This is a genomic window from Mesonia oceanica (assembly GCF_902499555.1).
In the GTDB taxonomy this organism is placed as follows: domain Bacteria; phylum Bacteroidota; class Bacteroidia; order Flavobacteriales; family Flavobacteriaceae; genus Mesonia; species Mesonia oceanica.
The window spans coordinates 1-57,671 of the sequence record NZ_CABVMM010000015.1 but is presented as its reverse complement, the minus strand read 5'-3'; the positions used below and the strand labels follow the sequence as shown (position 1 = coordinate 57,671).

Below are 57,671 nucleotides of genomic sequence, written 5' to 3'. Positions count from 1 at the left end.
GTGATACTGAATCAAGTTCAGTATGACGAATTCTCATCTCTAACATCTCAGTTCTCCTAAAGCATTCCTTTAGTACTTGGCAAAATCATTTTTTCAGTATCTCGTTTTACGGCAGCTTTAATAGCTTTTGCCCAAGCTTTAAAAATGGCTTCAATTTTATGATGCTCATTTGTGCCTTCTGCTTTAATATTTAGGTTTGCTTTTGCTCCGTCTGAAAAAGATTTGAAGAAATGATAAAACATTTCGGTTGGCATTTTTCCAATCATTTCTCGTTGAAAATCGGCTTCCCAAACTAACCAATTTCTACCTCCAAAATCGATAGCCACTTGTGCTAAACAATCATCCATCGGTAAACAAAAACCATAACGCTCAATTCCTAATTTGTTACCTAAAGCTTGCTGAAACACTTCACCTAGGGCAATGGCGGTATCTTCAATGGTATGATGTTCATCAACTTCTAAATCGCCTTTTACCTTAATCTTTAAATCCATCTGACCGTGACGTGAAAGTTGGTCTAACATATGATTGAAAAATGCAATTCCTGTCTCAATTTCACTTTTACCGGTTCCATCTAAATTTAATTCGATAGAAATATCGGTTTCATTGGTTTTTCTATGAACTTCTGCTGTTCTATCTTTTAGTTTTAAAAACTCATAAATTTCTTTCCACGAGTCGGTTTGTAAGGCGATAGCATTTTCAACCTCTTCTTTATTGTTCTTAATTTCATCGGCACCCAATTCTGCGTGTGTATTGATGAAGATACCTTTTCCGCCAAAATTATATGCAAATTCTACATCGGTTAAACGATCACCCACCATGAACGAGTTTTTTAAATCGTATTTTCCTTCCTCTAAATAACCTTGTTGTTTTAATAAACCTATGTTGGGTTTTCGGGTCTCGGCATTTTCTTCAGCATACGTTTTATCGATTAGACTTTCTTTAAACCCCGCTCCTTCATTGGCAAAAACTTTCTCTATAAAATGTTGAATGGGCCAGAAATCTTTTTCTGGAAATTCTTCGGTTCCCAAACCATCTTGATTGGTTACCATCACCAACTCATAATCTAATTCTTTAGCGATTTTTGAAAGGTAGTAAATCACCTCTGGATAAAATTCAAGTTTATCTAAACTGTCAATTTGGTAATCTTCCGGTTCGTGAATTAACGTTCCATCACGGTCTATAAATAGGATTTTTTTCATATAATTTTTTTTGATTAGTATGAAATAACAGATCAAATCTGCCTTAACTAAACATATATTAATTTAAATTGTATTTCCTTTTTTCCTGCAAGGTTTCAAAAACCTTATAGTATCAATTTTCATCGATTTTCATACCTACAAGATCAAAAAAGACCTTACAGGAAGATATATAGTTAATTTCAATTCTATTAAATTTCTTTATCTATGATTCTTAAATTTTCAACTAACTTTTTATTCTCCTCAAAAGTTCCAATCGTAAAACGCAAGGTGTTTTCGCAAAGTGGCTGCGTAGTTCGGTTTCTAATCACAATTCCTTTTTCAATCAATTCTTGATAACGCTTGTTGGCATCATCAACTTTCACTAGTACAAAATTGGCATCGGTAGGATAAATTTCTTGAATAAAACTAATCTCCTCCAGCGCTTTTATCAACTGAATTCGTTCTTTTAAAATCATTTCAACTTCATCAAAAACCTCGTCAACAGCCAACACACGCTCTAAAGCTTTTTGCTGAGTTAATTGATTGACGTTATAAGGAGGTTTAATTTTAGTTAATATTGAAATAATTGCTGAAGAGGCGTAGCAAACCCCCAATCGAATTCCAGCCATTCCGTAAGCTTTAGAAAGCGTTTGGGTGACGATTAAATTGGGATAAAGATCAAGAAAGCCAATCCAACTCTCATATGATGAAAAATCTATATAAGCTTCATCGATAACGACAATTCCCCTGAAATTTTCTAAAATGGCTTTTATTTCTCGGGCATCAAACGCATTTCCCGTCGGGTTGTTAGGCGAACAGATAAAAAGTAACTTGGTTTGTTTATCTGCCGATTTTAAAATAGATTTTACATCGAGCTGAAATTCTTCCGTCAATAAAACTTCCCGATTTTCGATATTATTAATTTGGGCTAAAACCTTATACATCCCGTATGTTGGTGGTAAGGTAATCACCTTATCGATGCCGGGTTCACAAAAAGCGCGGAATAATAAATCTAAGACTTCATCGCTCCCGTTCCCTAATAAAATCTGTTCTTGCTTTACATTTTTTAGCTTTGCCAATACTGCCTTCAAATCGCGTTGTTGCGGATCTGGATAACGATTTAAACCATTCTCAAACGGATTTTCATTGGCGTCGAGAAAAACCATTTTATCGCCATTTGCTTGATATTCATCTCTTGCAGACGAATACGTTTTTAACGCTTGCACGTTTGCTCGTACCAAATTTTGTAAATTAAAGTCGCTCATATTTATTGTTTTACCTCTCGAATTCACTTGAGGTGAAATTTATACCTCTATTCTTTAGATGATGTGGTGCTGAATCAAGCCTAACAACTAGTTAGTTATCGTCATCCCGGACTTGATCCGGGATCTCATCCTGATTATGACGCTACACTCTTTAATCTTAAAGATACCGCATTTTTGTGCGCCTGTAGACCTTCTGCTTCAGCCATTAATTCGATAGCTTTACCAATGGTTTGAATCCCGGTTTCATTTATTTTTTGAAAGGTCATACTCTTTTGAAAACTATCTAAATTCACTCCGCTATATTGTTTGGCATAAGCGTTAGTAGGTAGCGTATGATTGGTTCCTGAAGCATAATCTCCGGCACTTTCCGGTGTATAATTACCAATAAAAACTGAACCTGCATTTTGAATTCCACTCACGAAAAAATCTTCGTTTTGCACCACCACAATAAAATGTTCAGGAGCATATTCGTTGATTAAATTTAAAGCCGTTTCTTCGCTTTCAACTAGAATTAATTTTGAATTTTCAATAGCTTGTTCCGCAATTTTTAGTCTTGGTAAATCCTGAATTTGTTGCTGTACTTCTTTTTCAACTTCTTTTAAAATTTCTTCGGAAGTAGTCACCAAAATCACCTGACTATCGGCTCCATGCTCCGCTTGAGACAATAAATCTGAAGCAACAAAACTTGCGTTGGCAGTTGAATCGGCAAAAACCAATAACTCTGAAGGTCCCGCCGGCATATCAATGGCAACATTAAACCGAGTTGCTAATTGTTTGGCCACCGTTACAAATTGATTTCCGGGACCAAATATTTTATAAACCTGCGGAATCGTTTTGGTTCCAAAAGTTAAACCGGCAATCGCTTGAATCCCTCCCACCTTAAAAATTTTAGTAACCCCACATAAATGAGCAGTATATAAAATGGCCGGATTAATTTTTCCGTTTTTATCGGGTGGAGTACATAGTACGATTTCTTGACAGCCTGCTAATTGGGCGGGAACAGCTAACATTAAAATGGTAGAAAATAAAGGTGCTGAACCACCGGGAATGTATAAACCTACTTTTTGAATCGGTCGTTTTTCTTGCCAGCATTTTACTCCGTTTTGCGTTTCCACTTCTACCCGATCGGTTTTTTGTGCCGCATGAAATTTGGTAATATTATCTTTTGCTAGTTGAATCGCTTCTTTGAGTTCTGTTGAAATTTCTTTTTGTGCTTGTTGCATTTCTTCCGTAGAAACTTCCATGTTAGCTAAAGAAATCCCGTCGAATAAACTCGTATATTTTGCAATGGCTTGATCACCTTTTGATTTTACTTCAGCAAAAATTTCATTTACGGTAGCTTCTATATCATCGATGGTTTGCGTAGGTCTTTTTAAGACTTCTTCCCAGGTTTCTTGCGATGGATTTTTTATAATTTTCATAATTATGTTTTTTACCTCTCGACTCCGCTCGAGGTGACAAATTCTACAATACCATTTTTTCAATAGGACAAATTAAAATCCCTTCAGCGCCATTGGCTTTAAGTTCATCGATAACTTCCCAAAAAGTTTCTTCATTAATCACTGAATGTAACGAACTCCAGCCTTCTTTAGCCAAAGGCAAGACAGTTGGGCTCTTCATTCCGGGTAAAATTTCTATAATTTTGTTGAGCTTGTCGTTGGGAGCATTCAGCAATACATATTTTGACGTTCTCGCTTTTAAAACTGATTGAATACGAAATAAAAGCTTGTCTAAAATTTGATTGTTTTCTGTAGAAATTTTAGGGGAGACAGCTATGACGGCTTCACTTTTTAAGATTTGTTGTACTTCTTTTAAATTATTTTTAAACAAAGTACTCCCGCTAGAAACAATATCCACAATTGCATCTGCTAAACCAATACTAGGTGCAATTTCTACCGATCCGGAAATTTGATGTAAATCTGCGGTAATTCCTTTTTCAGCTAAATAATTTTTAACCGTATTTGGATAAGAGGTGGCAATCTTTTTTCCTTGTAATTCTTCTAAACCTTGAAATTCTCTCTCTTTAGGAATAGCAATTGAAACTCTACATTTAGAAAAACCTAATTTTTGCACTACCTCTAAATCTTCTCCTTTTTCTATGATTAGATTTTCACCAATAATCGCCATATCTACCACGCCATCTCTTAAGTATTGCGGAATATCTCCGTTTCTTAGGTAAAGAACTTCTAAAGGAAAATTACTAGCAGTGGTTTTGAGCTGATCTTTTCCGTTATCAATGTAAATCCCTGCTTCTTTTAGAATTTTAATAGAATCATCGTGTAAACGTCCTGATTTTTGAATTGCAATTGTTAGCATTTTTTTAAAATAAAAGTTTGAGCAGTTAAAATTGGGCAACAAAAAACCCGTTTGAACTACTCAAACGGGTTTGTAAATTATTTTTGAATTTCATCAAATACATAATCACCTCGCTTGAGCGTGGAAGTGAATATGATGGTGATGTAAATTAATTTGTCTCATTATAAATACAAACATATAAATTATTTGAAAGAAAAATTCAATTTTAGAAAAATTTAATACTTGTCTAATTATTTCCTAAAATAATAGGCAAACCTTCATCTCCTCCTCCTATGACAATCACTTTAGAGTTTGTAGATTTAGCTAGGTCAATGGTAGCTTGTATTCCTTTTTCTTTTAAAACTTTATCGGTTAACGATTCGCTTAAAATCTTATTAGCTACCGCTTTACCTTCTGCATCAATTCTTTGTCTTTCTGCTTCCTTGGTCGCTTTGGTTAATCTAAATTCATATTCTAAAGATTCTTGCTCTTGACGTAATTTACGCTCAATCGCATCTTTAATGGTAGTAGGTAATGAAACATCGCGCACCAAGATTTCATTTACTTGTACATATTGATCTTTTAAAAGAATTTGTGTTTCTTCTAATATTTCTTTTTGAATGGCTTCCCGTTTACTGGCATATAATTGCTCGGGACTATATCTTCCTACAACTGCTCTGGCAGCAGATCTTACCGCTGGTTTTAGCAATCTTTCAATATACTCCTCTCCTTTTTCTTTATGTAGTTTTCCCAAATCATCATACTTTGGCTGAAACCAAGTTGAAGCATCTATTCTAATTTCTAATCCGTTAGAACTTAACACTTGCATTTTTTCATCTAGTGATTGCTGTCTTACCTCATAGATAAAAACGCTATTCCAAGGAGCTACAAAGTGAAAACCTTCTCCAATAGGAGGTTCATCGGTAACGACACCACCGTCTAGCGTTTTGTATAAAACTCCCGCTTCTCCAGAACCTATGGTTACTGTCGCTTTGAACATTATAATTATAAATACAATCCCGATAATTGCTATTGGGATAATTGCTTTTGGTAGTCTATTTTCCATTATGTTGATTTAGATTAGTCCGTAATATTTTCTTAAAAACCATTCGGAAGATAGGCAAAAGATTATGATTGCCAATAGATAAATCCAATCGATTAATGGAGAGATTTCTTGCTTACTTTTTTGGATAGGTTTAAATTCTGGAGCAGCCAACAAATTTTGTTTGAGCTGTTCAAATTGGTTCGGGAAATAAACTTGCTTATTCAATTGTTGAAGAGCGCCTAAGTTGGCACTTAAAAATTGCTTCTCTACGTCAAAGTCAACAATTGTAAAATTTCCTGATTTCGATAATTGCTCTCCTTCTACTGTTACAGTAAAAGCGTATTCTCCTGCTGTTAAATTACTTAAATCAACTTCGTATAAATTATTCCGAAGCAAAAAAGGGAAAACCTGAGAAGCATTGGTTTCTTTATATTTCACAGTTAGCCCCAATTTTCCACGAGGGTCAAATTCATAATTTCTATCGAAATATTGCGCTTTCAACACAATATCATCCCCTGAATTATAGAACGAATTATAATCAATCTGTAAACGTTCTCTTCGTTTATTGGAAGCTAAATATTGAACCAGTTTTCCGAAAAATTCATCATAAGTATTAAAGCTTTCTGTCTCTAAAAAACTTTTGGCTCGCCATTGCCAAGAATTTTCACCAAATAAAAATCCGTGACGTTGCGTTCCGTTTTCTAAAGTTGCCAATAAAGGGGTGTCTGTTTCGTAACCGGCAATGGATTGAAATAATAACGAATTTACTTCTGTAGAGAAACTTAATTCGCCAAATTTATCTTTTAACGGAGGAAAATCATCAAAACCAATATCTTCAAATTGAAAAGAAGAGTAATTCTGATTGTATCTGGCTAAATAATCTTCTTCTTGATGGGTACTTTGCTTTGTAAAAATGTCTTGAATTTGATCAAGAAATTGGTAATTGGTTTGTGTTCCTGTTACGGTAAAGGTGTTTAACCCTAAGCGTTTAATCTGTTCATAAGCCCGAGCAAATCGCTCATCAGGTTGGTACAAAACTACAAGCTGATAGTCTCCAAAATCTATTTCTTCATCTATATTTTTTATCGTAGCGGCCCGCTGTTGGTTGTGTTCTATACTTTTTTTAAAAGCTCCCAAATCGGGATGTATAATTGAAGTAAGCAAAAGAACATTGGTTTTCTCGTCAATAACTTCTACTGCAAAATTCTTGATGTTATTTTCTATATTTTTTTCGTTTTCTATAGGCTGAATAGAAACTGAATAGGTTTTTACTCCCACGCTGTTGGCAGGAAGTGTCGCATTGATAACTGCGGAAGTTTTTTCACTACTAAAAGGAATTATTTCTGAATATAAAATTTGGTTGCCTTGTTTAATTTCAAAACGTTGTGAAAGCTTTGAATTTCCCGAATAATTCACAAATACTTCTACCGGAAATTTATTATTGAGAAAGGCGTAACGGTTGACATTTAATTGGCCTATTTTTAAATCGACGTACTGAGTTGTATCGCCTACCACAACCGGAAATATAGATTGCTTGAGTTGTTTCGCTGAATACGTGAAATCTTGCCCATAGGTTTGATTACCATCTGAAATAAAAACAACGGGAGCGGTTTTGTTTTTGTAAAGTTGTTGAAGATTAGAGAATGCTTGATGAAGGTTACTTTGTTGTTCTGAAAAAGTAATAGAATCGTTAGCTTTAAAATCTGAACCAAAACTGTAAGTTTCAATAGAAAAAACTTCGGTTAAATCTTCATCTTGCTGTAATTGATTTAATAAATTTTGAACTTCATTTTCTTCTCCTAAATTTTTAATCGATGAAGAATTATCGACAGCAATGGCTAAGGATGGTTTTTCTAATGTATACGTAGTGCTGGTAAATTTAGGGTTTATCAGCAATAGAAATACAGAAAAATAGGTTATAAAACGCAAAGCACTGAACAGCATCCAGTGCTTTGAACGTTTATTTTTCTTCGTAAAATAATATTGTACCAACACCAATGCTAATGCGATAATCGCTGCTAAAATGATTAAAAAGATGTTGGTGACAGTCATTAAATTAGGTTAGAGTTTTATATTTAATTAAGTAAACACCTCTCGACTCCGCCTTCCTTTAGCAGGCAAGCTCGAGGTGAACAATTACTAAGTTAACATACCGCCGTCAACATTAATCACTTGACCGGTTACGTAGCTACTTAAATCACTACCTAAAAACACACAAGCATTAGCGATATCTTCAGGACTTCCACCACGTTTTAACGGAATATTATCTCTCCATCCTTGGACGGTTTTTTCATCTAACTTAGCGGTCATTTCTGTTTCGATAAAACCTGGTGCGATGACATTGGTTCTAATATTTCTAGAACCTAATTCCAACGCCATTGATTTAGAGAAACCGATAATTCCAGCCTTAGAAGCTGCATAGTTAGATTGGCCTGCATTTCCTTTTACACCAACAACAGAACTCATATTAATAATGCTTCCGTGGCGTTGTTTTAACATGGTACGTTGAACGGCTTTTGTCATATTAAAGATAGACTTTAAGTTAACTTCAATTACTTTATCGAAGTCTTCTTCGCTCATACGCATCAACAGGTTATCTTTAGTAATCCCTGCGTTGTTAATTAAAATATCGATGCTGCTAAAATCTTTAGAAACGTTTGCGATAAGCTCTTGCGCTTCTTCAAAACTTGCGGCATTACTTTTATAGGCTTTCGCTTTAACGCCCATATTGGTTAATTCTTGTTCTAATTCTTCGGCTGCTTCTACCGATGAGCTATAGGTAAATGCCACATTTGCCCCGTGTTTAGCAAAAACTTGTGCAATCCCTCTACCAATACCACGACTGGCTCCGGTGATGATGGCATTTTTTCCTTCTAATAGTTTCATAATTTGTGATTGATTTATTGATAGCAAAGCCAAATATAATAATTCGCTTAGAGTTTTTGTATAAAAAAACCTCCTGAAATCTCAGGAGGTTTGCTTTTCTCTTGAATAAAAAACCTAGAGTTTTATATCTTCTGAAGATTTTTCGTAATTGAATAAGTAATCGATGTCCAACTCTTCTACTTCTCCTAATTTAGAAAGTGATTGCATATCTACATCTTCTTTATTCCCTATCACCATCACATTATAGTCTTGCCCTTTGATATTGTTATTGAAAAATTCTTTTAAATCTTCCATGGTCATATCTTTAATGGCATTGTACATTTCTTCTCTATAATCGTGATCCATACCGCGTTTCTTTAAACTTTCGTAATTCCAGAAAATAGAAGTTTTGGTAATTCTATCGGCAGCGATTTGTTTTAAGGTTGCTTCTTTTGCCGATTGAAATTGCTCTTCTGCCTCCGGCATATTGGTCATTAACTCCATCATCGCATCAACGGCTTGTGGCAATTTATTAGCTTGCGTACCAATATAAGCCATCACGTAATTAGGCTTGTCTTTTTCTTTTGCTGTTTGGTAGGCTGAGTATGCTGAATAAGCTAGAGACTGAGACTCTCTTATTTCTTGGAATACGATGGAAGAAAGTCCGCTACCAAAATAAGTATTAAATAACTCGGTAGCTGCCATTTTCTCCGGACTAAAATCCTCTCCTTTGGATAGGAATACCATTTCTGCCTGAACCATATCGTAGTCTACAAAATATACTTTTTTACCGGTATCTACTTCTTTATATTCTTTAGCTTGTGGATAATCTTTAAGTTCTGCTGGCAGTTGGTGATTTTCATCTATCGCTGCAACCGCTTTATCAAAATCTTTTCCGTAGTAAAAAATACGTTGCTTGTAATTGCGCATGTCTTTTACTTTTTGCACTAATTCTTCCGGATTTTTGTTTTTTAATTCTTCTGCAGAATAAATATCACGTAACCTTGAATTTTCTCCATAACGACCGTAATTCATCAAACCATCAAAAAGAATATTTCCTTTTTGTGTTTTATTATCTTCCCTACCTTTTAGGATTTGATCTACATATTTATCGTAGGTTTCTTGATCTGCTTTTGCATTACTCCAAAGATCTTCTAGCAAGGCCAAACCTTCCGGTAAATTTTCTTTTAAGCCTGAAAGACCTACATAGGTTTTATCGTTACCAGAACTTACAAAATAGTTAATCCCTAACTTATAAAATTCTTGTTTCACTTCTTCGGGGGAAAGTTTTTCAGTTCCCAAATAATCCAAATAACCTGCGGCTAACGATAACTCTTTATCATTATCTTGCCCCATATCGAAAATAATATATAAGTTAAATAAATCGTTATTTTCATTTTCGATATAAGCTATGGGCAAACCGCTTTCGGTTTTAGAATTTTGAATGGCTTGCTCGTAATCTACATATTGTGGTTCTAGAGCCGGAGATTCTTTTTTATTAAATGCTTTAATGAAATCTGATTGCTTATCACGGTTTAGTTGTACCGGAGTAATACCAGGATTTTCTACTTTCGCTATAGTTGTATCTTCTCCTTTTCGTTTATAAACTGCTACATAATTATCCTTGTAATGCTTATTAGCGTAATTCACTAAATCTTCTTTAGTAACAGATTTTAAATCGTTGATAAAATCTACTTGATCTTGCCAATCTTGAAAATGGATAAATGAATCCATATATGCGTATGCTGTTGAGGAGGCATCTTCATATTGTCGAATTTCTGAAAGCTTTAAATCATTAATCACCGCTTCAACCAACCAATCGTCAAATTCTCCTTTCTTTACTTTTTCTACTTCAGCTAATAACAAATCTTTGACTTCCTCTAAACTTTGGTTGGCTTTTGGCATCCCATAAAGTAAGTGAAAACCATAATCGTTATTAAAATTTGTATAGGAAGAAGCACGCTGAACTTTTTGCTGCTGATTTAAATCTAAATCAATTAATCCTGCTTGAGAGTTTGCTAAAATGTAGTCGATAAGAGTAACTAATTTCTGGTCTTCACTTCCTACTCCATCAGTTCTAAACGCAACGTAAACCGATTCTGAAGTTGGTCCGAAAACCTCCTTTTCTACCGGAGCTGTAATCGGCTGCTCTTCAGGAAAACTTGGATGAGAAACCTCTTTTTTCTCATATTCTCCAAAAGCCTCGTTTACTTTCTTAATAGTTGCATCATAATCGATATCTCCCACTAAAACCACCGCCATATTGTTAGGTACGTAATATTTATCGAAGTAATTATGAATCGCTTCCATCGAAGGATTTTTAAGATGCTCTGATTTACCAATTGTACTTTGCGTACCGTAAGGATGCGTTGGAAATAAACCTTCTAATGTTGCTTGGTATTGCTTACGACCATCGCTGTCTTGTCCACGATTAAATTCTTCATAAACCGCTTCTAATTCTGTATGAAATAAACGCAACACTAAATTACTGAAACGCTCACTTTCTACATTTAACCACTTGTCTAACTCGTTTGAAGGAATCTTATTTACATAAACCGTCTGCTCGTTAGAGGTAAAAGCATTAGTACCTTCAGCGCCTAGAGAAGCAACCATTTTGTCATATTCGTTAGCAATTGAATACTCTGAGGCTTTTTGAGAAACTGAATCGATTTGTGCATAAATGGCTTTTTTCTTTTCTGGATCTTGCTCGGCTTTATGCTTTTCGTATAAATCTGAAATACTATCTAAGAGCACTTTCTCAGTTTCCCAATCCTGAGTTCCTATTTTGTCGGTTCCTTTAAAAACCATATGTTCTAAATAGTGTGCCAAACCGGTATTATCTGCAGGATCATATGTAGAACCGGCACGCACGGCAATTAAGGTTTGTATTTTTGGCTCTTCTTCATTTTTGCCTAAATACACTTTTAGCCCGTTATCTAATGTATATAAACGTAAACCTGTAGGATCATCTTTAAAGGTTTCATAAGAAAAACCAGCTTCATCGGTATGATGATATTGGTCTTCTGCATTTTTGTCTTTTTCTTCTTTATCGGCTCCGCAACTCATTAAAGTTATAGAACATAAAAAGAGGAAAATCGGTAAATAAAATTTTTTCATAATTGGTTATTAAGTTAGTAACTCTTAAAAATAAAAAAGTTCGTTAGTTATAAGACACTAACGAACTTTAAAAGTTGCAAAACCGTTAAAAATTTAACAGATTTATTTTTAAGCTAATACCTCAGCTACTTTTTTACCTATTTCAGCAGGAGAATCTACTACGTGAATTCCACATTCTCCCATAATTTTCTTTTTAGCTTGAGCAGTATCTTCACTACCCCCCACAATAGCTCCGGCATGTCCCATTGTTCTTCCGGCAGGCGCTGTTTCACCAGCAATAAAACCAACGATAGGTTTTTTAGAACCGCTTTCTTTATACCAATTGGCAGCATCTGCTTCTAACTGACCTCCAATTTCACCGATCATCACTACACATTCTGTTTCTGGATCGTTAATTAACAATTCAACCGCTTCTTTGGTAGTAGTACCAATAATTGGGTCTCCTCCAATACCAATTGCAGTAGTAATCCCTAAACCTTGTTTTACAACTTGGTCTGCTGCTTCATAAGTTAACGTACCAGATTTAGAAACGATCCCTACTTTACCTTTTTCGAAAACAAAACCTGGCATAATACCAACTTTAGCTTCTCCCGGAGTAATTATACCAGGACAGTTAGGACCAATTAAACGACAGTCTTTATTTTGAATATAGTTTGAGGCTTTAATCATATCTGCCACCGGAATACCTTCTGTAATCGTGATAATTACTTTAATTCCTGCATCTGCAGCTTCCATAATTGCATCAGCTGCAAAAGCGGGTGGTACAAAAATAATTGAAGTGTCTGCATCTGCTTCTTTTACAGCATCTGCAACGGTATTAAAAACAGGCTTCCCTAAATGAGTTTGACCACCTTTTCCAGGAGTTACCCCTCCAACAACATTGGTTCCGTAATCAATCATTTGTTCAGCGTGAAAAGTACCTTCACTACCGGTAAAACCTTGTACAATTATTTTTGAATCTTTATTAACTAAAACGCTCATAATTTTTTTCTTGATTTGTTGCCTTGCAAATTTACTTTTTTAAAAGTAACTCTAAAAGTTTTTACTATTTTTTTGGAATAAAAGATGAGATATTTTCTTCTGAGTCGTCTCCCGGTTGACTAATTAAATAACCTTCGTATAATTTACCATCTTTCACCTCCCAAATACACATAAAATGAGCTAAGGCTATATCTTCTTCAGGATTTTCGATTGTATTGGCATTGTAAGTAAACCTAATGGTTACTTTGTTATCCTCTTGTAGCAAATGCGTAATTTCACAAGAGAGCCCTTCGTAAGATTTTCCTATATCGGAAGACATTCTAGCAAAGTCTTCATAATCAAGTTTAGAAAACCCGGAACTCGAATTCCAATAAATCGTTACGTCTTTATGAAGGTACTCTTTTAATATTGAAGTGTCTTTATGAAAACCGGAAGTATAAAAATCGTGTACTAATTGCTTTTCTTTAGATGGCATATTACTTTGATTTTTTATTTAACATAGAAGGTAATTGTCTGATCGCAGCAGCTTCTTTAAACCACTTTTTAGCTTCCGTAGCGGGAGAACCAAAATATTGGGTATTAGGTTTTAAATTTTTACCTACACCAGATTGTGCAAATACTTCAGATCCTTTTGCAAGTCTTACATCACTTCTCACTCCTACTTGTCCCCAAAGTGTAACTTCGTCTTCTAAAATTACACAACCGGCAATACCTACTTGGGAAGCAATCAAACATTTTTTACCGATCACGGTATCGTGACCAATATGTACTTGATTATCTATCTTTGTTCCTTCTTTAATGGTTGTATCACCACTTACTCCACGATCTATCGTGCAAGCGGCTCCAATATCTACGTTATTCTCGATGATAACACGACCACCAGATTTTAATTGGTCGAAGCCTTCTGGTCTATTTTTATAGTAAAAAGCGGAAGCTCCTAAAACCGTTCCTGCATGTATAGTTACATTATCTCCAATTAGCGTATGGTCATAAATACTTACATTGGAATGGATTAAACAGTTCTTTCCGATTTTTACATGATTCCCTATAAATGAATTAGGCTGAATCACGGTATTTTCTCCTATTTCGGCAGAAGAAGAAATATTTTCCAAAGATTTCTGAAAAGGCTTAAAATAATCGGTAAGCTTATTAAAATCCCGAAACGGATCGTCTGAAATCAATAAAGCTTTACCCTCAGGGCAAGCTACTTCTTTATTGATAAGAATAATTGTAGCGGCTGATTGTAAAGCTTTATCGTAATATTTTGGATGATCTACAAAAACAATATCACCCGGTGTGACTACATGAATTTCATTCATTCCTTCAACAGGAAAATCTGAGTCTCCTACAAATTCAGCATTAATAATAGTAGCGATTTGTTGGAGGGTATGCGTTTGCGGGAATTTCATATAGTCTTCTAAAAGGTGTTATTCTTTAATACGTTCTTTGTAAGTACCTTTTTCGGTTTCAATTTTAATTTTATCTCCTTCATTAATAAATAAAGGCACGTTTACTTCTGCTCCGGTTTCTACAGTTGCAGGTTTCGTGGCATTGGTTGCGGTATTTCCTTTTACTCCTGGTTCGGTATGGGTAACTTCTAAAATTACGCTAGGAGGCATTTCTACAGAAAGTGGTGAGTTATCTTCCGAATTAATGATCACGGTCACTACTTCTCCTTCTTTCATTAACCCAGGCGAATCTAATGCAGATTCCATTAACCGAATTTGGGTATAGTCTTCTGTATTCATAAAATGATAGAATTCTCCATCATTGTATAAAAACTGAAATTTATGGGTTTCAACTCTTACATCTTCAATTTTGTGACCTGCAGAAAAGGTATTTTCTATTACTTTTCCGGTAGTTACACTTTTTAATTTTGTTCTTACAAAAGCAGGACCTTTACCTGGTTTCACGTGTAAAAATTCGATGATTTTATAAATGTCATGGTTGTAACGAATACATAAACCATTTCTAATATCACTTGTACTTGCCATAATTTTGATGAATTAATTTGAAAAATAACCTTTCATAATACCGCGCTGTGAGTTTTTTATAAACTCTAAAATATCATCCCGCTCAGGTGTTGCTTCCATTTCTGCTTCGATGATGGTTACGGCTTGTGAGTTATTATAATTTTTTTGATATAAAATTCTATAGATGTCTTGAACTTCTCTAATTTTTTCTGTTGAAAAACCCCTTCTTCTTAAACCTATGGAATTAATCCCTACATAAGATAAAGGTTCACGTGCGGCTTTTACAAAGGGCGGAACATCTTTTCTTACCAAAGATCCTCCGGTAATAAAAGCATGACTACCTACCATACAAAATTGCTGAATGGCCGTCATTCCTGCTAAAACTACGTGATCTCCAACGGTAATGTGTCCTGCCAACGTACTGTTATTAGAAAAAATACAGTTGTCACCCACAATACAATCGTGAGCAATATGACAATACGCCATAATCCAACAGTTTTTACCGATAACGGTTTTCATTCTGTCGGAAGTTCCCCTATTAATGGTTACACATTCCCTAATAGTGGTGTTGTCACCAATAATGGTTACGGTTTCTTCCTCGTTAAATTTTTTATCTTGTGGTACTGCTGAAATTACTGCTCCTGGAAAAATACTAACATTTTTACCGATACGGGCTCCTTCCATAATGGTGACGTTAGAACCAATCCAGCTTCCTTCTCCTATTTCAACATTATTATGAATAGTGGTAAAAGGCTCTATCACTACATTTTTAGCTATTTTAGCTCCCGGATGTACATATGCCAATGGCTGATTCATGAATTACGCGTCTTTTGATTTTACAATTTGTGCCATAAGTTCTGCTTCGGCACATAATTTTCCATTTGCAAAAGCATAACCTTGCATATGGCAAATACCTCTACGTATTGGACTTATTAAATGACATTTAAATACTAACTGATCTCCAGGTACTACTTTTTGTTTAAACTTGACCTTATCTATTTTCATAAAGTAAGTAAGGTAATTCTCAGGATCTGGAACGGTGCTTAAAATAAAAATCCCTCCCGTTTGTGCCATAGCTTCCACGATTAAAACTCCCGGCATTACCGGTGCCCCAGGAAAGTGACCTTTAAAAAACTCTTCGTTCATGGTAACCCCTTTGGTACCTATCACATATTCATCTGTTAATTCAAAAATCTTATCGATTAACAAAAAAGGAGGTCGGTGCGGAAGCATTTTCATAATTTGATTAACGTCCATTAACGGAGGTTGACTCAAATCTACTTGTGGCACTAAATTTCGTTTTTCTGCTTTAATATGCTTTGCTAGTTTTTTGGCAAATTCAGTATTTACATGGTGTCCAGGTTTAGTAGCAATTACTTTTCCTTTAATTCTTGTACCTATTAAAGCTAAATCACCTATAACGTCTAACAACTTATGTCGAGCAGCTTCATTGGGATGATGTAAGGTTAAGTTATCTAAAATTCCATTAGACTTAACAGAGATTTCATCTTTATTGAAAGCTTTTCTCAGCTTTTCCATAGTGTCTTGAGATATTTCTTTATCTACATAGACAATAGCATTGTTTAAATCGCCACCTCTAATTAATCCGTTTTCTAGAAGCATTTCAAGTTCATGAAGAAAACTAAAAGTTCTGGAGTCTGAAATCTCATCTTTAAATTGTGAAAGATTCTTAATGGAGGCATTTTGCGTACCTAAAATTTTAGTACCAAAGTCTACCATTGTTGTAATTTCATAATCACAGGAAGGCATAACTACAATTTCGCTTCCACTTGCTTCATCTACGTAAGAAATAACTTCTTTTACTACGTATTCATCGCGTTCTTCTTCTAGCTCTTTTTTTCCGGCTTTTTCTAATGCTTCGACAAAAAATTTAGAAGAACCATCCATAATAGGAGGTTCACTTTCATTCATTTCAATTAAAACATTATCTATTTCCAAACCAACACAAGCCGCTAATACGTGCTCTGAAGTTTGAATGGAAACACCATTTTTTTCTAAAGAAGTTCCTCGTTGTGTATTCGCAACATAAGATACATCTGCAGGTATTTCAGGTGCTCCTTCTAAATCTACCCTCTTAAATACATAACCAGTATTTACTGCTGCCGGTTTAAATGTAAGGGTAACTTGCTTTCCTGTATGAAGTCCTACTCCTTCTAAGGAAACTTCATTTTCAATAGTTGTTTGCTTTTTATTTTGAGCCATTATTATTTAGCTTTTTTTCAATATTATGAAGCGTTTTTATTGATTCTGGTAAATTTTTAAAATGCACGTAGGCTTTATTAAATTCGTTATAGCCCAAGGCCGGTGAACCCTGTAAGGTTTCGTCATCTTTTACATTTCTACCTATACCTGATTGTGCCTGAATCCTTACTCGGTCTCCAATAGTTATATGACCTACTATACCTACTTGCCCACCAATTAAACAATTTTTGCCAATCTTGGTAGAACCTGCAATTCCCGTTTGTGCAGCAATTGCGGTATGTTCTCCAATTTCAACATTATGGGCAATTTGTATTTGATTATCCAATTTCACCCCTTTCCTAATGATTGTTGAACCTAATGTAGCACGATCTATCGTAGTTCCAGCTCCAACATCAACATTATCTTCTATAATCACATTACCTATTTGTGGAACTTTATCGTACTCTCCTTTATCGTTAGGGGCAAATCCAAATCCATCAGCACCTACCGTTACTCCACCGTGAATCACACAGTTATTCCCAATAATGGTTTCTGAATAAATTTTGGCTCCGGCAAATACAATAACATTGTCTCCTATTTTAGTATTATCCCCTATATAAGTATGTGGATAAATTTTAACGTTATTTCCTATTTTTACATTATTACCAATATAAGCAAATGCACCAATGTAAATATCTTCTCCGTACTGAGCTGATTCTGCAATGTAATTTGGTTCTTCAATTCCGGTTTTACTGAGTTTTACCTGATTGTAATACTCCAATAATTTAGAAAAAGCTTTATAAGCATCTTTTACTTTTATTAAAGTAGCGCTTACTTCTTTTTCTGGTTCAAAATCTTCATTCACAATGCAGATAGCTGCATTTGTGGAATAAATATATGAGGTATATTTTGGGTTAGATAGAAAAGTTAATGAGGAAGCATGACCTTCTTCAATTTTAGAAAGTTCTGAAACTTCTGCTTCAGGATTTCCTATAATTTCACCTTCTAATACTTCTGCAATTTGTTCGGCTGTAAATTTCATTCTGACAAAAATAGAAAAAATTGTTAATTTCTAGGGTTTAGGGTAACAGATATAATATTTAACTACTGGTTTGGTAAGCGCACCAAGGTTTAGTTGGTCTGAAGCTTTAATAACATCGCTTGTTTTTCCATTTTTATAGAGAATATTAATATTGTCTTCTTTAGTTTCTTCGTAAGCAAGGTTAGAAACTTCTCCTTCAAATACAAAATAATTGGCTTCTTCCCTACTTATTTTATATTGTTGCTGAAGTTCTTTTAAATGTTTTTCTATTTTATTTTTATCAATTGGGCTTTTCTTCAGCTTTACTTTTAAAAGATCCCGATTAATGATAGATTTACATAAATTCTTCAGCACAAAATCTTCACAGGAAATCCATTCTTTCATAGCAGAGACAATATCATAATCATCTAACTTACTAAATGTATGCAAAGTAGCTTCATCAAAATTAGACGGATTAATTTCATTTTCCAAAAAGAAAGAAAGTGCCTTAGTTGCTGGTAATTTCACTCCGTTACTTACTAATTCTTTTGCGCGTTTAAGAACCCTAATTAAAAGCTGTTCAGCTCCTAAACTGGTTTTGTGCAAATAAACTTGCCAGTACATTAAACGTCGGGCTACCAGAAATTTTTCTACTGAATAAATTCCTTTTTGTTCAACTACGAGTTTGTCGTTACTTACATTTAACATCGTAATTAAGCGTTCACTATTAATATTCCCTTCAGCAACACCTGTATAAAAACTATCACGCTTTAAATAATCTAAACGATCTACATCCAATTGAGATGCGATTAACTGTTTGAAAAACTGACGGTGATATTCCCCTTTGAAAATTTGAATAGCCAACGTTAAACTTTGGTTAAAATCGGTATTCATTTTTTCCATAAATTGAAGTGAAATCCACTCGTGACTTACCCCATTTACAATGCTATGTTCCATCGCGTGAGAAAAAGGTCCATGCCCTATATCATGAAGTAAAATAGCGATTAGAAGAGCTTCTTCCTCTTCTTTTGAAATTTTAACTCCCTTAAATCGAAGCACATCCAAAGATTTCCGCATTAAGTGCATACATCCCAAAGCATGATGAAAACGGGTATGTTGCGCACCGGGATAAACCAAATACGACATTCCCATTTGAGAAATTCGGCGTAATCTTTGAAAGTATTTATGCTCAATAATATCAAAAATGCGTTCGTTGGGAATGGTAATAAATCCGTAAATTGGATCGTTTAATATTTTGAGTTTGTTACGTTGATTCAAATTAAAAATTTAATAATTATAGCAAATATACATATATGAATAATATTAAGGTACTTTGGGTAGATGATGAAATAGATTTACTAAAACCACATATACTTTTCTTAGAGAAAAAAAACTACGAAGTAACTACGTGCCAAAGTGGTACAGAAGCGATTGAAGAAGTTGAAAAAAATAGCTTTGACATTGTTTTTTTAGATGAAAATATGCCGGGATTAACCGGTTTGGAAACTTTATCTGAAATTAAAGCTAAAAAGAGCAACCTTCCTGTAGTAATGATTACCAAAAGTGAGGAAGAGTATATTATGGAGGAAGCGATTGGTTCTAAAATAGCCGACTATTTAATTAAGCCGGTAAATCCTAACCAGATTTTATTGAGTTTAAAAAAGAACTTAGATCACTCCAGATTGATTTCAGAAAAAACCACTTCCAATTATCAACAGGAATTTAGAAAAATCGCCATGGATATGACGATGATTAATTCTTGGGAGGGTTGGGCAGAACTTTACCAAAAATTGATTTATTGGGAATTGGAGTTGGAAAATATTGAAGACAGCGGAATGTTTGAAATTCTTGAATCACAAAAACAGGAAGCCAATACTCAATTCTGTAAGTTTATAGAGAAAAACTACACTTCTTGGTTTGACAAAGATGCAGATAGGCCCACACTTTCCCATACGCTATTTAGAGATAAAGTAGTTCCTGAACTAAGCGATAAAAAACCTACACTTCTGGTAGTTGTCGATAATTTACGTTTCGATCAATGGAAAGCTTTTGAGCCAATTGTAAACAATTATTACAAAAAAGAAAAGGAATCTGCTTTTTCCAGTATTTTACCAACGGCTACACAGTATGCGAGAAATGCAATTTTCTCTGGACTAATGCCTTCTGAAATGGAACGCTTACATCCGGATTTATGGCTAAATGATACAGATGAAGGTGGAAAAAACATGCATGAAGAAGAGTTTTTAATGGCACAAATGAGACGTTTGGGATTAAATTACAAAACCGAATACTACAAGATTGTCAATTTAAGAGCAGGAAAACAATTAGTGCAAAATTTTAAACAACTCAAAGATAATGATCTTACCGTAGTGGTTTACAACTTTGTAGATATGCTTTCCCACTCTAAAACAGAAATGGAAGTTATTAAAGAATTAGCTTCTAATGATAAATCTTACAGATCGTTAACAGAGAGTTGGTTTAAAAATTCACCACTGCTAGAAATGATTCAACAAGCACAACAATTAGGTTTTAAATTAATCATCACTACAGATCACGGAACCATCAATGCCAAAAACCCTTCTAAAGTAATAGGTGATAAAAATACCAGTCTAAATTTAAGGTACAAAACAGGTAAGAGTTTAACCTACGAAGACAAAGATGTAGTGGCCGCCAAAAACCCAAAAGATTTTTATTTACCTAGTATAAATATGAGCAGTTCATTTATCTTTGCAAAAGGTGACCTGTTTTTTGCATACCCTAATAATTACAATCATTACGTAAGTTATTATAGAAACACCTATCAACATGGTGGGGTATCGCTAGAAGAAATGATTATACCGTTTTCGGTACATTCACCTAGATAATTTAGTATGATGGAAATCACCTATAACATAGAGGAACTTCCCAAAATAGCACAAAAAATAATAGAAGTGTCTTCTAGTAAGACACTTTTATTTTATGGTGAAATGGGAGCTGGCAAAACTACTTTAATAAAAGAACTAGTAAAGCAATTAGGTTCTTCAGATAGAGTTTCTAGCCCCACCTTTTCTTTGGTTAATGAATATCTTATAAATAATAGTTATATTTATCATTTTGACTTTCACAGGATTAACCACGAAGAAGAAGCTTACGATATAGGTTTTGAAGAATACTTGGATAACAACAATTGGATTTTTATTGAATGGCCTGAAAAAATAAAAAACTTACTTCCCCAAAACAAAACAACAATTTCAATAATAAAAAAATCTGACAAAACAAGAAAAATTTCAATTTCTACCCAAAAACAAAATGTTAAGACAAAAACACATTCATAATAGTTACTTTTAAAATATTGATTATCAGTAAATTAAAAATAAAAAGCTTGCAAAGGTACGGTAAAGAAAATTAAAAATTTTAACGAATTTCTTTATAGGTTTGTACTAAACAAAACAAGAAAACTGATTTTTAAACTTTAAAAAATAATTATTATGAAAGTAAAAAACGCTATATTCGCAATCGCAGCTTTAGGATTTTTAGTAACATCTTGTACCCCACAGTCAATAGATGAGCATACCACACAAGACAACATCAAAGCAACCACAAATATCGAGAAAAAAGATATCAAGATCCCTACTAACGGGTAGTATTGTTGCTTTTTTTATTATAATATCACCGTATGTTTTTTATTCTTATAAAAGTTTCCCAGACTCTAAAGTTTGGGAAACTTTTTTGTTTACCTATGAGAGTAATTTTTATCAAAAAATAAGTGTAAGCGCTTGGACAATTTTAGGTAAATTTGTTCCGCTTTATCTTTTAAGCATTTGGTTTTTAACATGTAAGCATTGGTGGTATCACGTAATTCTAATTCCTATTGGGATGTACTTATTTCAATTAATTAGTACAATTAATGATGATGTTTCATTTACAGATGTAGTAGAAATTTGGTTTTTAATCCCGGTTATGGCTGTGATTGTTCCCCTTGTTTACTTAATTCGGGCTAAAATCTTTACCAGTATGCATAATCCTTCCTTAGAAGAAATAGAATACGAACTCCAGAACAAAAAAAGTATTTTTTCTCATTTTAAAGATATTTTTCGCTCCTAAATAATTTTAGGTTTGCTTATCAATAATATTTTTCATTTCTTTAGTTCATTATCTTATATGAAATGAGCCAACCCACCACTCCATTTAGTCAACGAGAACTTATTCCGCAGGAAGAAATGCTCGAAATTCAAAAAAAGAAAGGTGAACTATTTATCGGTTTACCTAAAGAAACATCTTATCAAGAAAAACGGGTTTGCTTAACACCAGATGCAGTAGGAGCTATAACTGCTAACGGTCACCGAGTACTTATAGAAAGTAATGCTGGTTTAGATTCAAATTTTACCGATAGTGATTATAGCGAAGCCGGTGCAGAAATCACCAAAGAAACCGCTAAGGTTTTTGCCTGCCCGATTATCTTGAAAGTAGAACCTCCATCACTACAAGAATTAGAATTAATAAACCCGCAAACCATTTTAATTTCAGCTCTTCAGCTAAAAACACAAGAGAAAACTTACTTTCAAAAATTAGCTGAAAAAAGAATTACCGCTTTAGCTTTCGAATTTATTAAAGATGAAGACGGAACTTATCCCGCAGTAAGAGCATTAAGTGAAATTGCAGGAACGGCTTCTGTATTAATTGCTTCAGAATTATTATCCAGTCCTAAAGGCAGTGGACTTATGTTTGGTAATATTAGCGGCGTTCCCCCGTTAGAAGTGGTGATTTTAGGAGCAGGAACTGTGGGTGAATTTGCCGGAAGATCTGCCTTAGGTTTAGGAGCAAACATTAAAATTTTTGATAATTCCCTAACCAAACTCAGGTCTATACAAACCAATTTGGGAAGGCCACTTTATACTTCTACCCTACAACCTAAAAATTTACTGAAGTCTTTAATGCGAGCCGATGTTGTTATTGGTGCTATTAGAGGAAAAGACAGGTCGCCGGTTATCGTCACTGAAACAATGGTTGAAAATATGAAAGCAGGTGCGGTTATTATAGATGTGAGTATCGACATGGGAGGCTGTGTAGAAACTTCAGAAATCACTACACACGATAACCCCATTATAAAAAAACATGAAGTAATTCACTATGGAGTTCCAAATATTCCTTCCAGATACCCCAGAACTTCTTCAATATCAATAAGTAATATTTTCACTCCTTATTTACTTCACATAGGAGAAGAAGGTGGTTTAGAAAATACCTTAAGATTTGATCGTGGTTTACGAAACGGTTTGTACTTTTACCACGGAATTTTAACTAATAAATCTGTGGCTGATTGGTTCAATTTGAATTACAGGGATATTAATTTACTGATTTTTTAATTTTCGGGAATTCTAAAAAAATTCAATTTAAAAAGTACAAATGAAATTAATTCACCGACTTGGTTTTTACTTTACCGGTTTTGTAGCCGGAATCATTATTTTAATTTTCTTTTTAAGCGGAAAAAAAACTTCTTGTGATTATGGTCCGAGCTCAAGAGTCTTGAAAGCTCTTAGACAAAAAGAAAAAATATATACTAATGAAGCTAAAAATCAACTTTCTACTTATAACTTAGACACGCTATTTATTAATTCTACATTAGAAAATGGAGAAGTTATTTTTAGTGAAAGTGAAACTTCTTTAGACACTTGTAGTTTTTATGTTATTGAATCTGAACTAGATAAAAACAAATATAAAAGTACTTTTAAGAATTGCGATAGTTTAGTTACTGTTCTTAAAATCAATAAATTAAAAAATTAATATAATTTTTTCAATTTATCTATTCAATTTAATTGAAACTTTTTTATTATTGTTTTCAGTTACTCCAATTAAAATAGAGATAGAAAATTTATGAAACGAGTTATTGTTGATTATAAAAAATTAACTCCTGAAATTTTAGGAATGTTGGTTGAAAAATATCCTGACGGTTATGATGACGACCACATTATTACTTTTAAAAATGCTAAAAACGAAACAGTTGAAGCTGTAGAAGTAAGAACTGAAGATTGCGTTTACTTAGTAAAAGTAAGTACCCGTTTAGAAAATACAATGGCTAATTACGATGAAGACGATTATGATGACGATGATTTAAATGAGCCAATTGTAGATATTCCTGAAAGCGTAAAAATTTCTAAGGAAGATCAAGAAGAAATGGACACGGATGATGACGATGATGAAGACGAAGAAGAAGATTAATATATAAAATATAAAAGGCTATCATCTGTTGATAGCCTTTTTCTTTTTAAATAAATTATGATTTCACTTCTACAAAGCTAATATCTTCTATCGTATTTTTCTTCCAAACAAAATTATAAACCCACATTAATGTAAAGGTTGGAATAATATCTGTAAACGGTAAAATCTCTTCTATAAATACTAAAACAGAAGCTATCTTACCTCCTTTATTAGGATACATTTCTCTCATCTTCTTGGCCGCATAAGGTGCCCATAAAATATCCAGAAAAGCTCCTACTACCGGAATTGCACTACTAGCCATACCTATAGCATCATAAACAATCCCTTTTAGTAACAATTTATTTTTCATGGTTTTTATTTTTATAATAAATAAAGCAAAAAACCTGCCGAAATTTAAGCTGACTTTAATTTATCTGAAAAATAAGACTTTAGCTTTTTTATTTTGGGGTCAATTATTATTTGACAGTAAGGCTGCGCAGGATGATTATTATAAAAATTTTGATGCTCTATTTCTGCGGAATAAAATGCTGATGCAGCAGTAATTTCCGTAACGATTTTTCCATCAAAAGCTTCTTTATTTAGGTATTCAATAACTTCTTGAGCGGTATGTTGCTGTTCCTGATCATGAAAAAAGATAGCGCTTCTATATTGAGTTCCCACATCATTTCCTTGTCGGTTTAAGGTGGTTGGATCGTGGGTGGTAAAAAATACCATCAATAATTCTTTATAGGAAATCACTTTAGGGTTATATTTTAATTGAATTGCTTCCGCATGGCCCGTTCTTCCCTGCACTACTTCGCGATACGGTGGATTTTTAATTTTTCCGCCGGTAAAACCGGAAATGATATCACTCACTCCTTCCAATCGCTGAAAAACCGCTTCTGTACACCAAAAACAACCATTCGCAAAAGTTGCGGTTTTTAATTGAACTTCTTCCATTTTCTTTTTTACGTAAATTTAAAATTAAATAAGAAGCTGTAAAGACTAAAAATGATAAAGCTTTGTTATAATGGTATTGTATTGTTCCTTTAAAATAACTTATTTTAGCACTCTACTAAAAATCTATTCATGATTGTTGCCAAGCATATCCATAAATATTACGATGATTTACACGTACTCAATGATGTTAACCTTACAATCGATGAAGGTGAAATCGTTTCCATTGTAGGAGCTTCCGGTGCCGGAAAAACCACTTTATTACAAATTTTAGGAACCTTGGATTATGCTTCTAAAAATGATTCTACCTCCTTAAAAATTGCGGATAAAGAAATTTATAAACTCAATAAAAATGAATTGGCAGCCTTCAGAAATGAATACATTGGGTTTATCTTTCAGTTCCATCAATTATTACCGGAATTTACAGCTTTAGAAAATGTTTGTATTCCGGCATTTATTAAAAAAAGAGAGAAAGCGGAAGTAGAAAAACGCGCCTTGGAATTATTGGAATTTCTAGGATTATCTCATCGTAAAAACCATAAGCCTTCAGAATTAAGTGGTGGAGAGCAACAGCGTGTAGCAGTCGCAAGAGCCTTAATTAACAATCCAAAAGTTATTTTAGCTGATGAACCTTCGGGAAATTTAGACTCTGAATCTGCTGAAAACTTGCACCAGTTATTCTTTAAATTGCGAGAAGAATTTGGACAAACATTTATAATCGTTACCCACAATAAAGAACTTGCCAATATGGCCGATAGAAAACTAACCATGGTTGATGGTGCAATAGTTTAGAAAATGTTACTCGTTCTCCTCTCTTGGATTTATATCTTTTTATCTGCAAGCATTTGGGGAGCAGCTACCCATAAAATTTTTAAAATTCAAAATAGTCATCCGGTTATTTCACAACTGCTCGGATTATTTTTTATTTGCTTATTTACGTCTGTTTTTGCTTTTTTTAAACCTATCAATACTTCTTTTCACCTTGTCTTATTAGGGCTTAATATTCTATTGGGGTGTTGGCAGAAACGAGAAATTATTTCCAGTTTTCAACAATTTATAGAACTCTTTCAATCACTCAGTAAATTTCTAAAAACATGCTTTTTAGGATTATCCCTACTTATTTTAGCCCAAGCCGCTTCTGCGCCATTTGTGATTGATAATGAATCTTATTATTTGCAAACCATCAAATGGTTAAATGAATACGGCTTTGTAAAAGGCCTCGCTAATTTACATTTATTTTTAGCACAAAATAGTGGATGGCACATATTGCAAAGTGCATTCAATTTTAGTTTTCTATATGAAAATTTTAACGATCTAAGCGCTTACTTATTTTGTTTGGTTGTTCTTTTTGCTTTTGAAAAACTCAACCTTTTTTTTCAACAGAAAACTAATCATCTGGCAGATTTATTTTTAGCGATCATTCCTTTAGGAAGTGTTTTGTTTTTTCAATTTATTAGCGCTCCTTCTCCAGATGTTCCGGTTTTTCTCATCTCTTTTTTACTATTCTATTTTATCCTGAAAAAATGGAATAACTTTTTAAAAGAAGATTTTACAATTATCTCTTTACTCTCGTTTTTTGTACTTTACCTAAAAGTTAGTAGTGTTTTTATCGCTTTTATTCCGTTGGGAATTTTAGTATTCAATTTTCAAAAATTAAAAAAGGGATTGCTCCCTATCATTTCTGTCGGATTAATTACACTTTGTGTTTTATTGGTAAAGAATCAAATTCTAACTGGTTACCCTTTATTCCCTTTACAACAGTTACAACTCATAGAAACCGATTATAGTTTACCAAAAGAATATCAGGAATTTTTCTTTACTATGAATAAAGCGTATGCTTACCATATTAGTTATCAAGAGTACACTTCCCTTTCTGTTTGGGAGCGCTTTAAAGCTTGGTTGTTCTTGCCCAAACTTCACGGTTATTTTAATCAGTTAATCATTCTTTTATTAGTTATTTTTCCCTTTTTCATTTTAAAATCGAAACAGAAAAAACCACTATTTTTTATTTATAGTTTAGCCATTCTTCAATTAGGGATTTTATTTTTCACTTCCCCACAATACCGGTTCTTTTTAGTTTTTATTTTAGTACTTTCAGGACTTCTTTTTTTTATTTACTTTCAGCAGAAGAAAATCTTAAAAATACTCTTAATCGCAGGAATTTCATTCAGTTGTTTTCCTTTGTTTTTTTCACTTCAGTACAATCAATTCACCAATAATCAGCTTATTCAACAGAGTAGTAGTTTCAAATTAAATAATATTATTTATCCGCATAAAAATTCTAAATACGATTACGTTTACAAAGCAGAACAATTAGAAAACCTAAACTATCAAAACCCGGTAAATATTGACTTTCTCTGGATTACAGGTGACGGAAAACTTCCTGCCATAAAAAAAGAGCAAATCGAGTATTTTAAAAAGAATTTTCATATCATTCCGCAGCTACGAACCGGAAAATTAGAAGACGGTTTTTATGCTAAACCCATCGAAAATTTTGAAGATGAATAAAAAAGAGCTCCAAGAATTTCTAGACTTTAAAACAGAACAATACAACCAACCAGAATTTATTGAGACAGATCCTATTCAAATTCCACACTTATTTTCTAAAAAGGAAGACATTGAAATTTCTGGATTCCTTACCGCAACCATCGCTTGGGGAAATCGTAAAAGCATTCTTAAAAATGCCCGAAATTTAATGGAACTATTGGATATGAGTCCCCATGAATTTGTTCTCAATTTTAAAGAAGAAGAATTAGATAGATTTCAAGGCTTTGTCCATAGAACCTTTAACGAAATTGACTTGCATTATTTTCTTAGTTCACTACAACACATTTATAAAAATCATGGAGGATTGGAAGAGGTTTTCAGCCAACATTCTACTCCTACTTCCACCCAACAAGCCATTCACGAATTCAAAAAAGTTTTTTTTGAACTTCCACATTTAAAAAGAACCCAGAAGCATGTAAGCGATCCTTTAAAAAATTCTGCCGCCAAACGAATCAATATGTATTTACGATGGATGGTTAGAGATGATAACAAAGGGGTAGATTTTGGAATTTGGAAAAATATCTCACCAGCAGCACTTTCCTGCCCATTAGATGTTCATAGTGGTAATATTGCCAGAAGACTAAAATTACTCAAAAGAAAACAAAATGACGCCAAAGCCTTAATTGAATTAGATACCAATTTACGGAAATTGGACGTTCAAGACCCTGTAAAGTATGATTATGCTTTATTTGGGATTGGTGCTTTTGAAAAAGACTTTCTAAAATAAGTTATAAATGTTAAAAAAATTGTAATTTTACATCTGTTTTTTTATTAATTGCTATGATCAAACCTTGTTTACCAGCTAACGAAGCTAAACGATTAAAAGCACTAAAGGAGCTGAAAATCATTGATACCGTTCCCGAAAAGGAGTTTGATGATATTAGTGAACTTGCTTCTTATGTTAGCAATTCTCCTATTGCGCTTATTACTTTTATTGAAGAAGAACGACAATGGTTTAAATCTCGTATTGGCATAGATATGTGTGAAAGTAGCAGAGACTTATCTTTTTGTGGCCATGCTATTTTAAAACCTCAGGAGATAACCATTATCGAAAATGCTCGATTAGATGAAAGGTTTAAGGGAAATCCACTCACAGAATCAAAAGATGCTCCGATTATTTTCTATGCCGGAGTACCACTTACCGATAAATATGGAAATGCATTAGGTACTTTGTGCATTATCGACCATGAACCTAAAAAATTAAACGAGCATCAAATAAAAGCTCTAAAAACGCTCGCTCAACAAGTAGTAAAACTATTAGAGCTTCGGGTAAGAAATGATTATTTAGAGGAAACTGAAAAAACTTTACGGGAACGTAATGAATTGTTGAAAAATTTTGCCGGTGTGGTTTCTCATGATATGAAAATGCCATTGGCCAATATGATTGTGACTTCTGATTTATTAAAAGAAAAATATAGTGCACATTTAGATGAAAAAGCCCACGAGTATCTAAAATACCTTAAACAATCTTCCCTTACTTTAAGCGATTACATTACTAAAATCTTAGCGCACTATGAAACCGATAAACTTTCTCCTAGAGAGGAAGAAGATCAGTTTGATATCCATCATTTACTGGAAGAAATCGTTGATTTACTAAATATAACAGAAGATTGCGAAATTAACTTCCCGGAAAATAACCTGGATCTAATTTGCAATCGCGTAGCCTTAGAGCAAATTCTACTTAATTTATTGAGCAATAGCCTCAAATACAACGACAAAGAAAAAATTTTAATAGATATTAGCTGTGAAGAACAAAAAGATGTCTATTATTTTAGCGTGAACGATAATGGTATGGGAATTCCACAAGATAAACAAAAAGATATTTTTGAATTATTTGCTACTATCGATCAGATCGATAGAAATGGAAATAGAGGCAATGGAATAGGCCTTTCTACCGTTCAAAAACTAGTCAACAGTTTAGGTGGCGAAATTCAAGTAAAATCTATTATAGGAAAAAGTACCAGCTTTACATTTAGCATCGAAAAACCCATCCAACAAAAAACCGCTTAATAAATAGGCAACTATAGGTTAACTTTAAGTTTCATTTTCTATATTTGAACATCTTATAGAAAATAAGAAATGCTGTTTAAAAACCCGCAAATTCTTTACGCACTTTTTTTACTGGTTATCCCTATTCTTGTTCACCTTTTTCAGCTAAGAAGGTTTAAGAAAGAATATTTTACCAATGTAAAATTTCTAAAAAAAGTACAATTACAAACCCGTAAAAGTTCTCAAATAAAAAAGTGGCTTACACTTTTAGCACGTTTGTTGGCTTTAGCTTGTTTAATTATTGCATTTGCTCAACCTTATTTCCCTTCCTCCCAACAAACTTTAAAAGAAAAAGAAACAGTTATCTATTTAGATAATTCGTTTAGCATGCAGCAAAAGGGACAACAAGGAGAATTGCTAAAAAAAGCCATTCAAGATTTACTTACCCAAATTCCCGAAGGGGAAACCTTTACCTTACTCACTAACGACCAAACTTATAGCAAAACAAACTTAGAAGAAATTAAACCCGAATTACAACAAATTAGTTACTCTTCTACTCCAACCCGTTTAAAAACTACCTATTTAAAAGCTTTAAACCAGTTTAGCAAAGATTCTAGTACGCTGAAAAAATTTGTAGCCATTTCAGATTTTCAGCAAAAAGATATGGATGGTTTTTCTGCTGAAAAGAATATTGAAAACACCTTTATTCAGTTACAACCGGAAACTAATTTTAATGTGAGTATCGATTCGGTGTTTATAAAAAATCAGAACCTAGATAATATTGAACTACAAGTCAATTTATCGGCAACTTCTACGACTGAAGAAATTTTCCCTGTTAGCTTGTATAATGGAACTCATTTAATGGCAAAAAGCAGTATTGGTTTCGAAGAAAAAAACAAAGCTTCCACTACGTTTAGCGTTCCTAACAATGAAAACATAGATGGCGTTATACAAATTTTGGACGATCATCTTCAATTTGATAACCGCTTGTATTTTTCACTTCAACAAAATGAAAAAATTAATGTCATTGCCTTAAACGGAAGTGATGATAGTTTTCTAAAAAAGATTTATACAGAAGCTGAATTCAATTTTATTTCGGTTGCTGAAAATCAAATTGATTACAATCAACTGGAAAACCAGAATTTAATTGTGCTTAATGAATTAAAAAGTATTCCTTCCGGATTAGGTTCTATTCTTCAAAAACACATAGAAAATGGTGGATTTGTCACAATAATTCCTTCTTTAGAAAGTAATCTTACTTCCTATCAAACACTTTTCAATTTGCTTCAACTTGGCAATTTCAACCCAAAAATTGAACAGGAACTAAAGATCACGCAGATTAATTTCAATCATCCTCTGTATGAACATGTATTCAATAAAAAAGTTTCCAATTTTGAATATCCCAAAGTATATAGCTATTACCCAACAACTAGTAACGACAATATTTTAAGCTTTAGCAATGGTTCAGCTTTTCTAAGTTTATCAAATAAAACCTATCACTTTTCAGCCGCAATCAATAAAGAAAATAGCAATTTTAAAAATTCGCCATTAATTGTCCCTACTTTTTATAATATGGCGAAACAAAGTTTACAACTACCCAAATTGTATTATCTGAGCGGACAAAATAATACGGTAGAAATTGCCACCGCATTACAAGAAGACCAAGTAATTAAAGTGAAGGATAGTACGTCTACTTTTATTCCATTACAAAGAAAATACAGCAATAAAGTTAATTTAACGTTTAACACACAACCCCAAAAGGCGGGAACTTATAGCTTACAGGCTAACGATAAAACCCTAAAAAAAATCAGTTTTAATTACCATAGAAAAGAAAGTAATTTAAATTATGCTGAACTTTCTGATGTTGAAAATAGTAAGCAAAGCGAAAGTATTTCAAACTTCTTTACGGCAGAGATTAATGCAAATGAAATGAACTTTCTTTGGAAATGGTTTGTTATTTTTGCCCTAATATTTTTAATTACTGAATTTTTATTACTGAAGTTTCTTAAATAAAACCCATCAATGAAAATCCTTATCAAAGCTGCGACAATTGTTAATTCTGAAAGTGCACATCACCTTAAAAAGGTAGATATTTTAGTTAACGATGGAAAAATTGAAGCAATTGATAAATCTATTTCTACCAAAGCAGATCAAGTAATTGAAAAAGAAAACCTTCATGTTTCTTTGGGTTGGTTTGATAGCAGCGTAAGTTTTGGAGAACCAGGTTACGAAGAGCGGGAAACGTTGGACAACGGAATGAAAACCGCCGCTAAAAGTGGTTTTACAACGATTCTTTTGAATCCAACTACCCAACCTGTTGCCGATAATAGTTCGACCATTAGTTTTTTAATTAGCCATCAAGGAAAACACGGAGTTCAATTAGCTCCGGTAGGAACCTTAACCAAACATGCAGACGGAGTAGATTTAGCGGAACTTTACGATATGAAAAATGCCGGCGCGGTAGCTTTTTCAGATTATAAAAAACCTGTCAAGAATCCCAACTTACTGAAAATTGCTTTACAATACACGCAAAATTTTGACGGATTGGTACAATCATTTCCGCAGGAGAATGCGATTGCCAGAAACGGATATGTACACGAAGAATACCAAAGTACACAATTGGGATTAAAAGGAATCCCTTCGTTTGCAGAAGAACTTCAGATTAGTAGGGATTTATTTATTTTAGAATATACCGGCGGAAAACTTCATATCCCTACAATTTCAACTGAAAAATCTGTTCAGCTTATTAAAGAAGCTAAAAAGAATGGTTTAGATGTAACTTGTAGCGTAGCAATTCATAATTTATTATTAACCGATGAAAAGCTACAAGGATTTGATGCCAACTACAAAGTTACTCCTCCATTACGAACCGATAAAGACCGAAAAGCTTTACTAAAAGCGGTTAAAGACGGAACCATAGATATGGTCACCACCGACCATATGCCTATTGATATTGAACAGAAAAAAGTAGAATTTGAAAATGCTGCTTTTGGAACCATTGGATTGGAGACAGCCTTTGCTGCTTTAAACAAACTTTTACCAACAGAGAAAGCCATTAAAGTTTTAACCCAGGGTCGGGAACGTTTCCACCTAGAGACTCCCAAACTCGAAATTGGCCAAAAAGCCAATTTAACACTGTTCAACCCTGAAAGCAATTTTACTTTTGAAAAAAACCATATTCTTTCAACCTCAAAAAATTCTATGTTTTTAGGGGAAAAATTAAAAGGAAAAGTATACGGTATTTTAGCTAACCACCAATTAACGCTATCCTAATGTCAACTACAGAACAAATAAGAGAAGGAAAATCTACGGCTATTGTTGCTTACCTTACCATTATTGGAGCGATCATCGCTATTTTCATGAACAGCGAACCTAAAAATCAATTTGCAAGTTTTCACATTAAACAAGCTTTAGGTATACATATTTTATATTTTTTGTTGGTTGCTTTAATTAGCGGTTTTGATAGTTGGTTAATTTCTGTTGCTTTTTGGATATTTGTATTTATCCTTTGGGTATATGGCTTTATTGGAGCTATTCAAGGTAGAAAAACAATTGTACCCTTGGTAGGAGAATATTTTCAAAAATGGTTTAAAAATCTAGCGTAATGATCACTAAAAATCTTTCTTTAGAACACCTCATTAAACCTTCCAGCTTAACAGAAAAAGCTCCGGTAATTATTATGCTTCACGGCTATGGCAGTAATGAAAACGACTTGTTTTCTTTTGCAGGTGAATTACCTGAAGAATACCTTATTGTTTCAGCAAAAGCTCCCCTAGCTATGCAACCTTACGGCAATGCTTGGTATGAAATTAATTTTGATGCTTCCCAAAATAAATTTACGAACGACGAACAAGCCATTGAATCGCGTGAACTAATCGTAAAGTTTATAGATGAAGTAGTTGAAAATTATCACGCAGATCCTGAACAGGTAATCCTTCTAGGTTTTAGTCAAGGTGCTATTTTAAGTTATGCGGTAGCGCTGTCTTATCCTGAAAAAATTAATAAAGTTGTCGCGTTAAGCGGTTACATTCATTCTGCTATTTTTAAGCAAGGTTACGAAAACAACGATTTTTCGAAATTAAAAATTTATGGTTCACACGGAAGTGTAGATCAAGTAATTCCGGTAGAATGGGCTCGAAAAAATAAACCTTTCTTAGAAAATTTGGGTATCGACTATAAATATTCAGAATTTCCCGTGGGTCACGGTGTAAATCCACAAAATTTTATGGAATTTAAAAACTGGTTAGCTAAAAATTAATTAGGATATAAAAAGCCATCGCCTACTTCAAAAGAAAGAGAACCGTCATCTTCTATAAAATAATTCACTAAAGCTTGGCCCCAGTAGGTACCATCGGTAAATTCAATGATTACCCAACGATGGTTAATAATTCTCAAACCATTAATCCGCATAAAGCCGCCATTCATTCCGGCAAAAGGAACTAACTCATTATTTGCATCAGCTTTGTTTTTAGAGAAAATATCGCTCTCCAATTTAGTTTTAAAATCATCTATATTATAGCCCAATTCTTCTATATACATTTTGGCTTTATCATCGCTTTCTAATGAATAACCATCTTGTGAAGAAGCTGTAACACTTGTATTTTGAAGGGAATCCTTGGTTTGTTCTAATGCTTCCACTTTTTCTCTTAAAGATCCTATTTTAGCTTCTTGCATTTCAAATGTTTTCTTGGAATTGGCATATTGAAATATGATGTAAAGTACCGCAAATAAAAACAGGTACATAAAAAGTTTGCTCTTCATCTAAATTGTGATTTTTAAATTATCGTAAGCCAAAAACACGTTTTCCGGTAGCTCCTTCTCTACTTCTTCATGAAAACCCATTAAATGACTAATATGTGTTAAGTAAGCTCTTTCGGGGTTTATTTTTCTAATAAAATCTAAGGCTTCTTCTAAGTTAAAATGAGATAAATGAGGTTCTTTTCGCAACGCATTTACGGTTAAAACTTTTACCCCTTTCAACTTTTCCAGTTCCTCCTCATCTATGGTTTTAGCATCGGTCACGTACGCAAAATCTCCCAATCTAAAGGCATATACCTGCAATTTATGATGCCATACATTTACGGGAACTACTTCTAGATTCCCTATTTGAAAAGGATTATCGTTTAACTCTACAATAGCTAATGTGGGAGTTCCGGGATATTTATTGACGGTTTCAAAAACATAATCAAACCGCTTTTTCAACGCTTTAATTACTCGTGGATGCGCATATACCGAAATATCACCTTGTTTAAAATAAAATGGACGTACATCGTCTAGACCAATAATATGATCGTTATGTTCGTGAGTGAGCAAAATACCATCAATTTTCTCAACTTTATTTGCCAACATTTGTTGCCTAAAATCAGGTCCACAATCTACCACGTAGGTATAATTCTCCCATTCTACTAAAATTGAAACGCGCAAACGCTTATCTTTAGGATCGTTGCTTAAGCAGACCGGATGGTCGCTTCCTATAATTGGAATCCCCTGTGAAGTGCCTGTTCCTAAAAATGTTATTTCCAAAAGCAAAAATTTATCACAAAAGTAATTATATTTTTTTGTTTAACCGTCAAATCATTACCTTTGAAAGTACGTAACAAACACAATTAAATCTTTAATTTGCTATGCCAATTACAATAATGGGCGATAAGGAATTCGAAAACGTTCCTTCAATAAAAAGTAAAGCACTCCGTATAAATTTAAACGAAAATATTTACGGTACTTTTGCCGAAATCGGTGCCGGCCAAGAAACGGTTAGAAATTTCTTTAGGGCAGGAGCTGCTTCGGGTACCATCGCAAAAACGATGAGTGCTTACGATAAAGATTTTAGCGATGCCATTTATGGGATTGAAGATGACAGAAGATATGTTACTGAAGCGAGGTTAAAAAAAATGCTTTCACACGAAATGCGGCTCATTGAAGAACGCATGGATCGGGAAAAACACCCCAAGAAACTTTTCTTCAGCTTTGCTAATACGGTGGCTACCATAGATTTTGCCAAAAAATACAAAGGTCACGGTTGGGTAGGAATACGTTACCAAGTAAGACCGGATGAAGATTATAATGAAATTATTCTTCACCTCCGTTTTCACGAAAACGATGCCCGTTTACAGCAAAACACCTTGGGAATACTTGGAGTAAACCTCATCTACGGAGCTTATTACAAATACGATAATCCTAAAAAACTCTTACGCTATTTATACGATCATATCGATAAAGATCAGTTAGAAATAGACACCATTAACTTTTCAGGTCCAAGATTTGAAAAAGTAGATAACCGCCTGATGAGTTTACAACTAGTAAAGAATGGAATGACCGAAGCGGTCATGTTTGCTCCTGATGGTAATAATGTGCTACCGGCAAGAATACTTTACAAGAAAAACGTACTTGCGTTAAGAGGGAGTTTTAGACCGGTAACTAAAGTAAATATGGACATTTATAAAAATGCGCTAGATTTATTTTTAAAAGAAAACCGGGTACAAGAGGAAAATACAGTTAGTATTTTTGAAATTACCTTATCTAACCTGCGTTCGGAAGGAGAGATTGATGAAAAAGATTTTATGGACCGTGCCAAATTACTTTGTGCTCTTGGCCAAACGGTTATGATTTCAAACTTCCAAGAATATTATAAAGTTGTTGAATATTTCTCTCGTTATACCAAACAACGTATGGGACTAGCGATGGGTGTGAACAATTTAGTCGATATTTTTGATGAAAAATACTATCGCCATTTAAGCGGTGGAATTTTGGAAGCTTTTGGTAAACTGTTCTTTAAAGACTTAAAAGTTTACCTATATCCTTTAAAAGACAAACATACCGGAGAAATTACCGATAGCGATAACCTAAAAGTTCATCCGCGTATGAAAGAATTATACAAATTCTTTAAGTACAATGGTAAAGTAGTAGATATTAAAGATTACGATCCTACGATTATGGATATTTTCTCTCGTGAAGTTTTACAAATTATTTCTGACGGGGAAGATGGATGGGAAGAAATGTTGCCTGAAAACACCGCAACAATGATAAAAGAACAAAACTTATTTGGATACCAAGAAAAAAAGGATAGAAAGTTAGCGCAAGAAGCTAATTCTCAGAAATAAAATCAAATAGTTTATATTTTAAATAAGAAAAGCTCCCAAATTGGGAGCTTTTTTAATATCATCTCATCCCTAATCTCTTCTAAACTTAGCTGTCTCTTCAAAAACATGTTCTAAAATCGCTTTTTCTTCTTCTGAAAATTCGATAGCACGTCTTGCCATTACTTTTTCGGCTACCTCAAAAGCTTTATTGGTTTTGTAAGTGGTGGTTCCACTGCTTCCTCCCCAACTAAAACTCGGTACAAAATTTCTAGGGAAACCAGCACCAAAAATATTGGCACTAACCCCAACAACAGTTCCGGTGTTAAACATGGTATTAATTCCGCATTTAGAATGATCACCCATCATCAAGCCACAAAACTGCAATCCTGTTTTTGCAAAACCTTCGGTTTCATAGCTCCATAGTCTTACCTCAGCATAGTTATTTTTTAAATTGGAATTATTGGTATCTGCTCCCAAATTACACCATTCACCCAAAACAGAATTTCCTAAGAATCCATCATGACCTTTATTAGAATACCCCATAATCACTGAATTATTCACTTCTCCCCCAACTTTACTATGAGGTCCCACAGTAGTTGGTCCATAAATTTTTGCTCCCATTTTTAAGGTAGCGTGTTCACAAAGCGCAAAAGGTCCACGAACACTACAAGCTTCCATGACTTCAGCATCTTTACCAATATAAATAGGTCCATTACTTGCATTTAAACTAGCGATCGTAAGTTTTGCTCCATCTTCTACAAAAATGCGTTCTTTATTTACACAAAAAACGGAATCCGGTATTTCAGCTGATTCCCGGTCTTTAGTTAACCAATAAAAATCAAATTCAATGGCGTCTCCGTTTTTAGAAAAAATATCCCAGGTATTTTCAATAAAAAGGGGTTCTTCTTCTACTTCAATCGTCTCAAAATTTTCTAAATCTACTTCTTCCCCTTCCGCCGTGATAAAAGCGATATAGGTATCTTGATGCACAATCACTTGATTAGACTTCAAGTTTTTGATTTGCTGAAGTAAACTTTCTGAAGGAAAATAAGCACCATTGATCATCACGTTGGTTTCCATCTCGACCATAGGCCATTTTCCAGATAAATAATCTTCTGTAACTGTAGTGGTGGTAGCTTCTAACAACAATTCCCATTTTTCACGGATGGTTAAAATACCTACGCGAATATCGGCAACCGGACGCGTATACGTGAATGGTAATAATTTATTTCTTGAATCTCCGTCAAAGAGTATATAATTCATAATAGTTAGTTTTAGGGACGAATTTAAAAAGTTAGACGCAAATTAATCTTGGCAAGCTTGTTTTTTTCGGGTATCTACGATAGAAATAATTTTCCAAGCTTTATCGGTATAGATCAATTGAAAATTATTTACTCCGCAATGACTTAATTCCCCATTCAAATAAAACTCATAAGGCACCCAAACATTGGCCAAATAACCATCGGTTTGGACTTCCAACAAGCCTAATCGCTCTTCAAAGTCAACTTCTGCAGGTATAGTGGTCATCGATTTTACAAATTCTTCATAACTATCGGTATTTATGACCATTTTTCCTTTGGCATTTTTAGCGATTGATTTTAACTGAACATCTTCAAAAGCATAGGTTTTTAATTTTACACTATCCTGCTCATGAAAAGCCTTAAAAAAGGCTTGCACCATGGCTTTCGCAGAATCTTCTTTCGATTGCGAAAATCCTGTAAATCCTATGGAAAATATAAGAAAAAAGTAAAAAAACCGCATATCGTTAATGTTTTGACGTTCGTGTACGAATTTAGTACTTTTACTTCAACAAAAAACAAGAAAATGTCAACTGCAAAAAAACAATATAAAAGAATTACGGTTAAATCGTTGGTAGAAATGAAAGCCAACAAAGAAAAAATATCGATGCTTACGGCCTACGATTATACGATGGCCAGCATTGTAGATGGTGCCGGTGTAGATGTAATTTTAGTAGGTGATTCTGCTGCCAATACGATGGCTGGTCACGAAACTACTTTGCCCATCACACTCGACCAAATGATTTATCACGCTTCTTCTGTAATTAGAGCGATCAACAGATCACTGGTGGTCGTCGATTTACCTTTTGGAAGTTACCAAAGTGATCCTAAAGAGGCGCTACGTTCTGCTATTAGAATTATGAAAGAAAGCGGTGGCCACGCGGTTAAACTGGAAGGTGGAAAAGAAATTAAAGAATCTATTAAACGTATTTTAAAAGCCGGTATTCCCGTGATGGGACATTTAGGCTTAACTCCACAATCTATCTATAAATTTGGAACCTATACGGTTAGGGCCAAAGAAGAGGAAGAAGCTGAAAAATTAAAAGCCGATGCAAAAATGCTCGAAAGAATTGGCTGTTTTGCTGTAGTTTTAGAAAAAGTCCCTGCCAAATTAGCCAAAGAAGTAGCCGAGAGCATTTCTATTCCTGTGATTGGTATTGGTGCCGGGAATGGAGTTGACGGACAAGTTTTGGTAATTCACGATATGTTGGGAATGACTCACGAGTTTAACCCACGTTTCTTACGTCGTTACCTAGATTTACATACCGAAATGACCAATGCTTTTAAAGCTTATCATAAAGATGTAAAATCGGGTGATTTTCCCAATGAAAATGAACAATACTAAGCTATGAAAAATAACTTAGGTAAAATGATGAGCCTAGATCTCTATTTCTCTTCACTTTCTACCAATGAATATCAGCAACTCGCACCGGAGATAGAAGTTAACAATACCGCTACTCCATTGCTAAGCTGGGATATTTATAGTGAGCATTCTTCTAAACGACTTGCAGAGATTAGAAAACAAAGGGAAATAAAGTCTTTTTTTGAATTTGCTAACAAATTTCAGTTTCAAAATAATTTCAAACAGATTTTCTCTGCCCATGATTTTGAAGCTTTAGTGGTCACTAATACAGCAAAAAAAATTGTTTGGGCTTCTACTGGATTTAAGAAAATGACGGGCTACAGTAAAAAATTTGTCATTGACAAATCCCCTGATTTTTTACAAGGTGAACAAACTTCAGCAGAAACAAAAGCTAGAATCAAAAAACATATCTTAGCTAATCAGCCTTTTTCTGAAACGCTTATCAATTACAAAAAAGACAACACCCCTTACCGCTGTCGGTTAGATATTTTCCCTTTATATACTAAAAAAACCACCCATTATTTAGCTCTTGAAAAACAAATAAGATGAACAAAGAACAGAGAATAGAAAACTCTAAAACGACCATATTTAAAGCTGTTTTCCCAAATACTACCAATCATTACGACACCTTATTTGGAGGAACGGCAATGCAATTAATGGATGAAACCGCTTTTATTACTGCCACTCGTTTTAGCCGTCAACAAATGGTCACCGTAAGTAGTGATAAAATAGATTTTAAAAAACCAATCCCTGCAGGAACGATTATTGAACTTACAGGAAAAGTAACTTATTTAGGAAGCACCAGTTTAAAAGTTAGAGTAGATATTTTCGTGGAAGAAATGTATTCTGAAAGTAGGGAAAAAGCTGTTTCCGGGGAGTTCACTTTTGTTGCCATAGATGAAGACAAGAATCCTGTAAAAATTCTATAATGCTAACAGCGGCCCAATCTATTATAAAAAAACTAGCCCTTGAACCTCATCCGGAAGGCGGTTATTTTAAAGAAACTTACCGAAGTGAAGGTGAAATCTCAGAAAATCAGCTTCCTGATGTATTTAAGGGAAATCGTAATTATTCCACTTGTATATATTTTTTATTGACATCAGAAACTTTTTCGGCTTTTCACAAAATCAACCAAGAGGAAATTTGGCATTTCTATAAAGGAGATGCCATTCAATTAGTAATGATTTCTGAAGAAGGAGAACTTTCTGAAGTAATTATTGGCAATGATATTGAAAATGGCGAGCTGCCACAATTTGTGGTTCCTAAACATTACTGGTTTGCCGCTAAGGTAATTCAACCTGAAAGCTATGCATTGACAGGTTGTACAGTAGCTCCGGGTTTTGATTTTAAAGATTTTACACTTCCTACTCGCCAAGAACTTATCGATAAATTTCCGCAGCATCAAGACCTCATCACAAAATTCACACACCACTAATGGAACGTTTAGAAAATCCTTTTACAATTCCGTTGCTTATTTGTGGGATGATTTTTTTCGTAGTTGGCTTACTGTTGCTTTTCTTCCCACCCAAAAAAATAAATTCCCTATACGGTTATCGTACCCCCAACTCAATGAAATCTCAGGAACGCTGGGATTTTTCTCAAAAATATTCTTCTAACCTTATGTGGAAATGCGGTGTGGGAATAGCACTACTTTCTTTATTGGGATTAGTATTACCCGATTGGAGCTCTTCCACACAATCGGTATTGGTAGTTTTTGTACTTTTAGTTCCAATCATTATAATTTTCTGGAAAACTGAAAAAGCGATTAAAAATAAATTTGAATAATCCTCAAGGAAGAGTACAAGCATTTCTGCTGGTCAATAACCTTGCCTTTATCGCCGGAATCATGTTCAGTTTTAAACTCTGGATTACCCGGAGGAATTTTCCGGTCATTCCACTTTTCGATTTTATTCCGGAATTCTCAACTTCTTTTAATCTCATTCCGGTTATTGTACTCATCGCTCTTTTAGCAATTCAAATTATTTATAAAAAGCCATTTATTTTTCTTTTATCAATCTTAACTATCGGCTTTTTATTGGTTCAAGATGCCATGCGTTGGCAACCTTGGGTGTATTTATATACTGTTTTTATAATTCCCTTTTGCTTCAAAAAAATTAAGGCTTCACAAGTCCTCAGCTTTTTTCAGATAATATTGATAGGAGTTTATTTTTGGAGCGGTCTCTATAAATTAAATTCAGGATTTACAGAAATCATTTTCCCTAAAATGATACTTCAAGTATTGCATATTAACTTATCGAAATACAGTTATTTAGGCTATTTTATTCCTATAACTGAACTTCTGGTTGCTGTTGGTTTTGTAATAAAGAAAACCCGAAACATTGCTTTTTACTTGGCAGCTTCCACCCATCTTTTAATTCTTGTTTGGCTTTCGCCAATTGGCGGAAATACTAATAGCGTTATCATTCCTTGGAATATCGCGATGATCGTTTTTACCTATTTATGTTTTTATAAAAATGAAATCGAAGTATTCACTAAGCCCCAAACGCTAAAAAAACCCTTAACCCTAATTGCCTTTATCATTATTTTACTTCCCGGACTTTATAAAGTCGGGTATTGGCCTTACTATTTTTCATTTCAACTTTATTCGGGACAGGGGCAAAGTTCCTACATTTCACTTCCCGACAAGCAGCTTCTTGAACAGCATCCTAATTTTATAAATGCTTGTTATCCTTTTAAAGAATTTCCGCAAAAAAATATAGTTAAACTAAGCTATTGGTCTTATTTTGAACTGAATGTCCCTACGCCACCTGACACTAAAATTTATCACGCAGTTATGAAAGATTTCTGCAACAACTATCCTGAAGTCGAATTTTACCATTGTGCTACTATAGAAGCTTCTGAAAACTGTAAAAAACTAACGTGTGACGATTCAGAAATTCCACTTACATTTGAAAATTAAAAACTGAAGTGAAAAAAGAACATTCCCATAAAGACAACCTGAAAGTCATCTACGAAGACAATCATTTGATAGTGGTAAATAAACGCGCGGGTGATATTGTTCAAGGTGATAAAACCGGGGACAAGCCTCTGAGTGAAGTTGTGAAAACCTTTTTAAAAGAAAAGTACAACAAACCGGGAAATGTATATTTAGGGGTGGTTCATCGCTTAGATCGTCCCACTACCGGAATTGTTTTATTTTCTAAAACTTCAAAAGCTTTACCAAGGCTTAACAAACTATTTTCTGAAAAGAAAACCGCTAAAACCTATTGGGCTTTGGTAAAGAATGAACCGCCAAAATCAAAAGATACTTTAGTTCATTATTTAAAACGCAACCCAAAGCAAAACAAATCTTACGCCCATAAAAATGAAGTACCGGATAGTAAAAAGGCGATTCTTCATTATCAAGTCATTAAAAAGCTGGATAATTATTTTTTACTGGAGATCGATTTAGAGACCGGAAGACATCACCAAATCCGTAGTCAACTATCAGCCATTGGCTGTCCCATCAAGGGCGATTTAAAATATGGTTTTGATAGAAGTAACAAAGACGCCAGCATCCATTTACACGCCAGAAAACTTAGTTTAGTACATCCTGTACAAAAAGAAGAAATTACTTTTGTAGCTCCGTTACCTGATGAACCGCTTTGGAAAGCTTGTGAGTAGAAAATATTCTACTTTCTTTTTTACATCACCCAAAAAAGAGACAAAAAAAGCCTAAGGCTACGATGAAAATAGAAGGCCGTCAATTCGAGTGGAAATCGGTTAAGCTTGTTGTACCGAAGCTACTATTTTGAGAATATTCCGATACGAGTTTTCTTAAAATTAACTCCATGAGCTCTCCATGAAATTGAAAAATTTTACATTCAACTTAAATTATTTCAATTGCTGAATGGCATTTTCTAGCAAAGCTTCCATCACGGCATAGCCTTTTTTATTGGGATGAACGCCATCTTCTGCATATTCAGCATTTAACGATAGATCTTTCATTACCATGGCCTTGTAATAATCCACGTAAGGAAGCTTGTGTTTTTTGGTATAGGCTGAAAGTAAATCATTCAACTGAATAATTTTTTCTTTCGGATGAATGTTTGGGTTCCAAGGAAAAGCAGCTGCAGGTAAAACCGAACATAAAATCACTTGAATATTGTTGGCCTGAGCTAATTCGACCATCGAAACAATATTCCCAAAAATAGTTTCCACTGTGGTAGGCCCGGTATTTTCAGCAATGTCATTAATTCCGGCTAAAATTACCACCGCTTTGGGTTGTAAGTCAATCACATCCTGTCGAAAACGCAATAGCATTTGCGGAGTGGTTTGTCCGCTAATTCCTCGGTCTATATATGGATGTTCACTAAAAAACTGCGGCCGAAGGTCTTTCCAGAATTGGGTAATGGAATTCCCCATCAACACCACGTGGTCATTCATAGGTATTTGCTCACTCAAAGCTTTATTCTCTTTTGAATAAAATTTCAAATTTGCCCAATCTTTTTGTTGTGCTTTTGCCATCGTACACATAAATACTAAGATGAATATTAGTTTACTTTTCATATTGTTTTAATTGAAATTCAATCGCATCGCCTTGCTTTTTTTGAGCCAATAGGTTGATACTTTCTTCGGTAAGTTGAAAAATTCGAGGATAACCACCTGTTGTTTGGGCATCCCGCATAAGGATTATTAAATTTCCGCCGGGCGTAAACTGCACGGTCCCGGGCAATACAGGCTGCGTTAAAATAGAGGGAAGCTCATTCTCCAGTTTTTCTTCTAATTGATACGCCATCCGGCTATTGTTTTTGGAAATACTGAATTTCTTCGTCAATAATTCACCTTTTAATTCTTCCGGAAGACGATGAAACTCAGGTCCCGGAAAAACTTCTAATTGCGAAGATTCATATTTTTCAGCTTCAAACTTAATATGGGCAAAAGCCTTTTCTTTCTCGCCTTTATACTCAGCTACTTTCAATTCATCATCTTTTCTCAACAGCCCCGAACTTGTAACCGGTTCGTACATACTTCTACTTTCCAATTTCTTTTCTGTAAGAAAACCTCCTTTTACCGCTAAATAAAGCCTTGTCCCTTTCGTTATTTGCTTTAGTTGAAGTACATCTCCATTTTTTACTTCAAAGGGTTTTAAAAGCGCTAATTTTTCATCATTTAAAGTAACTACGGCTTCCAAACCAACCAAGGCTACCAACATTTCTTCCTGAAATTGTAAAGTTGGCCCCATAAGGGTAGTTTCCATGACGGCTTCATATTGGGTATTACCAACCAGTAAATTGGCAATTTTAGCAGCGTACCGATCCATAACGCCACTTTGCGGAACTCCGTATTGTGCATAACCGGTTCTCCCAAAATCCTGAATACTGCTTAACAATCCCGGTTGTATCACTTTAATGCTCATACACTTCTTTTTTTAATTGATAAGTTCCTTGATTAACTTCTTGCTGAATCGTTTGATAATCTTCCATACTTACCGCTTCAAATTTTAATTTATCACCGGCTTGAAAAGGGGAAGGTTTTTGCTGATTAACCTCAAAAATCGGGACAGGACAATTGCCAATAAGTTGCCATCCGCCGGCAGAGATTTGAGGATAAATTCCGGTCTGTTTTTCACCGATTCCAACGGCTCCTTTTTCAACCTTTAAACGGGGGGATTTTTTTCGGGAAATATGGAGCTTTTCATCGAGTCCGCCGAGGTATAAAAATCCGGGTAGAAAACCTTTAAAAAAAATCGTATAATTGGGCTGCGTATGTAACTGAATAATTTCTGAAATCTCTAATTGATTTTGTTGACTTAGCTCTTCCAAATCCAATCCGAATTTTTGGTCATAACATACGGGAAGGCTGAATTGGTAAAATTGGAGATGCGCCTTTTTTCGCTGTGAATCCATCAACTTTTCCACTACTGAAATTTCACGATAAATATTATTTATAGTTGAACTGTAATTTATTAATAATGAATTATATGTATTTATTACCTCAACCTTTACTTTAGTATAGTTTTGTTGGATGTTGTTTTTCAACTGAAGAAGGTGGTACAGTAAATTTTCGTCGATATTTTCTTGCCACGAGAGTAATATCGCTTGCTTTCCTAAGGGTTGAATCAGGGGTTTTTCAAACTTCATTTTCTATCTTATTTTGATATGTTTAGCTTCTAATTTTTCACGCAAATAATTCAAAATTTCTACGGAATTCCGGGTATCACTATGAAGGCAAATTGTATCGAAATTTGCTTCTAAAAAAGGTCCATTTTCTACCTGTATTTTCCCTTCGGAAATCATTAAAAAAACGTGCTGAAAAACAGCTTCTTTTTCATGTAAAACAGCATTGTTTTTTGAACGGGAAACTAGACTAAAATCGGCTTCATAATTTCGGTCGGCGAAGCCCTCTTTCCAAGTGCTTAATTTAGATTTTGCCAAACGCTCAATAACTGATTTTGGTGGGGTAAATAAAATGAGGTTTTCATCTATTTCTTTTACGACTTCCATCACCAAGTTGGCCTTTTCTTCATCTTTAGCAATTTCGTTGTAAAGTGCTCCGTGAGGTTTTACATGATGTAACTTCCCCCCTAGCCTTTCGGTAATTGTTTTAACGGCTAAAATTTGGCTTTTAAGCGTACTTTTTAGTGCTACGGAGGAAATATCCATCGACTTCCTTCCGAAGTTTTCTTGATCGGGATAAGAAGGATGAGCGCCAATATTCACTTGATTGGCCAAGGCCAGTTGTACAGCGGTAGTGATACTTTCTTCATTTCCATAGTGACCGCCGCAGGCAATGTTGCACGAAGAGATTAAAGGCATAAGTTCAGCATCAAAAGCGCCACCTTCGGCTAAGTCACAGTTGAAGTCTATGGTGTTCATAAAGTTTATTTTTTCTTATTGACTTGCTTTGCTAATATATCGATTCTAAAATAATTTGATTGCTTAAAAGCAGCGTAAGCCTTTAATTTTGTTTTAGGCAGATTCAAGTTGAATACCTCTCTACTCCGTCTGCTTATTGGTGTGGCAAACTCGAGCTGACAAGAAAATATAATGGCCTGTTCGAGTGGTTTCCCGTAACGAAGTGAAAGGAAAATGTATCGAGAACAATTTCCTTTAACTTTAAAAAAATTCTCGATACAATTGTGGTTCGCTATCGCTATCTAAAATCACCTGAAGTGGACTAACAGTATTTATTTCGAAAAATTCAAAAAACTTCAAGTCAGTTCAAAATAGCTATCAACTCCGCCTGCTGGTGACAAGAGGTACTTCTCGATACAATTTTGGTTCGCTATCGCTACCCAAAATCAATCGAAATGACTTGTAAAACTTCACTTGAAATGATAATTTTAAAATACTAATTGTTTTCCCGTTGACTTAAGGCATAGATGGAAAAGGTTCCTAACCAGTGACCGCCTTCGTAAGAGTCTCCAAAAAGGTCTTTTAAAGAATGGGAAACGTGTTGGTCGCCAATTGGTTTTAAGTGTTTAAAATCGTCTTTATATTTGTTCGCTAAGTGGTAAAACACCCAAGCCCGACTATAATTTAATCCATCTAAATGCACGAGTTTTCCATCGGTCCTATCGGAAACCTCTCCGGGTGTGAGTTCAAAATCTTTGCTCATGAGTTGTGGCATAAAATCTTTTAACCACATTTTAAAGGTTTGCTCGGCCAACACACGTTGCATCAAATCGACTTCTTCCAAACAAGGTGATAAAAAGTCAAAACCGCTAGGTTCCCAGCCCAAAGGACAGTCATCATCTGATAAATAAAAATCTTTGGCGCGGGTAGTAATCAAATTCATCAACTTTTCATTGTTCATCGTTTTGGCATAATCGTAGGCGAACGTCATCCCAAAAGCAGTATTCTCGTGTTCTCCCACACGAATGGGATAATTCAGTTTTGGTAAAAATTCCATATAATTTTCCACAATCTGATTGGTCAAGGGTTGAAGGTTTTCTTCTAAAGGTCTCGCCAAAGAATCATTCCAAGTATGCAATTCTTCTGAAAGTTTCAACAACCAAGCCCAACCATAGGTACGCTCAAAAGATTTGTTATGCTTCTTTTTAAAATATTTTAATTCTTGCTGAATGTTTTCTTTAGAAAGGTGTTGTTGTAACTGTTCTTTAATTTCTTCTTTTTTATCTAAATCGGGAAATTGTTTTAATAAACTTACTAACGACCAATGTGCGTGTACGGCAGAATGCCAGTCGAAACATCCGTAAAATGCAGGATGAAGGGTATCTGGCGTTTGCAAATCTTTTTCAGAAGTTAAGGTGAACCCCGGTCGGTAAGGATATTTGGTACTGATGCATTCCAAAGGCAGTTTTACCAATTTATTGGCTTGAGTTAAGCTAAACTGCAAATCTTCCAAGGGCATTAATTCTTCCTTAATTTCTTCTACAATACTGGTATCTTCTTCTTTCAGCTCATTGGCTGGTTCAATATTGGTATCTCTCTTGTCTTTGCAAGCACATAAAGCAATTCCTAAACTTAAAAGTAGTATCTTTTTCATAATCTATTTATCCAAGCCATCCGTCGCGATCTAAGCTTCGGTACTGAATGGCTTCACTAATGTGGTTTCCTGTTATTTTTTCTGAATTTTCCAAATCGGCGATGGTTCGCGAAACTTTTAAGATTCGATCGTAAGCCCTTGCTGAAAGGTTTAAACGCTCCATCGCCGTTTTCAGCAATTGTTTAGAGGCTTCGTCCAATCCGCAAAATTCCCGAATTTGCTTCACGCCCATTTGAGCGTTGTAATGTACGTTTTTTAAATTTTTAAATCGATTGGTTTGAATTTTTCTTGCTTCGGTAACGCGTTCTCTAATCACCACGCTGCTCTCCCCTTTTCGGCCTTCACTTAGTTTCTCGAAGGGAACGGGAGTGACTTCAATATGAATATCGATCCTATCTAACAAAGGACCGCTAATTTTACTAAGGTAGCGTTGCATTTCTGCAGGAGACGAGGTGACCGGCGCATCGGGATCGTTAAAATACCCACCCGGACTTGGGTTCATACTCGCCACCAACATAAAACTGGACGGATAAGTCACGGTAAATTTCGCGCGCGAAATGGTGACTTCCCGATCTTCTAAAGGCTGACGCATCACTTCTAAGACCGAACGTTTAAATTCGGGCAGTTCATCTAAAAACAAAACGCCGTTGTGCGAAAGTGAAATTTCCCCGGGCTGTGGATAAGTTCCACCGCCCACTAAAGCCACATCTGAAATGGTATGGTGGGGACTTCGAAACGGCCGTGCTGCCATCAAACCTCCTAAATTGGAAGTTCTTCCTACAACACTATGTATTTTAGTAGTTTCTAAGGCTTCGTGTAAAGTCATAGGCGGCAAAATACTGGGCAAACGCTTGGCCAGCATGGTTTTTCCTGAACCCGGTGGGCCAATGAGAATGATGTTATGTCCGCCGGCAGCGGCAATTTCCATACAACGTTTAATGGACTCCTGCCCTTTTACATCGGCAAAGTCGAACTCGGGATGTTCTAAGTTTTCGTAGAATTGTTTTCGGGTATCGACCACGGTACGTTCTAAAGCTTCTCCTTTATCAAAAAAATCGATGACTTCGGTAATATTTTCTACACCATAGACTTCCAATCCGTTGACGATGGCAGCTTCGGTAGCATTTTGCTTGGGCAGTATAAAGCCTTTGAATCCTTCTTCCTGCGCTTTGATGGCAATGGGCAAAGCCCCTTTAATGGGCTGTAAACTTCCATCTAAGGAAAGTTCTCCCATAATTAAATAGTCTTCAATATGAGGTGCTTTAATCTGGGAAGAAGCGCTTAAAATACCTAGTGCCAAGGTAAGATCGTATGCCGAGCCTTCTTTTCTTAGATCGGCAGGGGCCATATTAATGGTGATCTTCTTACCGGGCAGTTTGTAACTGTTGTTCTGTAAAGCTGCGGCGATGCGGTAACTGCTCTCCCGAATGGCATTATCGGGCAAACCTACCAAGTGGTAACCTATGCCTTTATCTACATTTACTTCTACGGTAATGGTGGTGGCTTCTACCCCAAAAACCGCACTCCCATAAACTTTTACGAGCATGTAATTAGTAATTTTCTTAAAAATAAAAATTTATTTGTTAAGAGCTTCCTTCTTTGGGAAGTATTAAGAAAAATCCTAAAAAATTAGGAAGGAGTTAAGGTGTTTTCTGGCTATTTTTTAATTGAATGGGTTTTGTAGGATTACTGGCTGGTTGAGGAATGTATTATAAAAAAGGGTTATATTTGGAGGGATATGATTAGTCAATTTAAAAGAAATATAGGTATTGAAAAAAAATCAAAACTTACACAATGAAACCCCATTTTCCGTTTTTAGTTTTTTTCTGTTTTACATCGCTTTGTATAGGACAGCCTCGTTATGCTTTCTATAAAGAGCATAAAAAAGAGCGGGTTTATGATATCTATAAAATTGATTCTACTAAAAATTATTACCTCGCTCAAGCCCTTATGCAGAAAGATTCTGTTTTATTGGTGATTGATAAGCAATCAGTACAATTAAAAAACAAAAAAATAAATCGTTTAGAAAAATATACTTTTAAGACACATACCCTCTACGACATTATAAGTCCATCAAACGCTATTTATTGTCAGTATGTAGATCATCAAAAAGTTTGGTGCGAAGAAGAGCATCAAGGTTTACATTTTACCGATAACATGGGGGATGAGTATTGGGATGATGATTCTAAGAAGGAGTAGAGTAATAACTGTAGCTGTTTGCTTAACTTAAAATAATTAGTATTAATTAAAATAGATATTCTGTTAATTATAATGAAAAAAAAACTTTACATTTTAATTTTTCTTATCGTTACAATTATATCTTTAATCGTATTGCTTTACTACAGATATAATTTATCATTTGGTAATACTGCTTTTCAAAAATCTTTAATGATTGGCTGTATGCATAAATCCCTGCCGAAATTGAACCAATCAAATTCAAAAAAAGTTTGTGAGTGTTTAATCAGTAATTTAATCGAAAAATATTCTGACAAAGAATTAGAAAGTAAAAGTATTGATGAAATAGCAGAAAACAATAAAGATTTATTTGTGAATTGTAGAGAAATTTTCAAAGCTAAAAACTCAAAAAAGGAAACAAAACAGACATCTGATTATTTTTATTTTCCTGACACTATTCACAAAAATGTAGTTGTAGATACTTTTAGTTATCACTTTAAATTACCCGATACAATTATTAGAGGTAAAAATGATTATAGATTTATGAAGATATATACTCAACTTTTTAAAACTAAAAGTAAATGTAACAAAGAACTTAATATAAAACAAAGTGACTCTTCTTTTACTGAAGCCCATAACTTTAGTGATACACTGCATTGCCCTATCTATTTTAAAGACAAACCAAAACGTGGTAGTTATTATATAAGAGGAGAAGTTATAATTCAATCTCTTGCAACATTTTATGGCGCAAAAGATTCAACAGGCTCAAAATTGCTTACTAAAGAATTTGCATTTTATAAACCTATTTTTATAGAATAAAGTTAACAACAAACTATATTTTTAGTTTTAAAAATGACTGAATATAAATTGTAACGAAATTTTTGAAAAAATTTTTAAACATATCATTTAAAGTTTTAGCATTTATTTGGATATTAATTCTAGGATTTGGAATTATTGCAAGTCAATTTTTAGGAGAAACCTCTGATGCTTTAGGGTTTAATGAACCGGCAAATTCCCCTAAAGAGGAATTCGTTAATAAGCAAACAATAACAATTGCTGATTCAATTCCTCAAGGTCAATTTAAATATGAAATTTATTTCACCGAGTTTGAAGGTAAAATGCCAAACAAAACTTGTCATGTATTGATGAAAGAAAATAACATCATTATCACTCAAGACGAAACGACCAACCTGACTGGCGGAAAAACTATTTTTAAAGGAATAGTACTAAAGCATAAAAGTGGAAAGTGGATTTTGTCAACTCATTATAAAGACAAAAATGCTGATGAAATTGGGGGCTGTACAGGTATTCCGATAATTAACTTTGATAAACAAATCATTGAATGGTGTTAAGAAACTTTTTATAGACAAAGCCACACAATAATTGATTACATCATAACAATTTGAAATGAAAAAACTACTAACTTTAATCCTATTACTTCTCATGTATACTGGAGTATTTTCACAAGATTGTGTTTTACCTAATGGAAAATATAAAGTAGAATATGATGAAGGTTTCGAAAAATATCCTAAATTCTATTTTAAAATAAAGAACAATAAATTTATATATATTGATTTAGATGAGAACGTTGAATATACTATTGAGAAAAACGAAGACTGTTACTTAGTTTTAGAAAAGAAAGAGGTCGATGAAACAAATTTTACTGAATTACAAAAATTACTAAATAAACAGCATCCGTTTTATACATTTGAAAAAATCAATGATAAGGTTTATGAATTTATATACCGAGATGATTTACATGTCACAATTAGCGAAGGAAAATTTATAAAACAATAAAACCTTCTATTAAACTTTCTGCATTGCCAACCCTCAAGCCCAAATTTTCCATCAACGAAATAAGTCCATTTAGATTTTATGGGGGGATTGTGGTATTTATTGGGTTTATTTTTTCGATATATCTACTGCTTTTTGATTAGAAATCTATATTAAAAAATTATATTTGTCTAGTATAATGAATTTACTAAAAATTATGAAAAAAAAGATATTCTTCGTTTTGTTGTTAATTTTTTCCTTGGGTGTAAAAGCGCAAACCCAAATCAACTCATTAAGCAATTATTCATGGTATGCTTCTGATGAACCTAAAACTTTCAGCAAGAAATTACAATTATCCTTTGTAAAACATGGAGATTATGGTTTTCCCAACTATGGAACGGTACTTGCTGGTGGTAGTTATAGTACCTCTCAAGATGGAGGTGTCTTCCAGCTATATTTTCCTTACAATGAATATTATGGGGGGAATGCTCCCAAAATAAGATTAGGATTATATAATAATAAAGGGTGGAGTAATTGGGAAACGTTTTATACAAGCGCAAATGCCAATAAAGAAGATATTGATTGGAAGGCCAAATCGTTATATGTAAATGAAAATATTGGAATTGGGACTGTAAGCCCTGGAAGCTGGAAATTGGCTGTCAATGGGAAAGTGAGAGCCAAAGAAGTAAAAGTAGAAACAGGTTGGTCAGATTTTGTTTTCAATAAAGAATATGAGCTTCCCTCGCTTCAAGAAGTGGAAAACCACATTAAACAAAAAGGACACTTAAAAGATATCCCAAGTGCCAAAGAAGTTGAAGAAAATGGCATTTTTCTAGGAGAAATGGATGCTAAATTACTTCAAAAAATAGAGGAGTTAACACTTTATACAATTCAACAAGAGAAGAAGATTGAAAACTTAACGCTTTATAAAATTCAGCAAGAAAAGAAGATTGAACAACAATACAAAGAAATCAAAAAATTAAAGCTGTTAAATGAAAAACTTTTAGAATTACAAAATAGATTAGAAAAACTGGAGCAGAAATAAATAATGAGTATCGGTTTGTGTATAGCACTTTACTAAAGTGAGATATAAATTTATATTTTCTAATCTTCAGACAATACATTAGCAAATATTGCAAAACTTTAAACCCAAATTTCCCACCAACGAAATAGGTCCATTTAGATTTTATGGGGGAATTGTGAAAGGGCCTGATTTTATTTTTTCTACACCTCTACTGCTTTTTGATTAGAAATCTATATGAAAAAAATTATATTTGTCTAGTATAATGAATTTACTAAAATTATGAAAAAAAAGATATTCTTCGTTTTGTTGTTAATTTTTTCCTTGGGTTTAAAAGCGCAAACTCAAATCAACTCATTAAGCAATTATTCATGGTATGCTTCTGATGAACCTAAAACTTTCAATAGCAAACTACAATTATCCTTTGTAAAACATGCCGATTATGGTTTTCCCAGCTATGGAACGGTACTCGCTGGTGGTGGTATTATTAACAATAACAACCCTCAAGATGGAGGTGTCTTCCAGCTATATTTTCCTTACAGTGAATATCATGGTGGGAATGCTCCCAAAATAAGATTAGGATTATATAATAATCAAGGTTGGAGTAATTGGGAAACGTTTTATACAAGCGCAAATGCCAATAAACAAGATATTGATTGGAAGGCCAAATCGTTATATGTAAATGAAAATATTGGAATTGGGACTACTTCACCTAAAAGCAAACTTGATCTTGGATCTGATTATTCTGACCCTTCTATATACCCCAATAAAATCACATTGTGTTCCGGAGAAGAGAATAGTTATTTTGGTTTTGGTGTAAGTATCAATGATCTAGACTACTTTAGCCGAGGAAATCACCGATTCTACACCGAATATAATGGAACTCCTGGTTCTGAAAAAATGGTTATCCAATCTAATGGAAATGTAGGAATTGGAACTGTAAGCCCTGGAAACTGGAAATTGGCTGTCAATGGGAAAGTGAGAGCCAAAGAAGTAAAAGTAGAAACAGGTTGGTCAGATTTTGTTTTCAATAAAGAATATGAGCTTCCCTCGCTTCAAGAAGTGGATAATCATATTAAAGAAAAAGGACATTTAAAAGATATCCCAAGTGCCAAAGAAGTTGAAGAAAATGGCATTTTCCTAGGAGAAATGGATGCTAAATTACTTCAAAAAATAGAGGAGTTAACGCTTTATACCATTCAACAAGAGAAGAAGATTGAAGATCAAGACGAGGAGATTAAAAAACTAAAATTGTTGAATGAAAAACTTTTAGAATTACAAAATAGATTAGAAAAACTGGAGCAGAAATAAATAATGAGTATTGGTTTGCGTATAGCACTTTACTAAAGTGAGATGTAAATTTATATTTTCTAATCTTCAGACAATATATTAGCAAATATTGCAAAACTTTAAACCCAAATTTTCCACCAATGAAATAGGTCCATTTAGATTTTATGGGGGAACTGTGGTGTGGATTGGGTTTAGTTTGGTTTTTAATGCTTTGTTTCGGTTGTCTTTACAGTTTTCTAATTTAGGAACGTATATTGACGAATGGAGTTTAGGCTATCAAATTAGTACTTACTATAATTATTTAATCGGTTTTACCTCGATGAGTTTTGCTTTTTGTTATACTACATATGTATGGATGAGTAAACCTTGGGCAACTCATCGAAGAAAAACACAGCAGTTAAGAATGGCACAAGTAAACTCCATTTGGATTTTATTTGGAACGCTGCTATTTTCTTTAAGATTGCTTTGGTTTTTTGCCGGGGTTGAGTTAAGTCTCGAAAAAGACTTTCCCTATGTAGCTTTCTTGATCCCAATATTTATATACCTCTACTGTTGGCATTTAATAATAGCTATTTACCAATCTAAAAAAGCTTTTCTTATTTCTTCACTTGTACTTTTGAGTGGCGGATTTATTTTAAGTTGTATCTAAAAATAGATCATTCCCATAGAGCTAATTACTGTGATTAAACCACATAAAATAAAGTTTAATGCTATATTTCTCTAAAAACAAAAAGCCACTGAAATAATATTCAGTGGCTTTTTTAGTAGTTATCGTTTTAGATTAGAACTTCTTTGCATTCTTTACCTTTTGATTGGTAAGCGCAAACTTTAAAACATCTTTCATTTCACTTACATAATGAAAGGTAAGACCTTTTAAATAATCTTCTTTAATTTCTTCTATATCTTTCCTATTCTCTTCACAAAGAATAATTTCTTTAATTCTGGCTCTCTTGGCCGCTAGAATCTTTTCTTTGATTCCACCTACCGGTAATACTTTTCCACGAAGGGTAATCTCTCCCGTCATCGCAAGATTCTTCTTTACTTTTTTCTGTGTAAATAAAGAAACAAGAGAGGTTAACATGGTAATCCCGGCACTTGGGCCATCTTTAGGAGTGGCACCTTCAGGAACGTGGATATGAACATTATATTTATCAAAAATATCTGAATCGATCCCAAATTCATCTGCATTTGCTTTAATATATTCCATCGCAATGGTAGCAGATTCCTTCATTACTTTACCTAGATTTCCGGTAATATTTAAATTACCTTTCCCCTTCGATAAAATAGATTCTATAAATAATATGTCACCACCAACACGTGTCCAAGCCAAACCTGTAACTACGCCGGCTACATCGTTATTTTCATATTTATTGGCTTCTCTTGCCGGGCCTAATATTTTAAGAATATCTTCATTGGAAATCTTCACATTATATTCCTCTTCCATAGCAATATTCTTGGCAACATACCTGACTACTTTAGCCAATTGCTTTTCTAAACTACGAACTCCTGATTCACGGGTATAACCTTCTATAATTTTTTCAAGCTGAACTTTCCCTAACTTGATATCTTTTGAAGTAACCCCATGTTCCTTTATTTGCTTAGGAAGTAAATGTTGTTTAGCTATCTCAACCTTTTCCTCAATCGTATAACCGGTCATATTGATGATTTCCATACGATCTCTTAAAGCAGGTTGAATAGTGTTTAAACTATTAGAAGTCGCGATGAACATAACTTTAGAAAGGTCGAAGCCCATTTCTAAGAAATTATCGTGAAAATCACTATTCTGCTCAGGGTCTAAAACTTCCAATAAAGCAGAAGAAGGATCGCCTTGATGACTGTTTCCTAATTTATCGATTTCATCCAATACAAACACAGGGTTGCTGGTTCCGGCCTTCTTCAAACTTTGAATAATTCTACCCGGCATCGCTCCTATATACGTTTTACGATGACCTCTAATTTCAGCTTCATCACGCAAACCTCCCAAAGAAATTCTTACATACTCTCTTCCTAAAGCTTCAGCAATAGATTTTCCTAATGAAGTTTTTCCAACTCCCGGAGGACCATATAAACATAAAATAGGAGACTTCATATCATTACGAAGTTTAAGTACCGCAAGATATTCTATGATTCTTCGTTTTACTTCTTCTAGACCATAATGATCACGATCTAAAATTTTCTTGGCTCTTTTTAAATCAAATTTATCTTTACTGAATTTATTCCAAGGTAAGTCTAGAAATAAATCTAAATAATTTCGTTGAATAGAATATTCAGCAACTTGAGGATTCATTCGCTGCATTTTAAAAAGCTCTTTTTCAAAATGCTTCTTTATATCCTTATCCCAGTTTTTCTTTTTAGCACGCTTACGCATATCTTCTATCTCCCCTTCATCTGAAACTCCTCCTAATTCCTCTTGGATAGTTTTTAACTGCTGATGAAGAAAATACTCCCGCTGCTGCTGACTCATATCACTTTGTACCTTCGATTGAATATTATTTCGAAGTTCCAGTTTCTGAAACTCCATATTCATAAACTTTAAGGTAGAAAGGGCACGCTCTTTAAGATCATTCATTTCTAACAAACTCTGCTTTTCTTCTACAGTGAGATTCATGTTAGAAGAAATGAAATTGATTAAAAAGGAATGACTTTCTATATTTTTAATAGCAAAAGAAGCTTCAGAAGGTATAGTTGGGCTATCTTTAATGATTTGTAAAGCCAAATCTTTAATAGATTCTAAAATCGCTAAGAATTCTTCACTTTCAGTCGCGGGCTTAACTTCGTTCATAGAACTTACTGAAGCTTTTATATAAGGCTCCGTTTCTATAACTTCATTAATTTGAAAACGCTTTTTTCCTTGAATAATAACCGTGGTATTACCATCTGGCATTTTTAAAACCCGTAAAATCTTAGCCACCACTCCTAATTGATGTAAGTCTTTTCCTTCAGGGTTTTCTATATTACTGTCTTTCTGTGCAACTACACCAATAGTCTTATCACCATTATTGGCATCGTTGATCAACTTTATAGAAGCATCTCTACCTGCCGTTATAGGTATAACTACTCCAGGAAATAAAACAGTATTTTTTAAAGGTAGAATAGGCAAAACTTCAGGAAGTTCTTCTCTATTTATTTCTTCTTCATCCTCAGGAGTCATTAATGGTATTAAATCTGCATCCTCATTAATTCCTTGCAATGACAAGTTGTCAATATTGAAAAAGTTTGATTTACTCATATATATATTTTCGTCAAAATGGCAGTAATTACTAGCCATTTGAAATGATTTTACTACAATTAAACAAAGAAAGATCTTTTCTTTCTGTAGTGTCTTAGAAGTTCAATTCCTATGCCAAAGAATATCTTCAATAGCTGTTGTTTCCTTTCACAACTCGACAAAAGCTTTTTTATTTCTTTCTCTTTTTAATAGGAATGGTTTTCAGGAATTGTCGAGTACACATTATGCCAAAAGTAACCGGTACCTACGTAATATCTAAACAAAAAAAAGGCCCTTCACTATAAAGTGAAGGGCCTTGTAAAAGAAGGCGGCGACATACTCTCCCACGGTAAAGCAGTACCATCTGCGCTAACGGGCTTAACTTCCCTGTTCGGAATGGAAAG

59 protein-coding genes and 1 rRNA gene are annotated in these 57,671 nt (G+C 34.1%); 30 read left to right on the top strand and 30 right to left on the bottom strand.

Annotation, left to right across the window (positions count from 1 at the left end):
- Window positions 1-56: 56 nt before the first annotated feature.
- The 16 genes from hisB to FVB9532_RS16725 form a co-directional block, all read right to left on the bottom strand.
- The gene (gene hisB / locus FVB9532_RS16800; RefSeq protein WP_150546347.1) at window positions 57-1,199 is read right to left on the bottom strand and encodes a bifunctional histidinol-phosphatase/imidazoleglycerol-phosphate dehydratase HisB; all 1,143 of its coding nucleotides are present in this window, start codon (window positions 1,197-1,199) and stop codon (window positions 57-59) included.
- Window positions 1,200-1,387: 188 nt separating this feature from the next.
- The gene (gene hisC, locus FVB9532_RS16795) at window positions 1,388-2,443 is read right to left on the bottom strand and encodes a histidinol-phosphate transaminase (RefSeq protein WP_150546346.1); all 1,056 of its coding nucleotides are present in this window, start codon (window positions 2,441-2,443) and stop codon (window positions 1,388-1,390) included.
- A gap of 134 nt (window positions 2,444-2,577) precedes the next feature.
- Window positions 2,578-3,864, bottom strand: coding sequence for a histidinol dehydrogenase (gene hisD / locus FVB9532_RS16790; RefSeq protein WP_150546345.1), 1,287 nt, complete (start codon window positions 3,862-3,864; stop codon window positions 2,578-2,580).
- 43 nt (window positions 3,865-3,907) lie between these two features.
- Window positions 3,908-4,759 carry an ATP phosphoribosyltransferase gene (gene hisG / locus FVB9532_RS16785; protein WP_150546344.1) on the bottom strand — a complete coding sequence of 284 codons (852 nt, stop codon included), beginning with the start codon at window positions 4,757-4,759 and terminating at the stop codon, window positions 3,908-3,910.
- A 226-nt stretch (window positions 4,760-4,985) separates the two neighbouring features.
- Window positions 4,986-5,804: a prohibitin family protein gene (locus tag FVB9532_RS16780; protein WP_150546343.1), complete on the bottom strand. Its 819-nt coding sequence runs from the start codon at window positions 5,802-5,804 to the stop codon at window positions 4,986-4,988.
- Window positions 5,805-5,813: 9 nt separating this feature from the next.
- A complete protein-coding gene (locus FVB9532_RS16775) occupies window positions 5,814-7,835 on the bottom strand; it encodes a VWA domain-containing protein (RefSeq protein ID WP_150546342.1) in 2,022 nt (673 codons plus the stop codon).
- Window positions 7,836-7,922: 87 nt separating this feature from the next.
- Entirely contained in the window at window positions 7,923-8,669 is a 747-nt protein-coding gene (gene fabG / locus FVB9532_RS16770; protein ID WP_150546341.1) for a 3-oxoacyl-[acyl-carrier-protein] reductase, read from the bottom strand.
- Between the two features lie 114 nt (window positions 8,670-8,783).
- A complete protein-coding gene (locus tag FVB9532_RS16765) occupies window positions 8,784-11,765 on the bottom strand; it encodes a M16 family metallopeptidase (protein ID WP_150546340.1) in 2,982 nt (993 codons plus the stop codon).
- Between the two features lie 108 nt (window positions 11,766-11,873).
- Window positions 11,874-12,746: a succinate--CoA ligase subunit alpha gene (gene sucD / locus FVB9532_RS16760; protein ID WP_150546339.1), complete on the bottom strand. Its 873-nt coding sequence runs from the start codon at window positions 12,744-12,746 to the stop codon at window positions 11,874-11,876.
- A 64-nt stretch (window positions 12,747-12,810) separates the two neighbouring features.
- Window positions 12,811-13,221: a nuclear transport factor 2 family protein gene (locus FVB9532_RS16755; RefSeq protein WP_150546338.1), complete on the bottom strand. Its 411-nt coding sequence runs from the start codon at window positions 13,219-13,221 to the stop codon at window positions 12,811-12,813.
- A 1-nt stretch (window position 13,222) separates the two neighbouring features.
- The gene (locus tag FVB9532_RS16750; RefSeq protein WP_150546337.1) at window positions 13,223-14,155 is read right to left on the bottom strand and encodes a UDP-3-O-(3-hydroxymyristoyl)glucosamine N-acyltransferase; all 933 of its coding nucleotides are present in this window, start codon (window positions 14,153-14,155) and stop codon (window positions 13,223-13,225) included.
- 18 nt (window positions 14,156-14,173) lie between these two features.
- Window positions 14,174-14,740, bottom strand: coding sequence for an elongation factor P (efp, locus tag FVB9532_RS16745; RefSeq protein WP_150546336.1), 567 nt, complete (start codon window positions 14,738-14,740; stop codon window positions 14,174-14,176).
- Window positions 14,741-14,752: 12 nt separating this feature from the next.
- Window positions 14,753-15,535 (bottom strand): acyl-ACP--UDP-N-acetylglucosamine O-acyltransferase, encoded by a 783-nt coding sequence (lpxA, locus tag FVB9532_RS16740; RefSeq protein WP_150546335.1) that lies wholly within the window; start codon window positions 15,533-15,535, stop codon window positions 14,753-14,755.
- Window positions 15,536-15,538: 3 nt separating this feature from the next.
- A complete protein-coding gene (locus FVB9532_RS16735; RefSeq protein ID WP_150546334.1) occupies window positions 15,539-16,942 on the bottom strand; it encodes a bifunctional UDP-3-O-[3-hydroxymyristoyl] N-acetylglucosamine deacetylase/3-hydroxyacyl-ACP dehydratase in 1,404 nt (467 codons plus the stop codon).
- Window positions 16,929-17,963, bottom strand: a complete 1,035-nt coding sequence (lpxD, locus tag FVB9532_RS16730) for a UDP-3-O-(3-hydroxymyristoyl)glucosamine N-acyltransferase (protein WP_150546333.1) — start codon at window positions 17,961-17,963, stop codon at window positions 16,929-16,931. Before lpxD ends, FVB9532_RS16735 begins: the two co-directional genes overlap by 14 nt.
- Window positions 17,964-17,993: 30 nt before the next feature.
- The gene (locus tag FVB9532_RS16725) at window positions 17,994-19,220 is read right to left on the bottom strand and encodes an HD domain-containing protein (protein WP_150546332.1); all 1,227 of its coding nucleotides are present in this window, start codon (window positions 19,218-19,220) and stop codon (window positions 17,994-17,996) included.
- Window positions 19,221-19,255: 35 nt separating this feature from the next.
- Here FVB9532_RS16725 and porX point away from each other — a divergent pair, with 35 nt between their 5' ends.
- The 7 genes from porX to FVB9532_RS16695 all read left to right on the top strand — a co-directional run bounded on the left by porX (window position 19,256) and on the right by FVB9532_RS16695 (window position 24,137).
- Window positions 19,256-20,806 carry a T9SS response regulator signal transducer PorX gene (porX, locus tag FVB9532_RS16720; protein ID WP_150546331.1) on the top strand — a complete coding sequence of 517 codons (1,551 nt, stop codon included), beginning with the start codon at window positions 19,256-19,258 and terminating at the stop codon, window positions 20,804-20,806.
- 9 nt (window positions 20,807-20,815) lie between these two features.
- Window positions 20,816-21,256 (top strand): tRNA (adenosine(37)-N6)-threonylcarbamoyltransferase complex ATPase subunit type 1 TsaE, encoded by a 441-nt coding sequence (tsaE, locus tag FVB9532_RS16715; RefSeq protein ID WP_150546397.1) that lies wholly within the window; start codon window positions 20,816-20,818, stop codon window positions 21,254-21,256.
- Between the two features lie 153 nt (window positions 21,257-21,409).
- Entirely contained in the window at window positions 21,410-21,565 is a 156-nt protein-coding gene (locus FVB9532_RS19775; RefSeq protein WP_228482379.1) for a hypothetical protein, read from the top strand.
- A gap of 85 nt (window positions 21,566-21,650) precedes the next feature.
- The gene (locus FVB9532_RS16710; protein ID WP_228482378.1) at window positions 21,651-22,025 is read left to right on the top strand and encodes a hypothetical protein; all 375 of its coding nucleotides are present in this window, start codon (window positions 21,651-21,653) and stop codon (window positions 22,023-22,025) included.
- Window positions 22,026-22,087: 62 nt separating this feature from the next.
- Window positions 22,088-23,284 (top strand): alanine dehydrogenase, encoded by a 1,197-nt coding sequence (locus tag FVB9532_RS16705; protein ID WP_150546329.1) that lies wholly within the window; start codon window positions 22,088-22,090, stop codon window positions 23,282-23,284.
- A 40-nt stretch (window positions 23,285-23,324) separates the two neighbouring features.
- Window positions 23,325-23,702, top strand: a complete 378-nt coding sequence (locus FVB9532_RS16700; protein ID WP_150546328.1) for a DUF4258 domain-containing protein — start codon at window positions 23,325-23,327, stop codon at window positions 23,700-23,702.
- 90 nt (window positions 23,703-23,792) lie between these two features.
- Entirely contained in the window at window positions 23,793-24,137 is a 345-nt protein-coding gene (locus tag FVB9532_RS16695; protein ID WP_150546327.1) for a hypothetical protein, read from the top strand.
- Window positions 24,138-24,192: 55 nt separating this feature from the next.
- On the opposite strand, the gene FVB9532_RS16690 is transcribed toward FVB9532_RS16695, so the two are convergent.
- A complete protein-coding gene (locus FVB9532_RS16690; protein WP_150546326.1) occupies window positions 24,193-24,486 on the bottom strand; it encodes a hypothetical protein in 294 nt (97 codons plus the stop codon).
- 44 nt (window positions 24,487-24,530) lie between these two features.
- Window positions 24,531-25,076 carry a peptide-methionine (S)-S-oxide reductase MsrA gene (gene msrA / locus FVB9532_RS16685; protein WP_150546325.1) on the bottom strand — a complete coding sequence of 182 codons (546 nt, stop codon included), beginning with the start codon at window positions 25,074-25,076 and terminating at the stop codon, window positions 24,531-24,533.
- 129 nt (window positions 25,077-25,205) lie between these two features.
- Here msrA and FVB9532_RS16680 point away from each other — a divergent pair, with 129 nt between their 5' ends.
- From FVB9532_RS16680 to FVB9532_RS16645, 8 genes are all read left to right on the top strand, one after another.
- Window positions 25,206-25,865, top strand: a complete 660-nt coding sequence (locus FVB9532_RS16680) for an ABC transporter ATP-binding protein (protein WP_150546324.1) — start codon at window positions 25,206-25,208, stop codon at window positions 25,863-25,865.
- Window positions 25,866-25,868: 3 nt separating this feature from the next.
- Window positions 25,869-27,581, top strand: coding sequence for an LIC_10190 family membrane protein (locus FVB9532_RS16675; RefSeq protein ID WP_150546323.1), 1,713 nt, complete (start codon window positions 25,869-25,871; stop codon window positions 27,579-27,581).
- A complete protein-coding gene (locus FVB9532_RS16670; protein ID WP_150546322.1) occupies window positions 27,574-28,347 on the top strand; it encodes a TIGR02757 family protein in 774 nt (257 codons plus the stop codon). The genes FVB9532_RS16675 and FVB9532_RS16670 overlap by 8 nt, the downstream gene beginning before the upstream one ends.
- Before the next feature lie 53 nt (window positions 28,348-28,400).
- Entirely contained in the window at window positions 28,401-29,630 is a 1,230-nt protein-coding gene (locus FVB9532_RS16665; protein WP_150546321.1) for a sensor histidine kinase, read from the top strand.
- Window positions 29,631-29,699: 69 nt separating this feature from the next.
- Complete coding sequence (locus tag FVB9532_RS16660) at window positions 29,700-31,622, top strand: BatA domain-containing protein (protein ID WP_150546320.1); 1,923 nt, start codon at window positions 29,700-29,702, stop codon at window positions 31,620-31,622.
- A 9-nt stretch (window positions 31,623-31,631) separates the two neighbouring features.
- Window positions 31,632-32,882, top strand: coding sequence for a dihydroorotase (locus tag FVB9532_RS16655; protein WP_150546319.1), 1,251 nt, complete (start codon window positions 31,632-31,634; stop codon window positions 32,880-32,882).
- A complete protein-coding gene (locus FVB9532_RS16650) occupies window positions 32,882-33,214 on the top strand; it encodes a DUF4870 domain-containing protein (RefSeq protein WP_150546318.1) in 333 nt (110 codons plus the stop codon). The genes FVB9532_RS16655 and FVB9532_RS16650 overlap by 1 nt, the downstream gene beginning before the upstream one ends.
- Window positions 33,214-33,867 carry an alpha/beta hydrolase gene (locus FVB9532_RS16645; protein ID WP_150546317.1) on the top strand — a complete coding sequence of 218 codons (654 nt, stop codon included), beginning with the start codon at window positions 33,214-33,216 and terminating at the stop codon, window positions 33,865-33,867. The genes FVB9532_RS16650 and FVB9532_RS16645 overlap by 1 nt, the downstream gene beginning before the upstream one ends.
- Here FVB9532_RS16645 and FVB9532_RS16640 read toward each other — a convergent pair.
- Together FVB9532_RS16640 and FVB9532_RS16635 are read right to left on the bottom strand one after the other, a co-directional pair.
- A complete protein-coding gene (locus tag FVB9532_RS16640; RefSeq protein WP_150546316.1) occupies window positions 33,864-34,370 on the bottom strand; it encodes a hypothetical protein in 507 nt (168 codons plus the stop codon). The two genes, FVB9532_RS16645 and FVB9532_RS16640, sit on opposite strands and share 4 nt — an antisense overlap.
- Window positions 34,371-35,132 (bottom strand): MBL fold metallo-hydrolase, encoded by a 762-nt coding sequence (locus FVB9532_RS16635; protein ID WP_150546315.1) that lies wholly within the window; start codon window positions 35,130-35,132, stop codon window positions 34,371-34,373.
- Between the two features lie 101 nt (window positions 35,133-35,233).
- On the opposite strand from FVB9532_RS16635, the gene FVB9532_RS16630 reads away from it, so the two are divergent.
- Window positions 35,234-36,709: a TonB-dependent receptor gene (locus FVB9532_RS16630; RefSeq protein ID WP_150546314.1), complete on the top strand. Its 1,476-nt coding sequence runs from the start codon at window positions 35,234-35,236 to the stop codon at window positions 36,707-36,709.
- A gap of 69 nt (window positions 36,710-36,778) precedes the next feature.
- Here FVB9532_RS16630 and FVB9532_RS16625 read toward each other — a convergent pair whose 3' ends face one another.
- Together FVB9532_RS16625 and FVB9532_RS16620 are read right to left on the bottom strand one after the other, a co-directional pair.
- Window positions 36,779-37,951: a GlmU family protein gene (locus FVB9532_RS16625; RefSeq protein WP_150546313.1), complete on the bottom strand. Its 1,173-nt coding sequence runs from the start codon at window positions 37,949-37,951 to the stop codon at window positions 36,779-36,781.
- A 42-nt stretch (window positions 37,952-37,993) separates the two neighbouring features.
- Window positions 37,994-38,449, bottom strand: coding sequence for a nuclear transport factor 2 family protein (locus FVB9532_RS16620; RefSeq protein ID WP_150546312.1), 456 nt, complete (start codon window positions 38,447-38,449; stop codon window positions 37,994-37,996).
- A 63-nt stretch (window positions 38,450-38,512) separates the two neighbouring features.
- Between FVB9532_RS16620 and panB the strand changes: the two genes are divergently transcribed.
- The 7 genes from panB to FVB9532_RS16585 are packed head-to-tail and all read left to right on the top strand — an operon-like array spanning window position 38,513 to window position 42,973.
- Window positions 38,513-39,331 (top strand): 3-methyl-2-oxobutanoate hydroxymethyltransferase, encoded by an 819-nt coding sequence (panB, locus tag FVB9532_RS16615; protein ID WP_150546311.1) that lies wholly within the window; start codon window positions 38,513-38,515, stop codon window positions 39,329-39,331.
- Window positions 39,332-39,334: 3 nt separating this feature from the next.
- The gene (locus FVB9532_RS16610; RefSeq protein ID WP_150546310.1) at window positions 39,335-39,898 is read left to right on the top strand and encodes a PAS domain-containing protein; all 564 of its coding nucleotides are present in this window, start codon (window positions 39,335-39,337) and stop codon (window positions 39,896-39,898) included.
- Window positions 39,895-40,278, top strand: coding sequence for an acyl-CoA thioesterase (locus FVB9532_RS16605; RefSeq protein ID WP_150546309.1), 384 nt, complete (start codon window positions 39,895-39,897; stop codon window positions 40,276-40,278). Before FVB9532_RS16610 ends, FVB9532_RS16605 begins: the two co-directional genes overlap by 4 nt.
- Window positions 40,278-40,784 (top strand): cupin domain-containing protein, encoded by a 507-nt coding sequence (locus FVB9532_RS16600; RefSeq protein WP_150546308.1) that lies wholly within the window; start codon window positions 40,278-40,280, stop codon window positions 40,782-40,784. The genes FVB9532_RS16605 and FVB9532_RS16600 overlap by 1 nt, the downstream gene beginning before the upstream one ends.
- Entirely contained in the window at window positions 40,784-41,134 is a 351-nt protein-coding gene (locus FVB9532_RS16595; RefSeq protein ID WP_150546307.1) for an SdpI family protein, read from the top strand. The genes FVB9532_RS16600 and FVB9532_RS16595 overlap by 1 nt, the downstream gene beginning before the upstream one ends.
- Window positions 41,127-42,269, top strand: coding sequence for a hypothetical protein (locus tag FVB9532_RS16590; RefSeq protein WP_150546306.1), 1,143 nt, complete (start codon window positions 41,127-41,129; stop codon window positions 42,267-42,269). Before FVB9532_RS16595 ends, FVB9532_RS16590 begins: the two co-directional genes overlap by 8 nt.
- A gap of 8 nt (window positions 42,270-42,277) precedes the next feature.
- The gene (locus FVB9532_RS16585; RefSeq protein WP_150546305.1) at window positions 42,278-42,973 is read left to right on the top strand and encodes an RluA family pseudouridine synthase; all 696 of its coding nucleotides are present in this window, start codon (window positions 42,278-42,280) and stop codon (window positions 42,971-42,973) included.
- A 210-nt stretch (window positions 42,974-43,183) separates the two neighbouring features.
- Here FVB9532_RS16585 and FVB9532_RS16580 read toward each other — a convergent pair whose 3' ends face one another.
- From FVB9532_RS16580 to FVB9532_RS16555, 6 genes are all read right to left on the bottom strand, one after another.
- Complete coding sequence (locus FVB9532_RS16580; protein WP_150546304.1) at window positions 43,184-43,858, bottom strand: GDSL-type esterase/lipase family protein; 675 nt, start codon at window positions 43,856-43,858, stop codon at window positions 43,184-43,186.
- Window positions 43,848-44,708: a 5-oxoprolinase subunit C family protein gene (locus FVB9532_RS16575; protein ID WP_150546303.1), complete on the bottom strand. Its 861-nt coding sequence runs from the start codon at window positions 44,706-44,708 to the stop codon at window positions 43,848-43,850. The genes FVB9532_RS16580 and FVB9532_RS16575 overlap by 11 nt, the downstream gene beginning before the upstream one ends.
- Window positions 44,698-45,432 (bottom strand): 5-oxoprolinase subunit PxpB, encoded by a 735-nt coding sequence (gene pxpB, locus FVB9532_RS16570; protein ID WP_150546302.1) that lies wholly within the window; start codon window positions 45,430-45,432, stop codon window positions 44,698-44,700. Before pxpB ends, FVB9532_RS16575 begins: the two co-directional genes overlap by 11 nt.
- 3 nt (window positions 45,433-45,435) lie before the next feature.
- Entirely contained in the window at window positions 45,436-46,167 is a 732-nt protein-coding gene (gene pxpA / locus FVB9532_RS16565; protein ID WP_150546301.1) for a 5-oxoprolinase subunit PxpA, read from the bottom strand.
- 475 nt (window positions 46,168-46,642) lie between these two features.
- Window positions 46,643-47,800 (bottom strand): DUF2891 domain-containing protein, encoded by a 1,158-nt coding sequence (locus FVB9532_RS16560; protein ID WP_150546300.1) that lies wholly within the window; start codon window positions 47,798-47,800, stop codon window positions 46,643-46,645.
- Between the two features lie 7 nt (window positions 47,801-47,807).
- Window positions 47,808-49,346 carry a YifB family Mg chelatase-like AAA ATPase gene (locus tag FVB9532_RS16555; RefSeq protein ID WP_150546299.1) on the bottom strand — a complete coding sequence of 513 codons (1,539 nt, stop codon included), beginning with the start codon at window positions 49,344-49,346 and terminating at the stop codon, window positions 47,808-47,810.
- A gap of 248 nt (window positions 49,347-49,594) precedes the next feature.
- Here FVB9532_RS16555 and FVB9532_RS16550 point away from each other — a divergent pair, with 248 nt between their 5' ends.
- From FVB9532_RS16550 to FVB9532_RS16520, 7 genes are all read left to right on the top strand, one after another.
- Window positions 49,595-49,999 (top strand): hypothetical protein, encoded by a 405-nt coding sequence (locus FVB9532_RS16550; RefSeq protein WP_150546298.1) that lies wholly within the window; start codon window positions 49,595-49,597, stop codon window positions 49,997-49,999.
- Between the two features lie 72 nt (window positions 50,000-50,071).
- A complete protein-coding gene (locus tag FVB9532_RS16545) occupies window positions 50,072-50,794 on the top strand; it encodes a hypothetical protein (protein ID WP_150546297.1) in 723 nt (240 codons plus the stop codon).
- 62 nt (window positions 50,795-50,856) lie between these two features.
- Complete coding sequence (locus FVB9532_RS16540) at window positions 50,857-51,327, top strand: hypothetical protein (protein WP_150546296.1); 471 nt, start codon at window positions 50,857-50,859, stop codon at window positions 51,325-51,327.
- A gap of 55 nt (window positions 51,328-51,382) precedes the next feature.
- Window positions 51,383-51,772 carry a hypothetical protein gene (locus FVB9532_RS16535; protein WP_150546295.1) on the top strand — a complete coding sequence of 130 codons (390 nt, stop codon included), beginning with the start codon at window positions 51,383-51,385 and terminating at the stop codon, window positions 51,770-51,772.
- A 193-nt stretch (window positions 51,773-51,965) separates the two neighbouring features.
- The gene (locus tag FVB9532_RS16530) at window positions 51,966-52,793 is read left to right on the top strand and encodes a hypothetical protein (RefSeq protein ID WP_150546294.1); all 828 of its coding nucleotides are present in this window, start codon (window positions 51,966-51,968) and stop codon (window positions 52,791-52,793) included.
- 258 nt (window positions 52,794-53,051) lie between these two features.
- Window positions 53,052-54,080: a hypothetical protein gene (locus FVB9532_RS16525; RefSeq protein WP_150546293.1), complete on the top strand. Its 1,029-nt coding sequence runs from the start codon at window positions 53,052-53,054 to the stop codon at window positions 54,078-54,080.
- Window positions 54,081-54,168: 88 nt separating this feature from the next.
- Window positions 54,169-54,708: a hypothetical protein gene (locus tag FVB9532_RS16520; protein ID WP_150546292.1), complete on the top strand. Its 540-nt coding sequence runs from the start codon at window positions 54,169-54,171 to the stop codon at window positions 54,706-54,708.
- Between the two features lie 132 nt (window positions 54,709-54,840).
- Here FVB9532_RS16520 and lon read toward each other — a convergent pair whose 3' ends face one another.
- Both lon and rrf read right to left on the bottom strand, forming a co-directional pair.
- Window positions 54,841-57,288, bottom strand: a complete 2,448-nt coding sequence (gene lon, locus FVB9532_RS16515; protein ID WP_150546396.1) for an endopeptidase La — start codon at window positions 57,286-57,288, stop codon at window positions 54,841-54,843.
- A 302-nt stretch (window positions 57,289-57,590) separates the two neighbouring features.
- Window positions 57,591-57,671: ribosomal RNA gene (gene rrf, locus FVB9532_RS16510) — 5S ribosomal RNA — on the bottom strand; the annotation flags it as partial.

What these genes read in the sequence shown, in the direction of transcription:
- hisB (WP_150546347.1), bottom strand. Translation starts at nt 1,199, where the DNA reads ATGAAAAAAATCCTATTTATAGACCGTGATGGAACGTTAATTCACGAA.
- hisC (WP_150546346.1), bottom strand. Translation starts at nt 2,443, where the DNA reads ATGAGCGACTTTAATTTACAAAATTTGGTACGAGCAAACGTGCAAGCG.
- hisD (WP_150546345.1), bottom strand. Translation starts at nt 3,864, where the DNA reads ATGAAAATTATAAAAAATCCATCGCAAGAAACCTGGGAAGAAGTCTTA.
- hisG (WP_150546344.1), bottom strand. Translation starts at nt 4,759, where the DNA reads ATGCTAACAATTGCAATTCAAAAATCAGGACGTTTACACGATGATTCT.
- FVB9532_RS16780 (WP_150546343.1), bottom strand. Translation starts at nt 5,804, where the DNA reads ATGGAAAATAGACTACCAAAAGCAATTATCCCAATAGCAATTATCGGG.
- FVB9532_RS16775 (WP_150546342.1), bottom strand. Translation starts at nt 7,835, where the DNA reads ATGACTGTCACCAACATCTTTTTAATCATTTTAGCAGCGATTATCGCA.
- fabG (WP_150546341.1), bottom strand. Translation starts at nt 8,669, where the DNA reads ATGAAACTATTAGAAGGAAAAAATGCCATCATCACCGGAGCCAGTCGT.
- FVB9532_RS16765 (WP_150546340.1), bottom strand. Translation starts at nt 11,765, where the DNA reads ATGAAAAAATTTTATTTACCGATTTTCCTCTTTTTATGTTCTATAACT.
- sucD (WP_150546339.1), bottom strand. Translation starts at nt 12,746, where the DNA reads ATGAGCGTTTTAGTTAATAAAGATTCAAAAATAATTGTACAAGGTTTT.
- FVB9532_RS16755 (WP_150546338.1), bottom strand. Translation starts at nt 13,221, where the DNA reads ATGCCATCTAAAGAAAAGCAATTAGTACACGATTTTTATACTTCCGGT.
- FVB9532_RS16750 (WP_150546337.1), bottom strand. Translation starts at nt 14,155, where the DNA reads ATGAAATTCCCGCAAACGCATACCCTCCAACAAATCGCTACTATTATT.
- efp (WP_150546336.1), bottom strand. Translation starts at nt 14,740, where the DNA reads ATGGCAAGTACAAGTGATATTAGAAATGGTTTATGTATTCGTTACAAC.
- lpxA (WP_150546335.1), bottom strand. Translation starts at nt 15,535, where the DNA reads ATGAATCAGCCATTGGCATATGTACATCCGGGAGCTAAAATAGCTAAA.
- FVB9532_RS16735 (WP_150546334.1), bottom strand. Translation starts at nt 16,942, where the DNA reads ATGGCTCAAAATAAAAAGCAAACAACTATTGAAAATGAAGTTTCCTTA.
- lpxD (WP_150546333.1), bottom strand. Translation starts at nt 17,963, where the DNA reads ATGAAATTTACAGCCGAACAAATTGCAGAAGTATTAGAAGGTGAAATT.
- porX (WP_150546331.1), top strand. Translation starts at nt 19,256, where the DNA reads ATGAATAATATTAAGGTACTTTGGGTAGATGATGAAATAGATTTACTA.
- tsaE (WP_150546397.1), top strand. Translation starts at nt 20,816, where the DNA reads ATGGAAATCACCTATAACATAGAGGAACTTCCCAAAATAGCACAAAAA.
- FVB9532_RS19775 (WP_228482379.1), top strand. Translation starts at nt 21,410, where the DNA reads ATGAAAGTAAAAAACGCTATATTCGCAATCGCAGCTTTAGGATTTTTA.
- FVB9532_RS16705 (WP_150546329.1), top strand. Translation starts at nt 22,088, where the DNA reads ATGAGCCAACCCACCACTCCATTTAGTCAACGAGAACTTATTCCGCAG.
- FVB9532_RS16700 (WP_150546328.1), top strand. Translation starts at nt 23,325, where the DNA reads ATGAAATTAATTCACCGACTTGGTTTTTACTTTACCGGTTTTGTAGCC.
- FVB9532_RS16695 (WP_150546327.1), top strand. Translation starts at nt 23,793, where the DNA reads ATGAAACGAGTTATTGTTGATTATAAAAAATTAACTCCTGAAATTTTA.
- FVB9532_RS16690 (WP_150546326.1), bottom strand. Translation starts at nt 24,486, where the DNA reads ATGAAAAATAAATTGTTACTAAAAGGGATTGTTTATGATGCTATAGGT.
- msrA (WP_150546325.1), bottom strand. Translation starts at nt 25,076, where the DNA reads ATGGAAGAAGTTCAATTAAAAACCGCAACTTTTGCGAATGGTTGTTTT.
- FVB9532_RS16680 (WP_150546324.1), top strand. Translation starts at nt 25,206, where the DNA reads ATGATTGTTGCCAAGCATATCCATAAATATTACGATGATTTACACGTA.
- FVB9532_RS16675 (WP_150546323.1), top strand. Translation starts at nt 25,869, where the DNA reads ATGTTACTCGTTCTCCTCTCTTGGATTTATATCTTTTTATCTGCAAGC.
- FVB9532_RS16670 (WP_150546322.1), top strand. Translation starts at nt 27,574, where the DNA reads ATGAATAAAAAAGAGCTCCAAGAATTTCTAGACTTTAAAACAGAACAA.
- FVB9532_RS16665 (WP_150546321.1), top strand. Translation starts at nt 28,401, where the DNA reads ATGATCAAACCTTGTTTACCAGCTAACGAAGCTAAACGATTAAAAGCA.
- FVB9532_RS16660 (WP_150546320.1), top strand. Translation starts at nt 29,700, where the DNA reads ATGCTGTTTAAAAACCCGCAAATTCTTTACGCACTTTTTTTACTGGTT.
- FVB9532_RS16655 (WP_150546319.1), top strand. Translation starts at nt 31,632, where the DNA reads ATGAAAATCCTTATCAAAGCTGCGACAATTGTTAATTCTGAAAGTGCA.
- FVB9532_RS16650 (WP_150546318.1), top strand. Translation starts at nt 32,882, where the DNA reads ATGTCAACTACAGAACAAATAAGAGAAGGAAAATCTACGGCTATTGTT.
- FVB9532_RS16645 (WP_150546317.1), top strand. Translation starts at nt 33,214, where the DNA reads ATGATCACTAAAAATCTTTCTTTAGAACACCTCATTAAACCTTCCAGC.
- FVB9532_RS16640 (WP_150546316.1), bottom strand. Translation starts at nt 34,370, where the DNA reads ATGAAGAGCAAACTTTTTATGTACCTGTTTTTATTTGCGGTACTTTAC.
- FVB9532_RS16630 (WP_150546314.1), top strand. Translation starts at nt 35,234, where the DNA reads ATGCCAATTACAATAATGGGCGATAAGGAATTCGAAAACGTTCCTTCA.
- FVB9532_RS16625 (WP_150546313.1), bottom strand. Translation starts at nt 37,951, where the DNA reads ATGAATTATATACTCTTTGACGGAGATTCAAGAAATAAATTATTACCA.
- FVB9532_RS16620 (WP_150546312.1), bottom strand. Translation starts at nt 38,449, where the DNA reads ATGCGGTTTTTTTACTTTTTTCTTATATTTTCCATAGGATTTACAGGA.
- panB (WP_150546311.1), top strand. Translation starts at nt 38,513, where the DNA reads ATGTCAACTGCAAAAAAACAATATAAAAGAATTACGGTTAAATCGTTG.
- FVB9532_RS16610 (WP_150546310.1), top strand. Translation starts at nt 39,335, where the DNA reads ATGAAAAATAACTTAGGTAAAATGATGAGCCTAGATCTCTATTTCTCT.
- FVB9532_RS16605 (WP_150546309.1), top strand. Translation starts at nt 39,895, where the DNA reads ATGAACAAAGAACAGAGAATAGAAAACTCTAAAACGACCATATTTAAA.
- FVB9532_RS16600 (WP_150546308.1), top strand. Translation starts at nt 40,278, where the DNA reads ATGCTAACAGCGGCCCAATCTATTATAAAAAAACTAGCCCTTGAACCT.
- FVB9532_RS16595 (WP_150546307.1), top strand. Translation starts at nt 40,784, where the DNA reads ATGGAACGTTTAGAAAATCCTTTTACAATTCCGTTGCTTATTTGTGGG.
- FVB9532_RS16580 (WP_150546304.1), bottom strand. Translation starts at nt 43,858, where the DNA reads ATGAAAAGTAAACTAATATTCATCTTAGTATTTATGTGTACGATGGCA.
- FVB9532_RS16575 (WP_150546303.1), bottom strand. Translation starts at nt 44,708, where the DNA reads ATGAGCATTAAAGTGATACAACCGGGATTGTTAAGCAGTATTCAGGAT.
- pxpB (WP_150546302.1), bottom strand. Translation starts at nt 45,432, where the DNA reads ATGAAGTTTGAAAAACCCCTGATTCAACCCTTAGGAAAGCAAGCGATA.
- pxpA (WP_150546301.1), bottom strand. Translation starts at nt 46,167, where the DNA reads ATGAACACCATAGACTTCAACTGTGACTTAGCCGAAGGTGGCGCTTTT.
- FVB9532_RS16560 (WP_150546300.1), bottom strand. Translation starts at nt 47,800, where the DNA reads ATGAAAAAGATACTACTTTTAAGTTTAGGAATTGCTTTATGTGCTTGC.
- FVB9532_RS16555 (WP_150546299.1), bottom strand. Translation starts at nt 49,346, where the DNA reads ATGCTCGTAAAAGTTTATGGGAGTGCGGTTTTTGGGGTAGAAGCCACC.
- FVB9532_RS16550 (WP_150546298.1), top strand. Translation starts at nt 49,595, where the DNA reads ATGAAACCCCATTTTCCGTTTTTAGTTTTTTTCTGTTTTACATCGCTT.
- FVB9532_RS16545 (WP_150546297.1), top strand. Translation starts at nt 50,072, where the DNA reads ATGAAAAAAAAACTTTACATTTTAATTTTTCTTATCGTTACAATTATA.
- FVB9532_RS16535 (WP_150546295.1), top strand. Translation starts at nt 51,383, where the DNA reads ATGAAAAAACTACTAACTTTAATCCTATTACTTCTCATGTATACTGGA.
- FVB9532_RS16530 (WP_150546294.1), top strand. Translation starts at nt 51,966, where the DNA reads ATGAAAAAAAAGATATTCTTCGTTTTGTTGTTAATTTTTTCCTTGGGT.
- FVB9532_RS16525 (WP_150546293.1), top strand. Translation starts at nt 53,052, where the DNA reads ATGAAAAAAAAGATATTCTTCGTTTTGTTGTTAATTTTTTCCTTGGGT.
- lon (WP_150546396.1), bottom strand. Translation starts at nt 57,288, where the DNA reads ATGAGTAAATCAAACTTTTTCAATATTGACAACTTGTCATTGCAAGGA.